Below are 54,062 nucleotides of genomic sequence, written 5' to 3' on the forward strand. Positions count from 1 at the left end.
CCCAGTTCGGCGAGATCAACCAGTCGGTCAAGCCGCTGCTGGACGACCCCGCGTCGGCCATCCTCGAAATCGACCGCGGCGTGCTGGCCAAGCAGAAGGACCCGGCGCTGCCGCATGAGCATTTCGGCGTGCCGCTGGGCGGCAACCTGATTCCCTGGATCGACAAGGACCTGGGCAACGGGATGTCCAAGGAAGAATGGAAGGGCGAGGTCGAGACCAACAAGATCCTCGGCCGCGGCGCCGCCTTCGGCACGCCCGCCACGCCGATCGACGGCCTGTGCGTGCGCATCGGCGCGATGCGTTGCCACAGCCAGGCGCTGACCATCAAGCTCAAGCGCGACCTGCCGCTGGACGAGATCGAGGCGCTGATCGCCCAGGGCACGCAATGGGCCAAGGTGGTGCCGAACACCAAGGAAGCCACCGTCGCCGCGCTGACGCCGGTCGCCGTGACCGGCACGCTCGATATTCCCGTGGGCCGTCTGCGCAAGTTGTCGATGGGTTCGCAATACCTGGGCGCTTTCACGGTGGGCGACCAACTGTTGTGGGGTGCCGCGGAGCCGCTGCGCCGCATGCTGCGCATCGCGCTGGCCGAAGCCTGAAGCCGTGCCGGGCGGCGCTGGGCGCCGTCCGACCGGGCGGACAAGGCAAGCAAGGGCACCTTCGGGTGCCCTTGTCGTTTGCGCGGGGCCGGCGATATGTGGCGGATGTGCATGCCGGCGCACGCCGGCGCGCCTTTCAGGTTTGTGAAATGCGCTCGATCCATTACACTTTTCCCGTGAATTGGTGCCGGTTCCCGCCTGTTGGGCGTGAAGAGGCGCCAGCCCGTAATTCGACTACAAGAACGGAATTCCAGCTTATGACCCAGCGTTCGCGCCAAGTGAAGCATGCTCGCCGTTTGAAAGCCCTGCAGTGGGCGATTGCGTTGGCGATAGGCTCAAGCGTGTGCGGTTCGGCGATGGCCATGCGCGTGGGGCATTCGCGGGTGGTTTCCGTGCCGGGCGCGCCGCTGCAGGCGGTGGTGGGATTGCAGGAACTGAGCCCCGACGAAGTGTCGTCGCTGAAGGTCTCGGTCGCGGACGAGGCCGCCTGGCTCCGCGCGGGCCTGAAGCCTCCGGTGCCGTTGGCCAGCCTGGTGGTCCGCATCGAGGACGGCATGGACGCCACGCGCAAGAACCTCCGCGTGCGGGCCTCGCAGGCGCCGGCCAGCGGCGCGGTGGACTTGCTGCTGGACATCAGCTCCAGTTCCGGCCAGCGGCAGGTGCAGGTCAGCATCCTGGTGCCGCTGCGCGGCACCAGCGCCGACGTGACGCCGGCCTCGGTCGGGACGCCTTCCCGCGCGGGCGGCAGCCGGTCGGTCAACGTGAAGTCCGGCGACAACCTGTTCGGCATCGCGCAACGGAACGCGGTGCCCAACGCCTCGGTGTACCAGATGCTGGTGGCGCTGTGGCGCGCGAATCCCGAGGCGTTCATCCAGAACAATATGAACCTGGTTCGCGCCGGGAAGACACTGACGATCCCGGATGCGGCCACCGTGCGCGCGGTGGATCCGGCCGAGGCCCGCCGGATCTTCAACGAGCACGCCGAGGCCTTCGCCAAATACCGCTCGCGGATCGGCGCGGCGTCCGCCGCCAATCCGTCCGTGGTGCAGGGGCAGGGCGGGGCGTCGGGCAGCGTCGCCCGTCCCGGCGACACGGGCGTCGCCACGGCCGCGCCGCCGCAGGACCGCGTGCGCCTGTCCGCCGGGCAGGCCCAGGACAGCGCGTCCGCGCAAGCCGAAGCGCGGGCCGATGCCCAGACCTCCAACCAGCGCGCGATGGCCGACGTCCAGGGACGGGTGGACCAATTGCAGAGCAACGTCGACGACCTGAACAAGGCGGTCGGACAACAGGGAGCCTCGGGCGCGGCAGGCACTTCGGGCGCAACAGGCGCACCGGGCGCGGCAGGCGCGTCGGGTGCGGCAGGCGCATCGGGTGCGGCAGGCACATCGGGCGCAGCAGGCACGCCAGGGGCAACAGGCGCATCGGGTGTAGCAGGCGCACCGGGTGCAGCAGGCACTTCGGGTGCGGCAGGCGCACCGGGCACAGCAGGCACATCGGGCGCAGCAGGCACACCGGGCACAGCAGGCACGCCGGGCGCAGCAGGCACGCCGGGCGCAGCAGGCACGCCGGGCACAGCAGGCACACCGGGCGCGGCAGGCACGCCGGGTGCAGCAGGCACGCCGGGCGCAGCAGGCACGCCGGGCGCAGCAGGCACGCCGGGCGCAGCAGGCACGCCGGGCGCAGCAGGCACACCGGGCACGGCAGGCACGCCGGGGGCAGCAGGCACGCCGGGGGCAGCAGGCGCACCGGGCGCAGCAGGCGCACCGGCCGTAGCAGGCGCACCGGGCGCAGCAGGCACGCCAGGCGCCACAGGCACGCCGGGAGCGGCAAGCACGCCGGCTGCCGCCTCGCCGGACAAGGACGCCAAGTCGGACATGCCGGCCTGGCTGGCCGACAATCTGCTTGTCATCGTCACCGCCGTGCTGGCGCTGATCGCGTTCGCGATCGCCTGGCTGTTGCGCAGGGCCGGCGCCCGCCGCGGAGACGATGACGAAGAGACCTACGCCTATAACGAGCCGGCGCTGGACACGGCAGCGCTGAACCGCAAGCTCGACAGCATCAATCTCGACCTGGACGAACCGCCCACGGACGAACCGCGCCGGGTCGGCGGTCCACAGGTTTGATACATGGCTAGAGTTGCATTGGGGCTGGCGTATGACGGCTCCGCCTGGCAGGGCTGGCAGACGCAGCCGCACCGGCAGACGGTGCAGGACACGCTGGAAGCCGCCTTGGGACGTTTTTGCGGTGTGGCGGGGTCCGTGCCCACGATTTGCGCGGGCCGCACGGACACCGGCGTGCATGGCGCGATGCAGGTAATCCACCTGGACACCGCGCTCGACCGCCGGATGGAGTCCTGGGTGCGGGGCGTGAACGCATTTCTTCCGCCCAGCATTTCGGTTCAGTGGGCGCAGCCGGTATCGGACGATTTTCACGCTCGGTTTTCCGCAAGCGCGCGGACCTATGTCTATCTGCTGTGGCGCGGGCGGGTGCGTCCGGCGCTGTGGGCGGGCAGGGCGGGTTGGTGTTTCCAGCCGCTGGACGTGGAGGCCATGAGGGCCGCGGCGAACGCATTGCTGGGGGAACACGATTTTTCCAGCTTCCGGTCTTCGCAGTGCCAGGCCAAGCATCCGGTACGCCGCCTGCACCGGCTGGATATCGACGAGCGCGGCCCGTTCCTGGTGTTTACGCTGAAGGCGAATGCCTTCCTGCATCACATGGTGCGCAATATCATGGGAGCGCTATTGCAGGTCGGGCAGGGCAGGGAATCGGTCGACTGGATGGCGCAGCTCCTGTCGTGGCGCGACCGCAAGCGCGGCGCGCCGACGTTCGCGCCTGACGGCCTGTACCTGTCGGCCATTGATTATCCCGAAGCGTTCGGGCTGTCCGAACTCGACGGGGGATCGCAGTTGCTGTCGCCGTTTACTCAAACCTATTAGGGAAGCCGCCGGCGACGGCGACGCCTTTCCGCGCTCTATGGAGGCCCTTAGCCATGCAACGCCGCGCGTTTTTGAAGCAGACCGCCTTGGGAGCCGCCGCCGGCGGCGCCGCCCTCGCGGCCCCCGTTTTCGCGCAGGATGCCCCTACGGTCGCATGGCGGTTGGCCTCCAGTTTTCCCAATGAATCTCCCACGCTGTTCGCCGGCGCGGAAGACGTCGCCCGCTATGTGGCCGAAGTGACGGACGGGCGTTTCAGCATCGAGATATTCCCGGCGGGCGACCTGGTGCAGCCGGGCCAGGTGCTGGAAGCCGTGCAGCATCGCGTGGTCGATTGCGGCCACACGGCCTCGACCCGTTACTTCGATACGGATCCGGCGCTTTGCTTCGACGCCGGCGTGCCGTTCGGCCTGAACACGCGGCAGATGAATGCCTGGATGACCCAGGGCGAAGGCCTGGCGCTGACGCGCGTGTTGTTCGACAAGTACAACATCCTGAATTTCCCCTGCGGCTATACCGGCGCGCAGATGGGCGGCTGGTTCCGCGGCGAAATCAAGACCGCGGACGATCTGCGCGGGCTGAAGGTGAAGGCCGGCGGATTCGCCCGCCATGTGCTGGCGCGCCAGGGCGCGACGCCCGTGGAGGTGCCGGCGGCGGAAACCTATGCGGCGCTGGAGCAGGGCGTGGTGGACGCGGTCGCGTGGATCGGTCCCTACGACGACGAAAGCCTGGCCCTCTACAAGGTGGCCAGGAATTACTACTTTCCCGGGTGGTGGGCGGGCACCTTGCAGTTGTCGCTTTATGTGAACCAGGATGCCTACGACGAACTGCCCAAGCCGTACCAGTCGGCGCTTGCGCTGGCGTGCCGCATGGCCACGGGCAACATGATCGCCAAGTACGACGCCGGCAATCCGGACGCCCTGCGCCGCCTGGTCGCCCGCGGCGCGCAACTGAAGGCGTTTCCCCGGCCGGTCCTGCAGGCAAGCTACGAGGCGTCCCTCGCCGCTTATAAAGAGATGAGCGCCAAGGACCCCATGTTCAAGAAACTCTACGAGAGCATGGCCGCGTTTCGCGACAAGGAAGTCCCGTGGTTCCGCCTGGCCGAAGGCAGTTTCGACAACCTCGTGGCGACCCTGGGCCAGCCCGCCGCCTGAGCGCGCCGGATATACTGATTCAACTCGTCGCGCCCGGCGACGACGCAAGTGATGAGTTCCATGCGCACACGCATCAAGATCTGCGGGCTGACCCGCGAACAGGATATCGACGCCGCCGTCTCGGCGGGCGTCGACGCCATCGGTTTTGTCTTTTACGCCAAGAGCAAGCGTTGCCTCGCTCCGCTGCGCGCCGCCCAACTGCGGCGCATGGTGCCTGCCTTCGTCGACGTTGTGGCGCTGTTCGTGAATCCGGCGCAGGACGAGGTGCAGGCCGTGCTGGACCAGGTCGGGCCCGAACTGCTGCAGTTCCACGGCGACGAAACGCCCCAGGACTGCGCCCGTTACGGCCGCCGCTTCCTGCGCGCCTTCCGGGCCGGCGCTCCCGGCCTGGATACCGCGGAAAACCTGGCGTCCGCGTGCCGCGCCTACGGCGAAGCCGCGGGCTGGCTGTTCGACAGCTACAGCGCCGGTTATGGCGGCAGCGGGCACGGTTTCGACTATGCCTTGCTCGACGACGTGAAGGCCGATCCGATCTCGCGTCCCTTGATCCTGTCCGGCGGTTTGAACGCCGAAAACGTGGGCCAGGCGGTGCATTCGCTCAAGCCCTGGGGCGTGGATGTGAGCAGCGGAGTCGAGGTCGAGCAAGGAATAAAAAGTTCTGATAGAATCTCGTTCTTCGTTTCCGCGGTGCATGCCGCAGACGCGATACTGAAGAGCGAAGCAGTGCTGATGAATAAGCAGCGCTGATCAGTGCAAAAGCGCTTCGAAGCGATGGCAGTATTGGCGAAAGCCAAGGCAGTGCCTCAATACTTCGGACGCAATGAAAACGGCAAAAAATCTCCCAAGACGATTTGCACAGTTCAAAAAAGCACTATATAATTCTTCTTCTTTGCAGGCGGTTAGCTCAGCTGGTTAGAGCGCCACGTTGACATCGTGGAGGTCGTTGGTTCGATTCCAATACCGCCTACCAAATTCCTGCAAAGTGCTGTCAAGCACGGCAAAAAGAAAGCCGCTAGATCATGGATCTGGCGGCTTTTTTGTTTTTGCCGCGGTGTAAAAAAACGCTCGCGGAACGCGGGCATATAAAACCGCATGCGCGGAATCCGCGGAATGGTCGCGCACCGGAAACTGCCCGCGCCGCTTTTAAAAATAAATGTCCCGCCGCGTATGTCTTGCGAAGGGACGTGAAGGACGATGCCCACGCTCAGTTCGGAGCAACGCCGCGGGACCTACTGCGCGCGGCGCGCCACCGCGCGCGGCACGTATCGCGGAACGCCGCCAGGCGGCGGTTTCCACGTCTTGGTCTGCGTCATCCAACCGGCTTCCCAGGCTTCGACCTTGTCGCGCCATGCCGCGATGGTTTCCCCCGTGTGGGCGGGCATGGCCGCGGCGCGGTAGTAGGGGCAGTCCCACAAGGTCAATCCGTCGCGGGCGGCTTGCGCGCCCAGCTTTTGGATGTCGTCGCGTTGCATTGCAAAACCCTCCAAAAGTAGTTGATCGGCCGGCCTAGTATGGCGCCAGAACGCAACGATCCGCAATAGTATTGCAGCACTATCTCGCTGGACGGCGCCTGCCGGGACCGGACGCTTGCGCCTGGCAACGCGTATGCTTGCAGATCCTCAACTGCCGAAGCCGAAAACCATGTCCGCACTTCCCGCGCTGTCCCTGGCCGTCAAACCCGATTGGATCGACGAATACGGCCACATGAATGCCGCCCACTACGTGGGCGTGTTCGATCGCCAGGGCTTCGAGTTGCTGGGGCGTTACGGCGTCGGGGCGGACTACACCCGCCAGACGCGCTGCGGCATCTACACGATGAACATCCACGTCGCCTACCTGCGCGAGGTGCTGGCGGGCGACCCGCTGGAACTGCGTCTGCGCATGCTGGAAGCGGACGACAAGAGGCTGCTCTGCCTGATGGAACTGATACAGGCGCGCGACGGCTACCTGGCCGCCACCATGGAGCAATTGTCCCTGCACGTAGACTTGGAAACGCGCCGCGCCAAGCCGTTTCCCGCCGAGGTGGCGGCGCGGCTGGCCGGCGCTGCGCAAGACCATGCGCAGCACCCGCTGCCCGAGGGATACCGGCGGCTGCTGCCGCTCAAGCGCGTCTGAGCGGCGGCAGCCGCCGCTCCGGTTCAGCGCATCGCGAACGATTCCCGATGCAGCCGCCAGGAGCGCAGTCCGCCGGAATGGGCATGCAGCGCGTCGCCCAGGCCCTGGGGGCCGCAGAACCAGATGTCCAGCGGTCCGGCCATGCCCGCCTCCAATGCCTGGGGCGTCAGGCGCTGGCCCTGCGCGTCGCTGTGCACCGTGAGCGTCACCGGCGGCCGGGCGTGTTCGCAGAGCTGGTGCAAGCGTGGCAACAAGGGATCGGCGGCGGCGTCGCGGGTGCAGTAGTGCATGTGCGCGGGCTGCTGGCGCATGCGCGGGGGCTGGGCGCCGGGCTGGCGTGATTCGAGCAGCGAGAGGAACGGCGTTACCCCCACGCCTCCCGCCACCCATACCTGCCGGCGGCCGTGGCCGCCCTGGCCGTCGAAGCGGCCGTAGGGGCCTTCGATATCCACCTGCTGACCCGCCCGCAGCCGCTGGCCCAAGCTGCGGGTGTAGTCTCCCAGCGGTTTGATGACCAGGCGGAGCAAGGGCTCGCCTCGTTCGTCCGTGCCCAGGCTGCCCGGCGCGCTGGCGATGGTAAAGGGATGCGCGCCTTCGCCGCGGTGGAAGCGCACGAACGCGAACTGCCCGGGGCGATGCCCCGGCCAACTGGCCGGCAAGGCGCAGATCACCTCGACCGGCGCCTGTGGGCCGTCGCCCAGCACGTGCACGGCATGGATGCGGCCGGCGTGGCGGCGCGCCCGGCCGACCCATCCCGCCAGCGACCACAAGGCTGCTGCGCTGCCCAGCGCCAGCAAGGCGCCCACGAGCGCGCCCAGCGGCAAGGCCCAGAAGTCCATGGGCATCAGCGCCACCGTATGAAACGCCAGCGCCAGGAACAGCAGCGGCATGGCGCGGTGCAGGAAGCGCCAGGGCTTGTAGGACAGCAGCCGGGTCAACAGCGCAATGGCCACCATGGCCAGGAGCAGGTAGAAGGCCCATTCGCCCAGATCCTTGGCCGCGTCCCGGAAGCCGGTAAGCCCGGGCAGTACGGCATCGCGGCCGGGCCTGCCGACGGTTCCCCACAGCGCCTTGATCCAGCCGCTGGACTCCTTGGCGCCCCAATGCAGGAGGGCAGTGAGCGCCGCGCCGACGCCAGCCCACTTGTGCAGGCGATAGACCTGGTCCATCCCGCCCAGCGGACGCTCCAGCCAAGGCAGGCGCAGCGCCAGCAGCATCGTCAGGCTCATCAGGCCAATGCTCCAAAGCCCCGAGAGGTACAGAACATGCCGGCGCAACAGCCATCCGCCCGCCGCGGCGCCCTGCGGGTCGACAAGAGGCAGCACGCCTGGATCGAGGGGCGCAACGGCCAGCCATGCCAGGGTAATGCCCAGCAGCCAGATACCCATCGCCATTTTGATACGCATGATGGTCTTCCTATGAGGTTCGCTGTGCCGGCGGCCTGCCGGACTTCGCGGACTATTCTGGAAGTTCCGTCATGAACTCAGTCTGAAGAGGTCATTCATCCGCCGTTCATGATGGCGGGTCCATCGGCCGGGATCGCGCATGCGCGGCGATGCCCGCGGGGCGCGCGGCAACGGGCCGGGGCCGCCCGCTACGGTATATTGCGGTGTTCCTTCAGACTCGGATTCGCCGTCCATGCGCCAGACCGCCAGGTCCCTGCTTTTCCTACCCGCCCTGTGGCTGGCCGGCTGCGCGGCGGGCACGGGGCCGGCCGCGCCCAAGGCCGGGATCGACGAGGCGCCGATGTACGGCGGAGCGGACCGCTCCGCGGCTGCCGACTTGAGGGCGGCCGACGACAAGCTGATCGCCGAGGCGACGCAGGCCTACGGATCCCGCGCGGGCGCGTCCCGGGCCTGGGTGGAGCAGGGATACCGCTTTTACCAGGCGGACCAGCCGGGCATGGCCATGCGCCGGTTCAACCAGGCGTGGCTGCTGAATTCGAAGAATCCCGAGGTATACACCGGCTTTGCCGCGGTGCTGCATGACCAAGGTAGGTTCTGCGAGGCCATGAACATGATGGACCGGGCGCTCGGCATGGATCCGCCGTCGTTCCAGGGCATGTACGCGGACGCGGGACGGATCGCCGCAAGGTGCGCCGCCGAGGACAGGACCTTGCCGCCCGAAGCGCGCGTGGCGGCGACCTTGCGCTCGGACGCGCTGTACCGCAAGGGCGAGAAGGTGGAGCCGGACAAAGGCTATCTCTACGCGTCATGGGCCACCGCTTTCTACCGGCGGGGCCAGTACGCCGACGCCTGGTCCATGGTCTTCAAGGCGCGCGCGGCGGGCGGCAGGCCCAGCCCGGGATTCGTGGAAATGCTGCGCGTCAGAATGCCGGAGCCCGCGCAGCCCTGAGGGGCGCGCGATATCCCGTCGCCGATCATGATGAGAGTTCTGTGGTTATGCCTGGGTTGCCTGATGCTGGCGTTGGGCGTCATCGGCGCCTTCCTGCCGGTCATGCCCACGACGATTTTCCTGATCCTGGCGGTCGCCTGCTTTTCGCGGTCTTCGCCCAGGCTGGAAAAATGGCTGCTGGAGAGCCCGACCTATGGCCCCGCGCTGCGCGCCTGGCGGGACCAGGGGGCCGTGTCGCGCAAGGGCAAGACCTATGCCTGCCTGGGAATGGCGGTCGGATATGTCCTCTTCTGGTGGGGCGCGCATCCCTCGTGGCGGCTTGCCGCCGCCGTCGCCATTTTCTTCGTGGCCAGCGCCGCCTATGTCGTCACCCGGCCGTCGCCGCGCGAGCCCGGTCCGGGCGGCGAGCCTCCCGGCGGCTAGGCGCCAGCGCCCGGCCCGCCGCCTTCAATGCGAATGCCTGGGGTCGCCGCGCGTTTCCACGACCTTCAGGTACAGGGTGGCGGGTTCCAGGCAGCCGCCGGTCGAAAGCTGGCCTACCAGTTGGCGGTACAGCTCCTGCCAGGGCGTCTGCGATTCGGGCGCCCGATAGCCGGGTTCCTGCCTGCGCCGCTCCATTTCCGTTTCGTCCACCAGCGCGGTGACCGTGCGCTGGTTCAGGTCGACGCGGATGCGGTCGCCGGTTCGCAGCAGCGCCAGGCCGCCGCCCACCGCGGCTTCCGGCGACATGTTCAGGATGGAGGGGCTGGCCGAGGTGCCGCTCTGGCGGCCGTCGCCCATGCAGGGCAATGAATCGATGCCGCGCTTGAGCAGGTGCGAGGGCGGGGCCATGTTCACCACTTCCGCGCTGCCCGGATAGCCGACGTCGCCGGCGCCGCGGATGACCAGGATGCAGTGTTCGTCGATGTTGAGCGCCGGATCCTCGATGCGCGCGTGGTAGTCCTCGGGGCCATCGAACACGATGGCGCGCGCCTCGAAGGCGTTTTCCGAACCGGGTTCGGACAGGTAGGCGCGGCGAAAGGCGTCGCCCACGACCGACATTTTGATGATCGCGCTGTCGAAGAAATTGCCCGACAGGACGATGAATCCCGCGCGGTGTTTCAGCGGCGCGTCGCAGCCGCGGATGACGTCGGCGTCGCGGGTCCGGGCTTCGGCGGCGATGTCGCCGATGGTCCTGCCGGACACGGTGGGGCAGTCGACATGGAGGCGGCCGGCGGCGGCCAGTTCATGAAGCACGGCGGGGACGCCGCCGGCGCGGTGGAAGCCTTCGCCCAGGTATTCGCCCGCGGGCACGCAGTTGACCAGCAGCGGCACGTCTTCGCCCAGCCGCTGCCAGTCGGCCAGGCTCAGGTCGACCCCCATATGCCGCGCGATGGCGATGAGATGCGGCGGGCAGTTGCTGGAGGCGCCCAGCGCGGACGCCACCACGATGGCGTTCTCGAACGCCCGCCGGGTCAGGATATGGCTGGGCCGCAGGTCCGCGCGCACCATGTCGCAGATGCGCATGCCGGTGGCGTAGGCCATCTGGCCGCGTTCCCGGTAGGGGGCCGGAATGCTGGCGCAGGTGGGCAGCGACATGCCCAGCGCCTCGGCCAGCGAATTCATCGACAGCGCGGTGCCCATGGTGTTGCAGTGCCCGATCGACGGGGACGACGCGGTGGCCAGGGTCATGAAGCCTTCGTAGTCCAGCTTGCCGGCGGCCATCAGGTTGCGGGCATGCCAGATGACTGTGCCGGAGCCCACGCGCTGGCCGTCGTGCCAGCCGTCGAGCATCGGCCCGCCCGAGAGCACGATGGCGGGAATGTCGACGGTGGCCGCGGCCATGAGACAGGCGGGCGTGGTCTTGTCGCAGCCCGTGGTCAGCACCACGCCGTCCAGCGGATAGCCGTGCAGGATTTCGACCAGGCCCAGATAGGCCAGGTTGCGGTCCAGCGCGGCGGTCGGCCGGCGGCCTTGCTCGGCCAGCGGATGCACGGGGAATTCCATCGGAATGCCGCCCGCGTCCCGGATGCCGTCCCTGACGCGCTCGGCCAGCGCCAGGTGATGGCGGTTACAGGGCACAAGGTCGCTGCCCGTCTGGGCGATGCCGACGATGGGCCGTCCCGACTGCAGTTCCTGCCGCGTCAGGCCATAGTTGAGATAGCGCTCGACATAGATGGCGGTCATGTCGGCGTGCGCCGGGTCGTCGAACCATTTCTGGCTGCGCAGTTTGCGGGAAGTCTGTGACATGGGAACCTCGCATGCGCCCGTCGCTCGGCGGCCCGGCCGCTTTCGCTATGCGCGCTTGAGTTCGATCTCGACGAACACGAATTCGGCGTCGCCGGGGTTGATGACATTGTGCTCCACGCCCACGGGGCGGTAATAGGCCACGCCGGTGGTGAGCTGGCTGGTGACCTGGCCGTTGGGCGTTTCCAGCAGCAGCGGCCCGGTGGTCTGCGGGACGACGACGTAATTCATGCCGTGGCGGTGCCATCCCGTCTCTCCGCCGGGCGGGAAGCGCCATTCGGTGACGGTGACCTGCTCATTGTCGATCTGCACGGTCGGTATGGCGGCGGGGCGTTGCATCGGTGTATCTCCTGGTGGGGTGACGAGAGCGGAAAATCGGCTCATGCCGCCTGCGCCCGGGACGGATCCCAGTGCTGGCCGGGCACGGCGGCGATGAGCTGCCGGGTATAGGCGTGCCGCGGGTTGTCGAAGATCTGCGCGGGCGTGCCATATTCGACCACCTTGCCGCGATGCATGACCAGCACGGCGTTGCAGATCTGGGCGGCCACGCGCAAGTCATGAGTAATGAACACCAGTGCAATCTTCAGCCGTTGCTGCAGATCGTGCAACAGTTGCAGCACCTGCGCCTGCACGGACACGTCCAGCGCCGATACCGATTCGTCGGCGACCAGCACCTTGGGCTCCAGCGCGAGCGCGCGGGCGATGCCGACGCGCTGGCGCTGTCCGCCCGAGAACTCGTTGGGGTAGCGGTCGAAGGCGGACGGGTCCAGCCCCACCAGCGCCAGCAATTCGCGTGCCCGCGCCTCGGCCCGGGCACGCGGCACGCCGTTGGCGGCCGGGCCGTCGCTGATGATGCGGCCCACGGTATGGCGCGGGTTGAGCGAGGCGTAGGGGTCCTGGAAGATCATCTGGATATCGTGGCGCAAAGGCCGGAAGCGCGCTTCCGGCATGGCCGCGATGTCCTGGCCGTTGAAGACGAGCTGGCCGCCGTCGATGCCCACCAGCTTGAGCAGGCACTTGCCGATCGTGGACTTGCCGGAGCCGGATTCGCCCACGATGCCCAGCGTTTCGCCCTGCCGCACGCTGAAGCTGACGTCGTCCACGGCGTGCACTTCGCGCCTGCCGCCCAGCCAGCCGCGCCCGACCACGTAGGTCTTCTTCAGATTCCTGACGTCCAGCACGGGCCGCTCGTGTTCGGCGGCCGCGCGCTCGTCGCCGCGGCGGTGCGGCACCGCCGCGATCAGGCGTTGCGTGTAGGGGTGGCGGGGCCGGTTCAGCACCTCGTCCGCGGGGCCCTGTTCGACCACGATGCCTTTTTCCATGACGGCGACCCGGTGGGCGATCTCGGCCACCACGCCGAAGTCGTGGGTGACGAACATCACGCCCATGCCTTTCTCTTTCTGGATGCGGGCGATGAGCGCCAGGATCTGCGCCTGCGTGGTGACGTCCAGCGCGGTCGTGGGCTCGTCGGCGATCAGCAGCGCCGGTTCCAGCGCCAGCGCCATGGCGATCATCACGCGCTGGCGCTGCCCGCCGGACAGCCGGAAGGGATAGACGTGGTAGAGCGCGGCGGGGTCGGGCAGACCGACGAAGGCCAGCATTTCGAGCGTGCGCGCCATGCGCCGGGCGCCGGGGTAGGCGTCGTGCACCCGCATGACTTCGCTGATCTGCTCGCCCACCGTCATCAGCGGGTTCAGCGCCGAGAGCGGTTCCTGGAAGATCATCGCCATGTCCTTGCCGCGCATGGCCTGCAGGGCCGGCTCTTCCTGCCGCAGCAGGTCCTGGCCGCGGAACAGGATGCGGCCCTGCTGCGGCGTCAGATAGTCGGGCAGCAGGCCCATGATGGCGTTGGCGCTCATGGATTTGCCGGAGCCCGATTCGCCGACGATGCAAAGGATCTCGCCGGACCGGATGTCATAGGAAACGTCCTGCACCGCGTAGGGGCGGTCGCCGCCCCGGGGCAGGGCGATGCTGAGGTTCTGGACGGACAGCAAGGGAGTGGATTCGGTCATGTCGTCCTCCTAGTCGCCGCGCTTGCGCAGTTGGGGGTTGAGCGCGTCGTTCAGGCCCTCGCCGATCAGGTTGATGGCCAGCACGGTCAGCAGGATGGCCACGCCGGGCCAGACGCTCATCCACCAGGCCTCGCGGATCATGGTGCGCGCCGCGCCGATCATGAAGCCCCAGCTCATCAGGTTGCGGTCGCCCAGGCCCAGGAAGGACAGGGCGGATTCCGTCAGGATGGCGGTCGCCACCATGAAGGAGGCCGACACGATGATGGGCGACATGGCGTTGGGCAGTATCTGGGTGCCCACGATGCGGGCCGGCGTCTGCCCGATCACGATGGCCGCCTGCACGAATTCGCGCTGCTTGAGCGTCATGAATTCCGACCGCACCAGGCGCGCCGCGGGCGGCCACGATACGACCGCGATGGCGCCCATGATGGAATAGATGGAAGGGCTCAGGATGGCCACCAGCACGACGGCCATGGCCAGTTGCGGAATGGTCTGGAAGAATTCGGTGAAGCGCATCAGCGCGTCGTCCATCCGCCCGCCGCAATAGCCGGCCACCGCGCCCACCAGAATGCCGAAGACCAAGGCCACGGCGGTCGACAGCAGGCCCACCATCAGCGATACCCGCGCGCCCCACACCAGGCCGGCCGTGATGTCGCGGCCCAGCATGTCGGTCCCGAAGGGATAGTCGGCATTGGTGAAGGGCGGGATCAGCGGATCGGCCACCATCATCCACGGCGACTCTTCATACAGCAGCGGAGCGGCCAGGGCCACGATGACCACGATCAGCATGATGGCCAGGCCGGCCACCGCGCCGTAATTGCGCATATAGCGCCGGGCGAATGCCTTCATGCTGCGGCTCCTTGCTGCGCGCCCGCGGCGATGCGCGGATCGATGAGGCGGTACAGCACGTCGGTCGCCAGATTGAATACGACGACCATGATGGACGTGACCAGGAAAATGCCCAGCAGCAACTGGTAGTCGCGCTGCAGCAGCGCGTCGAACATCAGCCGGCCGATGCCGGGCCAGGCGAAGACGGTCTCGGTCAGCACCGCTCCGCCCGCCATCTGGCCCAACTGGATGCCGGCGAACGTGATGACGGGCAGCAGCGCGTTGCGCAGGACGTGGGCGCGGATCACGCGGCCGGGGCTCACGCCCTTGGCGCGGGCCGTCTTCACGAAGTCCATTCCGATCACTTCCAGCATGGAGGCGCGGGTCAGCCGCACGTACACGGCCATGAAGAAACAACCCAGCGTCACCGTCGGCAGGATGAGGTGCTGCGCGATGTCGCCGGCGCGGGCCCATCCGGACAGTCCGGCGCCGACGGTTTCCATGCCGAAGGCCGGCAGCCAGCCCAGCACCACCGAAAACAGCAGGATGCCCATCAGCGACAGCCAGAAGAGCGGCGTGGCGTAGAGCAGCAGGGCGCCCGTCATGACCGAACTGTCGATCCAGCGGCGCTTGTTGCGGTAGCGGGCCTTGGCGGCCACCACGCCCAGGAACACGCCCAGCACGATGGAGAACACGAAGGCGCACGACATCAGCAGGAAGGTGGCCGGCAGGCGTTCCACGATGAGGTCCAGCACCGGCACGTGGTTGCGGTACGAAAAGCCCAGGTCCAGTTGGACCACGCCCTTCAGGTACAGCAGCAACTGGGTCATGATGGGCTTGTCCAGGCCGAAGGCCACGCGCAACTGTTCGACATAGGCGGCATCGCCCGCGCCGGCCTGGCCTGCCAGCACGGCGGCGGGGTCGCCCGGCGCCAGACGGATCAGGAAGAAATTGATGATCACCACGCCCAGCACGACCACCAGGGCCTTGCCGACGCGGGACACGAGGAAAGACAGGAATTTCATGCTTGGGCTCCTCCGTGGACGGGCGCCGTGCTTGCGTCGCGGCCGCAGGGAGCGCCGCCGCGATTGCCCGCGGCGGCGCTCCCCTCGACGCTTACTTCTCGATGTACACGTCGTCGAACGTCTCGTTCAGGCCGATGGCGGTCTTGACGAGGTTTTTCACGTTGGCGCGATACAGCGTCGGGAACTCCATGTCCACCAGGAAGCCGTTGGCGATTTCATCGACCAGCGTGGTCTGCAGCTTGGTGTAGATCTCCTGGCGCTTGGCGGAATCCACTTCCGAGGCGGCGGCCTCCCAGAGCTTGTCGGTCTCGGGGTTGCTGTAGCCCTGCACGTTGGCGAAGGGCGAGCCCTTGACGATGTTCGACGAGATATAGAGGCGCTGCACGCCCAGCGCGGGGTCGCCGTACTGGTAGGTGAAGGTGGTCGTCATGTCGAAGTCCCAGTTGCCGGTGCGGCTGGCCCAGCCGCCCGCGTCGGTGGACTCCACGTTCACCTTGAAGCCCAGTTGCTCCAGGGCCTGCTTGGTGTATTCGCCCAGCCGGTCCCAGGTGGAGCCATAGGGAAAGCTCAGTTGGCGGATCGTGTAGTCCCCGGGCTTGATGCCGGATTCCTTAATCAGCGCGCGCGCCTTCTTCATGTCGAACGCCAGCGGCGGCATGTTCTTGTCGTAGAACATCTCGGTGGTGACGAAGGGGCTGGTGGAGACCTTGCCCAGGCCGAAGAAGATGTTGTTGACCACCAGGTTGCGGTTGATCGCGGCCATGACGGCCTGGCGCACCTTCAGGTTGTCGAAGGGCGGCTTGCGCATGTTGAAGATCAGGTAGGCCTGGGGCGAGAACATCTCCCAGCCGGCCGTGGTGTATTCCACCTTGGGCAGCGCGCGCAGGCGCTTAATGTCGACGTTGTCGACGTCGCCGCCGCGCAGCACGTCCACGCTGCCGCGCTCGAATGCCACCGAACGCGAGGCGGCGTCGGGAATGACGTTGAACACCAGTTCGTCGAGGTAGGGCTTGCCCGGTTTCCAGTAGTCGGGGTTGCGGGTCAGCTTGATGTATTCGCCGCGCTTCCATTCCTTGAACATGAAGGGACCGGTGCCGACCGGCTTCTGGTTGGCCGGGTTGGTCATGTAGTCGGTGCCGGCGTAGAGATGCTTGGGCATGATGGGGGCGAAGCCCGGCTCGAACATCAGCATGAAGGCGGGGAAGGGCGACTTCAGCTTGACCACGACCGTCTTCGCGTCCGGCGCCTGCACCGAATCCACGAACTTGTTCAGGATCACGCGCGCGCGGGCGTGGGTCTTGGGCAGCATGTCCGCCAGCGAAAACACCACGTCCTCGGCGGTGAAGGGCTTGCCGTCATGCCACTTGACGTTCTCTTGCAGGTGGAAGGTATAGGTCAGCCCGTCCTGCGAGGCCTCCCAGGACTTGGCGAGGCCGGGCTGCGGCTTCAGTTCGGTGGAGTAGGTCAGCAGGCTTTCGTAGATCTTGCCCGCGACGAATTGCGTGGGGCCCTGCTGGTTGATGGCCGTGACGATCACGGGCGGCTCGGGCTGGACGATCATGTTCAGCGTGCCGCCCTTGGTCTGGGCCAGGGCCTGCGTGGCGGGCAGCGCGGCCGCTAGGACCAGTGCGCCGAGCTTCAAGGAGAACCATTTTTGCGATTTCACTGCGAGCCTCCGGGCTGGAAAAGGTGTGACAGGTGTCTGCCGGCGCGCGGCGGATGCCATGCACCAGCAAGCAAACCTCATGCCACCTGCGTTTTCAGGGGTACTGCGGGTGGAGCCGCTACAACAATGCTTCGTCTGGGTGCTTTTCAACGCGCCGCGCACCATTGCGGCGAAACCGGCGGTGCGCGGGAGGCGCGATCGAGAATGCGCTGCGGCATGGCGGTAACCTCGTGGGGATGGAACGGGCGCTATCGGGGGCTGTTGTCCTCGCCGAAGTCCTCCCGCAGGCGAGCCAGGATGCCGAGCAGGTGCGCATGCATGGCGTGGCGCGCGCGGATCGGATCGCGCGCCTGGATGGCGATCAGAATGCGTTGATGCTCGGCCTCGGCCGCGGCCCAGACCTTGGTGTTGACGAAGTAATCCTGCATGCGGCTGTACACCGAGCTTGCCTGCGTCAGTTCCCACAGCCGGGCCACCGCGGCCGCGACCGCGGCATTGCCGCAGGCGGCGGCGATGGCGTTGTGGAATTCGCGGTCGTGCCGGCCGGGGGAATCGGTCAGCGACATGCCTTCATGGGCGTCGCGGATGGCCGCGATCTGGGCCGGCGAGGCCTGTTGCGCGGCCATGCCCGCGCACTCGGGTTCGATCAGCATGCGCGCCTCCAGCAGGTCGAACGGGCCGATGTCGTCGTGTTCGGTCGCGGCGCGTCCGGGGGCGCCCAATGCCGAGGGAAACCCGGCGCCTTCCCGGGTGACGAATACGCCCGTGCCCACGCGCACGTCGACATAGCCTTCGATTTCAAGCGCGATCAGGGCTTCGCGGATGGATGCGCGGCTGACCTGGAGCCGCTCGGCCAATTCCCTTTCGGACGGCAGCCTGCCGCCGCGGGGGAATTCGCCCGCCCGGATCCGGCCGGCGATCTGGTCGGCGATCACGCGATACAGGCGGGTGACGGCAACGGCTTGGTAGGTGCTCATCTGTCGGAGTCGCGAGAACGCATGCCAGTGGTCAGGCCACCAATATAGGCATCCCCTCATTGAATAAGAAGGGAAATTTCATGCTTCGAGGGAAAACGATCACAGGGATTCCACCTCTTTCGCAGCGGTGGTCAGGCCAGCTAGGGCGGTGTGATCCAGAAGGGGGGAGGGGGAAGGGGTGTCATGGCGCGGGCGCGCCGGCCTGGGCCGGCGCGCCCGGCAGCGGCCTACCGGGCTTCGCCGTCCGGCTCGGGCGTCTGGGTGAAGGCGCGCACCAGGCGGGCGATGCCGTCCAGTTCGTCATGCGCGCCTACTACCCATTCGGGGGTTTCGAAGGGGCTGTCCGACGGGGCGTCCTCCAGGCCGGCCTTCAGGTCGTTGAGCAGTTCCAGCGCCATGCCGGTGGCCTGGGGACTGCTGCGGGTGGAAAGGGCGATGGCGATCGCCAATGCCTGGCGCATGGCCAACAGGCGGCCATCCAATTCAGTGCCCATGGTGGTGTCCTCGTTGTGCGGCTTGAATGGCTGCATTTTACGTGCCAAGGTTTGCGCAAGATCAAAGGGGGGTGGCCGGCACGGGGGAATAATTCAGGGTATGCAAGCCGCCCTACGTCCTTTACCGCCAGAAACCCAGGCCCCCGCGGTCGCCAAGCCCTTTTTTCCGCCCCAGTTGCTGGCCAGGCTGGACAAGAACGGGCCCCGTTACACCTCCTATCCCACCGCGGACCGGTACCACGCCGGTTTCGGCGAACTGGACTACCGGCTGGCGCTGCGGCAGCGGCGCGCCACGAGTCCGGACGAGCCCCTGTCGCTCTACGTGCACATCCCCTTCTGCGAGTCGGTCTGTTACTACTGTGCCTGTAACAAGGTGGTGACCCGCCACCATGACCGCGCCGCCCGCTACCTGGACGCGCTCGCCGCCGAGATCGGCTTGCACGTGCGGGAACTGGGCGAGGGCGTGCCCGTGTCGCAACTGCATTTCGGCGGCGGTACGCCCACTTTCCTTTCCGATGCCGAACTGGCCCGCCTGATGGCGGACCTGCGCCGCGCGTTCCGCTTCGAGCCCGACGCCGAACTGTCGGTCGAGGTGGATCCGCGCACGGCGACGCCCGAGCGGCTGGCCTACCTGCGCGAACTGGGCTTCAACCGCCTGAGCTTCGGCGTGCAGGATTTCGACCCGCGCGTGCAGGTGGCGGTGCATCGCGTGCAGTCCTTCGAGGACGTGCAGGCGCTGGTGCGCAGCGCCAGGGTGCTGGCCTACGATTCGGTCAACGTGGACCTGATCTACGGCCTGCCGCTGCAGACCACGGAATCCTTTGCCCGCACCATCGCGCAGGTCGTCGAACTGCGGCCCGACCGCATCGCGCTCTATGCCTATGCCCATCTTCCCTCGCGCTTCAAGCCGCAACGCCGCATCAACGAGGCCGACCTGCCGGACCGCGCCACGCGGGTCGGCCTGCTGGGCGCCGCCATCGACGGTTTCCTGAAGCAGGGGTACACCTACATCGGCATGGACCATTTCGCCCTGGATTCCGACTCGCTGGCGATCGCCAAGCGTCGCGGCGAACTGCATCGCAACTTCCAGGGCTACAGCACGCAGCCCGACCGCGACCTGGTCGCCCTGGGCGTGTCGGCCATCGGGCGCATCGGCGACACCTACAGCCAGAACGCGAAAGGGCTGGACGAGTACTACGCCGCCATCGAGGCGGGACGGTTCGCGGTCGAAAGAGGGCTCGCGCTGAGCGGGGACGATCTGGCGCGGCGCGAAGTCATCATGGACGTCATGTGCCAGGGCCGGGTGGATTTCGCGCGGATCGAGGCGCGCCACAAACTGCGGTTCGGCGACTACTTCAGCCAGGAGCTGCTGCAGATGGCCAATCTGGCCGAACTGGGCCTGGTCGACCTGCGGCCTGGAGAACTGCACGTGACCGGCCTGGGCTGGTACTTCGTGCGCGCCGTCGCCATGGCTTTCGACCGGTATCTGCAGTCGGCGGCCAGCGGCGCCAGCTACTCGCGCATCATCTAGGCGCCGCGGGCGATGGCGGCTGGCCGCCATCGTCAGTCATTCGAGAATTTCTCGCGCAGGTACAGCGCCAGCGACAGGTCGTCGGAAAGCTGCAGCTTGCGCATGGCGCAGCGCTTGTGCGTGCTGATGGTCTTCTTGCTGCGAACCAGCCGCGCCGCGATCTGCGTCACGGAAAGGCCCTGGCTGATGTGGCGCAGTATCTCCACTTCCGAGGCCGTGAGCGTCTCGTGCGGGGCGGTGGGCTCCCGGGCCTGGATCCTGCCGTCGTGCACCGACAGGAACGTATGCTTGCCGCCGAGCACGCCGCGGATCATTTCCGGCAGCAGGCCCATGCCCCATTGCTTGGCCAGATACCCGTTGGCGCCCGCGCGGAAGGCGGCGTACTGGGTTTCCTGGCGGTTGCCGGCCGAGAACGTGATGATCGCCATGTTGGGGTGATAGCGGCGCAGGCGCCGCAAGTAGCTCACGCCGTCCCAGGGTTCCAGGGGCAGGTAGAAATCCACCAGCGCCACGTCGCAGGGAGAATGGGACAGCTTTTCCAGCAGCCCTCGCGAGGAGGTTTCCTGGTGCAGGACCCGGAAGCCGGGCCGGCTTTCCAGGTAGGCGCCCACGCCCACCGCGATGACGGGATGGTCGTCGAGGATGGCGACGTTGACGACGGGCGGCGGGCGCGACATGAGCAGGTGCTGGCGCGTGCCGGGGAGGTCGCCGGCATCGGCGCGCGCGGGGGTCGAAGAGGGAAGCGCTTCGGTGTTCGGCGCTGAGACAGGTTTCATCTGTGCATCCACAGTCGGTTTGGGCGGAATGCCGGCGGCCGGCCCCGCGCTGGGTTTGCCATCGGTCCTAGATTCGAGTGGGCAGATTACGTTTTCGTCTGGCTATCCGCACAGGAAACGCGCCAAAATCGGACTGTTGCACCCTAGTGCGCTGGGCCGACCAGGCGGGCGGGAAGCATGCCAAAGAAGATTCTGCTGTTGGGCAGGGACGGGCAGTTGGGCTTCGAGCTGCGGCGCAGCCTTGCGCCCTTGGGCGAGGTCGCGGCGGCGGGCAGGCGCGATTGCGACCTGACCCATCCCTTGCAGTTGGCGCGGCTGGTCCGCCGGGAAAAGCCCGACGTCGTCGTCAATGCCGCGGCTTTCACCGCCGTCGAGCGCGCCGAAGAGGATCCGGTGCGCGCGATGCGGATCAATGGCGAAGCGGCGGGCGAGCTTTCCGCGCTCGCCGCCAGCCGCGGCGCGCTGATCGTGCACTATTCGTCCGACTACGTCTTCGACGGCGCCAAGCCCGGCCCGTACGCCGAGGACGACGCGCCGGCGCCCCTGAATGCCTATGGACGCAGCAAGCTGGCGGGAGAACGCGCCGTCCAGGCCGCGAATCCCGCCCACCTGGTGTTCCGGACCTCCTGGGTCTACGGGGTCGTGGGCGACAACTTCCTGAAGACCGTGCTGACGGCGCTGCGCCAGGCCAGGGCGCTGCGGGTGGTGGACGACCAGCGCGGCGCTCCGACGGGCGCGGCCTACATCGCCGACGCGACGGCGCTGGCCGTGGCGCGCTACCTGGAGAACGACGGGGACGGTTTTCCGTTCGGCCTGTACCATCTGGCGGCGGCGGGGGCGGCCAGTTGGCACGAATACGCCTGTTTCATCGCCGCGCAGGCCTGGCGCGCGGGCCTGCCGGTCGATTCGAGGCCGCAGGACATCGAGCCCGTGCCTTCGTCGCGGTATCCGGCCGCGGCGCGCCGACCCTCGAATTCCTGCCTGGACACCCGCCTGCTTGCCCGCGTGTTCGGCATCCATGCGCCGCCCTGGCAAGAGGGTGTGGCCCACGCGTTGGCAACCCTGGCCGGCTGCCGCGGCCTGGGGTAGGGGGCCATGCCGGACTGTCGCGCTTTCGCCACGGAAAAGACGTAAATAGTGCTACAATCGTCGACGATAAGCGCAGCTTTCATTGACTGCGCCCCGCACAGGCTCCAAGACCATGTTTTTCCCGCTGGCACGAACTACGACCCGGAACTTTCGCCCTATGTCGCGTTAGTTTTTTCGTGCGTCGGGTTTCTCCGTGTCAGGTCAGCGGCAGGACTCAGCAAGACAATCAACAGAACGCGGCTTCCAGGCCGCGTTTTTCGTTTCCGTTTTTTGATTTTCAGTTCCAAGAACCTCCCAGGAAATACTCCCGATGGTACAGATCACATTGCCCGATGGTTCGCAGCGCCAATATCCGGGGCCGGTAACGGTTGCCGAAGTGGCGCAATCGATCGGCACGGGCTTGGCGAAGGCCGCCCTGGGCGGGCGAGTCACGTTTGAGGGCGCGGAATCCAGGCTGGTCGACACCAGCTTCCGCATCGAGGGCGATGCCCGCCTGGCGATCGTGACCGCCAAGGACGCCGACGGCCTGGACCTGATCCGCCACTCCACGGCCCACCTGCTGGCCTATGCCGTCAAGGAGCTGTTTCCGGACGCCCAGGTCACCATCGGTCCGGTGATCGACAACGGCTTCTACTACGATTTTTCGTACAAGCGCCCGTTCACGCCCGAAGACCTGGCCGCCATCGAGAAGAAAATGGCCGAGCTGGCCAAGAAGGACGAAGTCGTCACGCGCGAAGAATGGTCGCGCGACGACGCCGTCGAATTCTTCAAGGGCATCGGCGAAAAGTACAAGGCCGAGATTATCGCCTCGATCCCCTCGAACGAGACGCTCAGCCTGTACCGCGAAGGCGACTTCGTCGACCTCTGCCGCGGCCCGCACGTCCCGTCCACGGGCAAGCTGAAGGTCTTCAAGCTGATGAAGGTGGCCGGCGCCTACTGGCGCGGCGACAGCAAGAACGAGATGCTCCAGCGCATCTACGGCACGGCCTGGGCGACCAAGGAAGAGCAGGAAGCCTATCTGCACATGCTGGAAGAGGCCGAGCGCCGCGACCACCGCAAGATCGGCCGCGAACTCGACCTGTTCCACTTCCAGGACGAAGCGCCCGGCCTGATCTTCTGGCACCCCAAGGGCTGGGCCCTGTGGCAGCAGGTCGAGCAATACATGCGCGCCGTGTACAACAACAACGGCTACCAGGAAGTCAAGGCGCCGCAGATCCTGGACCTGTCGCTGTGGAAGAAGACGGGCCACTGGGACAACTACCGTGAAAACATGTTCACGACCGAGTCCGAGAACCGCGTCTACGGCCTGAAGCCGATGAACTGCCCGGGCCACGTGCAGATCTTCAATTCCGGCCTGCACTCCTACCGCGAACTGCCGCTGCGCTATGGCGAATTCGGCCAATGCCACCGCAACGAACCCTCGGGCTCGCTGCATGGCATGATGCGCGTGCGCGGTTTCACGCAGGACGACGGCCACATTTTCTGTACCGAAGAACAGCTCCAGGACGAATGCGCCGACTTCACGGCCCTGCTGCAGAAGGTCTACCGCGACTTCGGCTTCACCGAAGTGCTGTACAAGGTCGCCACGCGTCCTGAAAAGCGCATCGGCTCGGACGAAGTCTGGGATACGGCCGAACAGGCGCTGATGGAAAGCCTGCGCCGCACGGGCTGCGAATTCGAGATTTCGCCCGGAGAAGGCGCGTTCTACGGCCCGAAGGTGGAATACACCCTGAAGGACGCCATCGGCCGCCACTGGCAATGCGGTACGATCCAGGTCGACTTCTCCATGCCCGTGCGCCTGGGCGCCGAGTACGTGGACCAGAACGACCAGCGCCGCCCGCCGGTCATGCTGCACCGGGCGATCCTCGGTTCGCTGGAGCGGTTTATCGGCATGCTGATCGAAAACCACGCCGGCGCGATGCCCCCTTGGCTGGCCCCGGTGCAGGCCGTCGTATGCTGCATTTCCGAACCTTCCGCCGATTATGCGGCGGAAATCACGCAAAGCCTGAAAAAACAAGGCTTTAGAGTAGAGTCCGATTTGCGTGGTGAAAAAATCACTCGTAAAATTCGGGAGCACAGCCTGCAAAAGGTGCCGTACATCCTTGTCGTCGGCGACAAGGAGAAACAAAACGGCACCGTAGCCGTGCGCGGTTTGGGCGGATTGGACCTTGGCGCCATCGCATTCGACGACTTCGTCGCGCGCTTGTCCGAGGATGTGTCCACCCGCCGCGACGTCGTCAACCCTGACAGCAGCGCTGCTTAACATTTCTAGGAGCTTTCAACATCGCCACTGAAAAAGCCAATCGCATCAACGGTGAAATCCGCGTCCCCGAGGTGCGCCTGATAGGTCTGGACGGAGAACAGCTCGGCATCGTCAAGATCGCCGACGCATTCCGTCTTTCCGAGCAAAACGACGTGGATCTGGTGGAAATCGCGCCGAACGCCGAGCCGCCGGTCTGCCGTTTGATGGACTACGGCAAATTCAAGTACCAAGAGCAGAAGCGCCAGGCCGAAGCCCGTTCCAAGCAAAAGGTCATCCAGGTCAAGGAAGTCAAATTCCGTCCGGCCACCGACGAGGGCGACTACCAGGTCAAGCTGCGCAACCTGCGCCGCTTCCTCGAGGAAGGCGATAAGGCCAAGGTGACGCTGCGTTTCCGCGGCCGCGAAATGGCCCACCAGGAACTCGGCATGCGGGTGCTTGAACGTGTGCGCGACGATCTGCTGGAACTTGCCCAGGTCGAAGCCATGCCTAAGCTCGAAGGCCGTCAGATGGTCATGGTGCTGGCGCCCAAGAAGAAGGCCGTGCCCGCGGGCAAGCCCGAATCGGCGGCCTGAGCTCCAGCCTCGGCCTCTTGGGAGGCCCGGCCGCTCGTTCAACCCGCCGTCCGCTCCGTGGACCGGCGGGTTCGCTTATTGGGCGGCTCTGCGCTACGATGTCACAAAGCCGCCTTCCCGCGAGGGAAGGCGGCGTCCGTTCAGGGTGTCGCGATGCACGTTTTGTTCGTTTTGGATCCCTTGCCGCTGCTGAAGGCGTACAAGGACAGCTCAGTCGCCATGATGCGCGCCCTGGTGGCGCGCGGCCATACGCTCAGCGTGGCCATGCAGGGCGATCTCTACATCGAGGGCGGCACGGTCAAGGCCGTCGCCACGCCCATCGAACTGGCCGCGGACGCCGATCTGCACGGCCACGACTGGTGGCGCGAGTCCGCCGCCCAGGATCTGCCGCTGGCGGAATTCGGCGCGGTGGTCATGCGCAAGGATCCGCCGTTCGACATGGAATACGTGTATTCCACCCACCTGCTCGAATACGCCGAGGCGCAGGGCGCCAGGGTATTCAACGGCGGCGCCGCGATCCGCAATCACCCGGAAAAGCTGGCCATCACCGAAATCAGCGAGTTCACCGCGCCCACGCTGGTGACCCGCAACATGGCCCGCCTGAAGGCCTTCCATGACGTGCATCATGACGTCATCGTGAAGCCGCTGGACGGCATGGGGGGCACCGGCGTGTTCCGGCTCCAGCCCAAGGACCCGAACCTGAACGCCATCCTGGAAACGCTGACGGACAACGGCGCGCGCACCATCATGGCGCAGCGCTACATCCCCGACATCGTCAAGGGCGACAAGCGCATCCTGCTGATCGGCGGCGAACCGGTGCCGTACTCGCTGGCCCGCATCCCGCTGGCCGGAGAAACGCGCGGCAACCTGGCGGCCGGCGGACGCGGCGTCGCCCAGGCGCTGTCGCCGCGCGACCGGGAAATCGCCGAGGCCGTGGCGCCCAAGCTCGCCGCGCGCGGCCTGCTGCTGGTCGGCCTGGACGTCATCGGCGATTACGTCACCGAAGTCAACGTCACCAGCCCCACCTGCTTCGTCGAGATCGCGGAACAGACTGGCTTCGATGTCGCGGGCATGTTCGTCACGGCGCTGGAAAAAGCCGTGGCGGCCAAAGCCTCGGCCTGAACTCCCGGAATCCGCCATGACCACGGGTATTGTCATCGTCGTGCACGCGCCCCTGGGCGCGGCGATGCGCGAATGCGCCAGCCACGTCATGGGCAACCTTGACGGCATGCTGGCCATTCACGATATCCAGCCCGAAGACAGGCCGGACGATCTGGCTCCGGACGTCCTGAAGGACATCCTGGAGCAGGAGCATGGCGCCGGGGTGCTGGTGCTGACCGACCTGATCGGCGCCACCCCCGCCAACATCGCCAAGCGGGCCGTCGCCGACGCCCAGGCGCAAGGCATCCAGTGCTGTGTGCTGGCCGGGTTGAACACCCCCATGCTGCTGCGGGCCCTGACCTATCGCGGCCTGCCCTTGGCCGAAACGCGCGAAAAGGCCCTGGCCGGGGGAGTGCAGGGCGTCTTGCGTGTAGACTGACGGGCGGAAATTTGCCCTATTATGTCGGCTGATATTTTCATGCCGGTGAGCGGTTCGACGTTTTGCTGCAATCCATACTGCGGCGCCAAGCCGCGGTCATAATATTCCCTATGCCTAATACAGACATCGTCATCAGCAATAAACTGGGCCTGCACGCCCGGGCGGCCGCCAAACTGACGCAACTGGCGAGCAAGTTTTCCAGCGAGATCTTCATCTCGCGCGGCGCGCAGCGCGTGAACGCCAAGAGCATCATGGGTGTCATGATGCTGGCGGCCGGGCTGGGCGTGACGGTCAGGCTGGAGGCTTCGGGCAACGATGCCGAGCAAGCCCTTTCCGAAATTGAAACACTGTTCGACAGCAAATTCGGTGAGCAGGAATAGAACATCTTCTGAATCCGCCGGCCTGAACGCACGCCAGGCCGGCTCGTCTGCGACCCTCACGGACACACACGACGGGGCTGGCTCTGCCAGCCCCGTCGTGTGTCTGTACGGCAAAGGCGTAGCCAAGGGATACGCGATCGGGCGTGCCGTCGTCATGGGCGCCGCGGCGCTCGAGGTCGCGCACTACCGCATCTCGCCCGAGGACATTCCGGCCGAAAGCAGCCGGCTGACCGATGCCTTGGCGTCGGCGCAGCAGGAACTGCTGCAACTGGCCGAGACCTTGCCGGCCGACGCGCCGCGCGAGCTGGGCGCCATGTTGAACGTGCACAGCCTGCTGCTGGGCGATCCGCTGCTGGCCGAACAGACGCTGGCCCTGATCGCCGAACGCCACTACAACGCCGAATGGGCGCTGACCACGCAGGGCCAGATCCTGGGGCAGCAGTTCGACGCGATGGAGGACGAGTACCTGCGCGAACGCGGGGCCGACGTGCGCCAGGTCATCGAACGGGTGCTGCACGTCCTGGCGGGCTCCTCGGCGATCCTGCCCGACATGTCCCACATGGGGGGCGACGATGCGCTGGTGGTCGTGGCCCACGACATCTCGCCCGCCGACATGCTGCGGCTGCGCGGGGGGCGCTTCGCGGCCTTCGTGACCGACCTGGGCGGCCCCACCTCGCACACCGCGATCGTGGCGCGCAGCATGGGCGTGCCCGCCGTCGTGGCCATGGGCAACGTGCGCGAACTGGTCCGCGACGGCGACATGCTGATCATCGACGGCGCCGCCGGCGCGGTGATCGTCAACCCGTCCGACCGCATCCTCCAGGAATACCGCCGCCGCCAGTCCGCCTACGCGGACGAGCGCGCCGAACTCAGCCTGCTGCGCGACGAGCCGTCGGTCACCCTGGACGGCATCGACATCGTGCTGCACGCCAATATCGAACTGCCGGAAGAGGCCGCCCTGGCGCTGGCCTCCGGCGCGCACGGGATCGGGTTGTTCCGCAGCGAATTCCTGTTCATGGGGCGTCCGGACCTGCCGGGCGAGGAAGAACAGTACGAAGCCTATTCGTCCGTCGTGAAAGTGATGGCCGGGCGGCCCGTCACGATCCGGACGCTGGACATCGGCTCGGACAAGACGCTGGACGGCGAGGCCACCGTGGCCACCAATCCCGCCCTGGGGCAGCGCGCCATCCGCTATTGCCTGGCGCGCCCGGAAATGTTCGCGACCCAACTGCGCGCCATCCTGCGGGCGTCGGCCCACGGCCCGGTGCGCCTGCTGATCCCGATGATCGCCCACATGCACGAGGTCGTGGCGACCAAGGCGGCCATCGAATCCGCCCGCCGCGAACTCGACGCCCGCGGCCAGGCCTATGCGCCGCACATGGAGGTGGGCGCCATGGTCGAGGTGCCCGCCATCGCCATCGCGATCGAGCCCTTTGCCCAGGCGCTGGACTTCCTGTCCATCGGCACCAACGACCTGATCCAGTACACGCTGGCGATCGACCGCGGCGACCACGACGTGGCCGCCCTGTACGATCCGCTGCATCCGGCGGTGCTGCGCCTAGTGGCCCACACCATCAACGCGGGCGAGCGGGCCGGCAAGCCGGTCGCCGTGTGCGGGGAAATGGCGGGCGATTCGCGCATGACGCGCCTGCTGCTGGGCCTGGGCCTGACCGAGTTCTCCATGCACCCGCAGCAGTTGCTCGACGTGAAGCGCGAAGTGCGCCGCGCGCATTCCAACGCCTTGCGCGTCAAGGTGGCGGCCGCCCTGAACCGCGCCTTGCCGGTAGACCTGGACGCGCTGGGCCCAGGCTGAAGCGCGCTTCGGCCGGGGAATGGAAAAAGCCCGAGACCACAAAGGTCTCGGGCTTTTGTTTACCGCTTCGCAACCAATCGCTGCTACCTCATCCAGGCCGCGATGGATCCAGCTCCGCCGGTCCATACGCGGCGCCCCTCGAGGGGGAGGCGCCAAAGGCGCCTCGGGGGTGGGCTAACTATGATATGCGGATTCGCCGTGGCTCGTGACATCCAGGCCTTCGCGCTCCTGGTCTTCCGGCACGCGCATGCCGCACAGGGCGTTGGCGATCTTGTAGGCGATCCAGGCCACCACGCCGGACCAGACGATGGTCAGCAGCACGCCTTCGAGCTGGACCCACAGTTGATGGCCGATCATGCCGGCCTCGGCCAGGCCGGGGCCGCCGAGGACCTGCGCGTTGAACACGCCCGTCAGCAGGGCGCCGACGATGCCGCCCACGCCGTGCACGCCGAACACGTCCAGCGCGTCGTCGGCGCGCAGCAGGCGCTTCAGGCCGTTCACGCCCCAGACGCAGACCGTGCCGGCGACCACGCCGATGACCAGCGCGCCCACCGGGCCAACCAGGCCGGCCGCGGGGGTGATGCCCACCAGGCCGGCGATCGCGCCGGAGGCGGCGCCCAGCATCGAGGGCTTGCCCTTGACGGCCCACTCAGTGAACAGCCAGGCCAGCACGGCGCCGGCGGTGGCGATCATGGTGTTGAAGAAGGCCAGCGTGGCGTTCTCGTTGGCGGCCAGCGCCGAGCCCGCGTTGAACCCGAACCAGCCCACCCACAGCAGGGCGGCGCCCACGAACGTCATCGGCAGGTTGTGCGGCTGCATCGCCTCGCGGCCGTAGCCCACGCGCTTGCCCACTACGTACGCGCCCACCAGGCCGGCCACGCCGGCGTTGATGTGCACCACGGTGCCGCCGGCGAAATCCAGCGCGCCCTTGGCGTTGAGCAGCCCCGGCGCGGTTTCGGACGCGAACCACACCATGTGGGCGATGGGTATGTAGGCGAACGTGAACCAGATCACCGTGAACACCAGCACCGCCGAAAAGCGCGCGCGTTCGGCGAAGCTGCCGACGATCAGCGCGCAGGTGATGCCGGCGAACGTGGCCTGGAACGACGCGAAGAGCAGCTCCGTCAGGGTGTTCGACATGGCGTACGAGCCGTCGGCCGGCGTGAACATGCCGGAGAAGAAGGCGCGCGACAGGCCGCCGAAGAAGGCGTTGCCCTCGGTGAACGCGAGGGAGTATCCGTAGATGAACCAGAGAACCAGGCCCAGCACGAACGTGCACAGCACTTGCAGCAGCACGGACAGCACGTTCTTGCTGCGTACCAGGCCGCCATAGAACATCGCCAGACCGGGTACGGCCATCATCAATACAAGCAGGGTAGAGACGAGCAACCAGGAGATATCTGCTTTATCCATTTTCAGGCTCCATTGAGTTTTTATTTATTCGTTCAGAGCGCAGCTTCGCCGGCTTCGCCTGTTCTGATCCGGATCACTTGTTCCAAAGGCGCGGCGAAGATCTTGCCGTCGCCGATCTTGCCGGTGCGGGCGGCCATTTCGATCGCCTCGATGACCTGGTCGACGAGGTGGTCGGGCACGGCGGCCTCGACGCGCAGCTTGGGCAGGAAGTCGACGGCGTATTCCGCGCCGCGATACAGCTCGGTATGGCCTTTCTGGCGGCCGAATCCTTTCACTTCAGTAACGGTCAGGCCCTGGACGCCGATCCCGGATAGAGCCACCCGCACTTCGTCGAGCTTGAAGGGCTTGATGATGGCGATGATGAGTTTCATGGCATTTCCTCTCATGGTTGCACGTTGGCCCTGGGTATCAAGCAAATTCCATGCCATATCGCGCAGCGCCGGAAGAAGACGGGGAGGGCCCGCAATTTGTGCTTGCAAGCACCAACCTAGTGCGCCGTGCACCGCGGCCGAGCTTCAAATTGGTGCGTGCGGAAGGGCGTCCAGGGCATGCAACCAAATATGTTCCAAACCCGTCATGTGTTGCGAATTGATGCGGCCCCAGTTGCGATTCATGTCGGCAGATGCTCCTAATTCGCGTGCTTGCCAAGAATGGGGAACGGCCCGCTCAGCCTTGCGGCGCATGGCTCCGCCCGGAAATACAGGGCGCCCGGCGGGCCGCCGGCGGGCGGTGAAACGGAGCGCGCAAGGCCTGGCTCGTGATACGAGGGTTTACACGCATCGGCTTGTTGCGCAAGGGCGGCTGAAGAAGAATCGACAACAGTTCAGGCCGTTCGACGGACGGCTCGGACCGCGGGCAGCGGTCCGGCGGGTATCGATGTTGGTAGGGGGTTGCCGCCATGGCAGCCCGGTTTTCTCCTGTGCTTTGAAGGGCGGTCACCGCATGCGGCCCGCCCTTTTTTTTTGCTTCCGCCCGCCCCGAGAGCCGCGAGTCCTGCTGGGTGGGGAAGGGCGTATTGACATATCGGGAAATTCCGATATTATCGCGTTCATGGATTTGCTCGAAGTATTCAAAGCCCTCTCGAACCGCACGCGTCTTGAAATCCTGAAAGGATTGAAGGATCCCGTGAACAGTTTCCCGCCGCAGGACGAAGGTGACGTGCTGACGGTGGGCGTTTGCGTCAGCAGCATCCAGGAAGGCGTCGGGCTGTCGCAGTCGACGGTGTCCGATTACCTTGCAACGCTGCAACGGGCAGGCCTGGTCGAGGCCAGGCGCATCGGTCAGTGGACCTACTACAAACGGAACGAAGCAGCCATCAGCGCGCTTGCCGAGATCATCGGGAAGGAGCTGTAGTTTTTTTTGCCTCTATATATCTGGAATTCCCGATATCCCTTTTTATCGAAATTAGGATCAACCATGAAAGCGATCGTATTGAAGTCATTTGGCGGCCCGGAATCGTTCGAGCTGCGCGACGTGCCCAAGCCCGTGCCGTGCGCCGGGCAAGTCCTGGTCCGGGTGCATGCCACCTCCATCAATCCCCTGGATTACCAGGTCCGGCGCGGCGACTATCCCGACCTGGTGCCGCTGCCGGCCATTACCGGCCACGACGTATCCGGTGTGGTGGAGGCGGTCGGACCGGGCGTGACGGCCTTCGTGCCCGGAGACGAAGTCTGGTACACGCCGCAAATATTCGACGGGCCGGGTAGCTATGCCGAGTACCACGTCGCTGCCGAAAGCATCGTCGGGAAGAAGCCTGCTTCCCTGAGCCATCTTGAGGCGGCGAGCCTGACCCTGGTCGGCGGGACGGCGTGGGAAGCGCTGGTTGCGCGCGCGGCGCTAAGGGTGGGGGAGAGCATCCTGGTGCACGGCGGCGCGGGAGGCGTCGGCCACGTGGCGATCCAGCTCGCGAAAGCGATCGGCGCAAGGGTATTCACCACCGTGCGCGACTCAAACATCGAATTCGCGCGCAGCGTGGGCGCCGATGTCGTCATCGACTACGAAAAAGAAGACTATGTCGACGCCGTCTTGCGGGAAACCGGGGGCCGCGGCGTCGATGTCGTGTTCGACACCATAGGCGGCAACGCCTTGTCGCGCAGCCCCGACGCGCTTGCGCAGTTGGGCCGGGTCGTCTCGATCGTGGACATCGCGCAACCGCAAAACGTTGTTCAGGCCTGGGGCAAGAACGCAAGCTATCACTTCGTGTTCACCAGGCAGAACCGCGGGAAGCTCGATGAATTGAGCGCATTGGTGGCGCGCGGCCAGCTACGGCCGCATGTGGGCGCGGTCTATCCGCTTGCCGACATTCCGCTCGCCCATGCCCGGCTGGAGCGTCCCAACAACGGCATCCAGGGAAAAATCGCGATTGCGGTCAAGCCGTAAGTGCGCGTCCTTATCCCTTCTTGCGCGACCGGAATGCCGCCACTTTCATCCGGTTGCCGCACACCGCCATGCTGCACCAGCGGCGCCGGTGCGACTTCGTCCTGTCGTGAAACATGAGCGTGCAGTCGTGCGCTTCACATTGCCGGACGAGATCCAGCGGCGCGTCGGTCAGCAGCATGACGACGGCCTGGGCAACGGGTTCGAGCAGGCTGGCGGCGTCCTCCTGGAGGCGCCGCCTTACCACCTTGAAAGCGTTGCTCGCGCTGTCCCACTCCAATTCCTTCGAGCGACGGCCGGCCCTGAGAACGTGGTTGACGATGCTGGCGTCAGCCTCTCCCCCCAGCTTGGCCGCGTTCAGCAAGCATTTTGCGCTTTCACGCAATTGAAGGGCGAGCTTCATCAGGCCCTTGGGGGGCGCCTCGATGCCGTGAGGAAGCACGCCGGCCAGCTTCAACCATGCCAGCACGGCATGGTCGTCGGTGAAGCACTCATGATGGGCCGGCCCCACGCCGAATTCACTGTTGATGAAGTCGAGCGCGAGGTCGTCCCCCACGAACAGCGGGGCCTTCTGGGCGGTTGCGTTTTCTGGCATTCCGCCAATGTAACCCAAAAAAAAGAATTTACCAGTTACTTATGCGTGGTGTAACCTTTAAAACTCGTTTATTGGGTTACGTGGAGATTTCGAGATGGCTACGAATGAACAGAAGGGAGCGGCCGGCGCGGCTGCGGCGTCGTTGACGGGGGGAGCGCTTGCGGCGGGCCGCCAGGTCCACCACCGGTTCGAGCAGGTGGGGGATGTAAAGGTGTTCTATCGGGTGGCGGGCGACCGGCGGGCGCCGGCGGTGCTCTTGCTGCACGGGTACGCGGCATCGTCGTTCATGTACCGCAACCTCATTCCGCTGCTTGCGGACAGGTACTACGTGATCGCGCCGGATCTGCCGGGCTTCGGATTCACCGAGGCGCCCGCCCGCGGGCAATATGCCTACACGTTTGACCAGCTCGCCAGGACCATCGGGCAGTTCACCGAGCAGTTGCGGCTGGAGCGCTACGCCATGCAAGTCTTCGACTACGGCGCTCCCGTGGGCTGGCGCCTCGCGGTGGCGAATCCGTCTCGCGTCAGCGCCATCGTTTCGCAGAATGGGAACGCCTATGAGGAAGGGCTGGGTCCGGGCTGGGCCCAGATCCAGGAGTATTGGAAGAAGCCGTCGCAAGCGAACCGCGATGCGCTGCGCGAGTTCTCCACGCCCGCCTCCATCGAGTGGCAGTATCTGGAAGGCGTCCCGGACGCCACCCTGGTCGCGCCCGATGCCATCGCGCTGGAGAGCTTCCTGGTGTCCCGGCCGGGCAATGCCGAGGTCCAGCTCGATCTGCTCCTGGACTACGCGTCCAACGTGGAAAAGTACCCGGAATTCCAAGCCTACTTCCGCAAGCACCAGCCGCCCCTGCTGGCGGTCTGGGGCAAGAACGATCCGTTCTTCCTGCCCGCGGGCGCCGAGGCCTGGAAGCGCGACATCCCTGGCGCCGACGTGCGCTTCTACGACACCGGCCACCTGGCGCTGGAGACGCACGGCGCCCAGATCGGGGCGGTCATCCGGGCGTTTCTGGATGAAAACGTGAAGTGAAGGGCGGTAGCGCATGCGCGGCGGCGCTCCGACGCACTACACTTGAGGCATCAAGAACATAGTGAGGCCGTCATGAACAATCGCACCCAATGGATGGAAGACATCCAGAAGAACCTTTCCGACCTGATCGCCCGCAGCCCGGCCGCGGACGTGGAGCGCAATATGCGCGCGATGATGACGCAGGCGTTCTCCAAGCTGGACCTGGTGACGCGCGAGGAGTTCGACGTCCAGGCCGATCTGCTGGCCCGTACCCGCGCTCGCGTGGACCAGTTGGCCGCCCAGGTGCAGCAACTGGAATCGCGTCTGTCCGCCCTGGACAAATAGCAGGGGGCCGCGCAGCGGCCGGGTTCGTCTCTTGCGGCCGCCTCGAGCGGCCGTTTTCGTTGGCCGCCGCCAGGCCGCGCGCGGGCGGGACCGTTTTGTCGCTTTCGGGGCGGCGGGCCGCCCGTCCTTTGCGGATACTGGCGGTTTACGTCCATCTGGGAGACCGCCTTGACGCTCGCCGTTCTTGCCAGCCGGGCCCTTTGCGGCCTGGATGCCCACGCGGTGCGCGTGGAGGCGCACCTGGGCCCCGGCCTGCCCAGCTTCAACGTGGTGGGCCTGCCGGACACCGAGGTGCGCGAAAGCCGCGAGCGCGTGCGCGCGGCCATCCTCAATAGCGGGTTCGAGTTTCCGCCGGGCCGGATCACCGTCAATCTTTCGCCGGCCGACATCCCGAAGGAATCGGGCCGCTTCGACCTGCCCATCGCCCTGGGCCTGCTGCTGGCTTCGGGCCAGTTGGCCGCGCCTTCCGACGGCGGCGTCGCGGAGGCGCCGGCGCCGGATCCGACGCTGGCCGACCTGGTGCTGGCCGGCGAGCTTTCCCTGACGGGGGCGCTGGTGCCGGTCGCCGCGCCGCTGGTCATCGCGCTGAGCGTCGCCCGCGAGGCGCCCGGCGCCACGCTCATCCTGCCCGCGGGCAGCGCCGAACAGGCCGCCTGGGTGCCCGGCCTGCGCGTATTGTCCGCGCGCAGCCTGGCCGACGTGGCCGCGCATGCGGCCGGCGCCTGCCGGCTGCCCGATGCCGTTCCCCGGCCCTGGCCCGCGGCCCCGCCTGTCCCGTGCCTGTCGGACGTGCGGGGGCAGCCCGGGGCGCGGCGGGCGCTGGAGGTCGCCGCCGCGGGAGGCCACAGCCTGCTGATGATCGGCCCGCCGGGGGCGGGCAAGAGCATGCTGGCCGCGCGCCTGCCCGGCCTGCTGCCGCCCCTGGCGCGCAACGAAGCGCTGGAGGCGGCCGCCGTGGCGGCCCTGGCGGGCCTGTCCGACGCGCCGATGGGGCAGCCGCCGTTCCGGGCGCCGCACCATTCGGCTTCGGTGGCCGCGCTGGTGGGCGGGGGCAGCCGGCCCCGCCCGGGCGAGATCAGCCTGGCGCATCGAGGGGTGCTGTTCCTGGACGAGCTGCCGGAATTCAGCCGGCGCGCGCTGGAAGCCTTGCGCGAACCCCTGGAGGCGGGCAGGGTGGTCATTGCCCGGGCGCTCCACGCCGCGCAGTTCCCCGCCCGCTTCCAACTGGTGGCGGCGATGAATCCATGTCCTTGCGGCTGGCGCGGGCATCCGGCCCGGGCCTGCGCCTGCACGCCGGACCAGGTGGCGCGCTACGCGGGCAAGGTGTCCGGCCCCTTGCTGGACCGGATCGACCTGCACGTGGCGCTGCCGCCGTCCGACCTCGATTGGCTGTCCGGCCCGCCGGGCGAGCCGTCGGGCCCGGTGCGCGAGCGCGCGCTGCGTTGCCGGCAGCGCCAGATGGCCCGCCAGGGCAAGCCGAACGCCGCGCTGGCCGGCGCCGAACTGGACGAGCATTGCCGGATGGACGGCGAGGCCCGGGCATTGCTGTCGCAGGCCATGCGCCGGCTGGCCGGCTCGGCGCGGGCCCTGCACCGGGCGCTGCGGGTGGCCCGGACGATCGCCGATCTCGATGGCGAGGAGAGGCTGGCCGCCCGCCACGTCGCCCAGGCGGTGCAGTACCGGCGGCCGGGAGTATGATTGCCCGGTTCCGGCATCCGGACCGGCGTTGCCGGCCATTCCCGCCCGTCCGCTCGACAAACCGCGGGAAATCACCATATAATCAAAGGCTTTCCCGGATCTGGGCTATGTTTGCCCGCCCGGGGAGAGCGCCGGTTGAGCGAAATTCCCAATGGAAGTCCGCAACGATTCCGGCGGAGCGGTGCCCGGCCAGGGCGCCGGTCTGGCCAGCGATGGCCGCAGTAGCAGGCTCAGCAGTGCCCCAAGTAGTACCCCCAAGCAGTACCCCAAGTAGTACCCCAAGAAGTGGCAACGGGTAGACAAGTTTTGCCGTGGCGTAGGGCTTCATCGGCCGTTCGCGCGTCAAGCACCTGGCGTCATATAAATCAACAATGTGTGTTTTAGTTTAGGGAATCATCATGCCCAAGATGAAAACCAAGAAAAGCGCCTCCAAGCGCTTTAAGGTTCGCGGCAGCGGCTCCATCAAGCGTGGTCAGGCGTTCAAGCGTCACATCCTGACCAAGAAGACCACCAAGGCCAAGCGTCAACTGCGCGGCTCGACGGCGGTCCATGACTCCAACGTGGCCTCCGTCAAGGCCATGATGCCTTTCGCTTGATAAAGGAGATCTAATATGCCTCGCGTCAAACGCGGCGTAACTGCCCGCGCACGTCACAAAAAAGTCATTGCCGCCGCCAAGGGTTACCGTGGCCGCCGCGGTAATGTGTTCCGCATTGCCAAGCAAGCAGTCATGCGCGCTGGCCAATACGCCTACCGCGACCGCCGCAACAAGAAGCGCACGTTCCGCGCTCTGTGGATCACGCGTATCAACGCCGCCGTCCGCGAGCATGGCGTTAGCTACAGCGTGTTCATCGCTGGTCTGAAGAAGGCTTCGATCGAACTCGACCGCAAGGTCCTGGCCGATCTGGCCGTGCGCGACAAGGCCGGCTTTGCCGCCATCGTGCAGCAAGCCAAGGCTGCCTTGGCTGCCTGATCGCGCGCTTTAACTCATCGCGCATCGCTGCAAACGGGGCTGTAATGGCCCCGTTTGCGTTTTGAAGGCTGGATTTCATGACTCTGACGGTTGACGACCTGGTCTCCCAGGCGCAAGAACGGTTCGCCGCGGCTCCCGACGCCGCCGCGCTGGAAAACGCAAAGGCTCGGTTCCTGGGCAAGGAAGGCGCGCTGACGGTGCTGCTGAAAGCCCTGGGCAAGCTCGATCCCGAGCAGAAGCGCGAGATGGGCGCCCGGATCAATCAGGCCAAGCAAAAGGTCGAAGAGCTCCTGAACTTGCGCCGCGCCGCGCTGGCGCAGGCGGAACTGGATGCCCGGCTGGCATCCGAAACCATTGACGTCACGCTCCCGGGCCGCGGCCGCGCGCCGGGCGGCATCCATCCGGTGATCCGGACCTGGGAACGAGTGGAAGAGATCTTCCGTTCCATCGGCTTCGACGTGGCCGACGGCCCCGAAGTGGAAAACGACTGGACCAATTTCACCGCGCTGAACAATCCGCTGGACCATCCGGCGCGTTCCATGCAGGACACGTTCTACGTCGACATGAACGACGCCGACGGCCTGCCGCTGCTGCTGCGCACGCACACCAGCCCCATGCAGGTGCGTTACGCCCGCATGCACAAGCCGCCCATCAAGGTCATCGCGCCGGGGCGCACCTACCGCGTCGACAGCGACGCCACGCACTCGCCCATGTTCCATCAAGTGGAAGGGCTCTGGATCGCCGAGGACATCTCGTTCGCCGACCTGAAGGGCGTGTACACCGACTTCCTGCGTTGCTTCTTCGAAAGCGACGATCTCGTCGTGCGTTTCCGCCCGTCGTTCTTCCCGTTCACGGAACCGTCCGCCGAAATCGACATGATGTTCACCTCGGGTCCGAACCGCGGCCGCTGGCTGGAAATTTCCGGCTCGGGCCAGGTGCATCCGCAAGTGGTGCGCAACTTCGGTCTCGATCCCGAACGCTACATCGGCTTCGCCTTCGGCTCCGGGCTCGAGCGCCTGACCATGTTGCGCTACGGCGTCAACGATCTGCGCCAGTTCTACGAAGGCGATTTGCGCTTCCTGCGCCAGTTCAACGAATAACCCACGGCTGATCATGCAATTTCCCGAATCCTGGCTGCGTACGCTGGTCAATCCCCCGATCGCAACCGACGAACTCGCGCACCGGCTCACGATGGCCGGCCTGGAAGTCGAAGACACCGTGCCCGCGGCGCCCGCTTTCACGGGCGTGGTGGTGGCTCACATCGTCGAGATCGCGCCGCATCCCGACGCCGACAAGCTGCGCGTCTGCCAAGTGGACGACGGCTCCGGCGAACGCCTGCAGATCGTCTGCGGCGCGCCCAACGCCGCGGCCGGCCTGAAGGTGCCGCTGGCCCGCGTGGGCGCGGAGTTGCCCGGCGGCATGAAGATCGGCGTGGCCAAGATGCGCGGCGTGCAATCGTCGGGGATGCTGTGCTCGGCGCGCGAACTGGGCCTGTCGCAGGATCATGCGGGCCTGCTGGAGTTGCCCGCGGACCTGGCGCCCGGCCTGTCGATCCGTGAAGCGCTGGACCTGGACGACACGCTCTTCACCTTGAAGATGACGCCCAACCGCGCGGACTGCCTGTCCATCCTGGGCGTGGCGCGCGAAGTCGCCGCGCTGACCGGCGCGCCGCTGTCGGTGCCCACCGCCGCCGCCGTGCCCGTCACGCTGGACGAGCGCCTGCCGGTCAAGGTCGAAGCGCCCGATCTGTGCGGCCGTTTCGGCGGCCGCGTGATCCGCGGCGTCAACGCCCGCGCCGCAACGCCCGGCTGGATGAAGACGCGCCTGGAGCGCGCCGGCCAGCGGTCCTTGTCGGCCCTGGTGGACATCTCCAACTACGTCATGCTCGAACTGGGCCGTCCGTCGCACGTGTTCGACCTGGACAAGATCCAGGGCGACCTCTGCGTGCGCTGGGCCCGCGAAGGCGAGACCCTCGAACTGCTCAACGGCCAGACCGTGACGCTGGACCCCAAGGTCGGCGTGGTGGCGGCGGGCGACCAAGTGGAAAGCCTGGCCGGCATCATGGGCGGCGAGGCCACCTCGGTGACGCTGGACACGCGCAACATCTACCTGGAAGCCGCGTTCTGGTGGCCCGAGTCGCTGGCCGGCCGCGCGCGCCGCTACAAGTTCAGCTCCGAAGCCAGCCACCGCGGCGAACGCGGCGTGGACTTCGCCACGATTCCCGAGCACATCGAATTCATCACGCGCCTGATCGTCGACATCTGCGGCGGACAGGCCGGTCCCCTGGACGACCAGATCGTCAACCTGCCCAAGCGCCTGCCGGTGCGCATGCGCCTGGCGCGCTGCCATCGCGTGCTGGGCGTGCCGGTCACGCAGGCCGAAGTCGCGAAGATCTTCGGCAGCCTGGGCCTGGAGTTCACGGTCGAGGGCGACGACTTCATCGTCACGCCGCCGTCGTACCGCTTCGACCTGGAACTGGAAGAAGACCTGATCGAGGAAGTGGCCCGCATCTACGGCTTCGAGAACATTCCCGCCGTGCCGCCGATGGCGCGCGCCAAGATGTTCTCGCAGCCCGAGATCCGCCGCGGCGCCCATGCGCTGCGCCGCCTGACCGCGGCGCAGGACTACCAGGAAGTCGTGAACTACAGCTTCGTCGAGGCCGATTGGGAACGCGACTACGCCGGCAACGACAACCCGGTCCGCCTCGTCAATCCCATCGCCAGCCACCTGTCGGTGATGCGTTCCAGCCTGATCGGCGGCCTGGTCGCCAACATCCGCCACAACGCCAACCGCAAGCAGTCCCGCGTGCGCCTGTTCGAACTGGGCCGCGTGTTCCTGCGCGACGCATCCGCGCCGGACGGCCCGCTGGAAGTGGCCGGCGTGCGCCAGCCGCTGAAGCTGGCGGGCGCGGCCTGGGGCCCGGCCGTGGAAGAGCAGTGGGGCGCCGCCACGCGCCAGGTGGACTTCTACGACGTGAAGATGGATGTCGAGGCGCTGTTCGGCGCGCGCGGCGGCCGCCTGCGGTTCGAGGCCGCGGCCCATCCCGCGCTGCATCCGGGCCGCAGCGCCCGCATCGAACTCGATGGCCAGCAGGTTGGCTGGATCGGCGAACTGCATCCGCGCTGGGCGCAGCAATCCGATCTGGCGCATGCGCCCGTCGTGTTCGAACTGGACGTCGCGGTCCTGTCCGAAGGCGAATTGCCGCAGGTGCGCGAACTGTCGCGCCAGCCCGTGGTGATGCGCGATCTGGCGCTGTGGGTCGATGCGCACGTGTCCGTGCAGTCCATGCTGGACACCGTCGCCGCGGCCGTCAAGGCGGACCCGCAACTGGCGGTAGTGCAGGACGTGCGCCTGTTCGACGTATGGCGCGAGAAGCCCCAGGACGGCCAGCCCGCTACCGAGAAAAGCCTTGCTTTCCGGTTCTGGCTACAGGACACTGAGGTCACGCTGGACGAAGCCCGGGTGGCGGATTGCCTGGCGCGCATCAAGGATGCCTTGGTGGCCGCGCATGGCGCACGCCAGCGCGCCTGAACCATGGGGAACAGTATGCTTGTCGAGCCACGCACCCTGACCAAGGCCGAGCTGGCCGAGCTGCTCTTCGAGCGGGTCGGCCTGAACAAGCGCGAAGCCAAGGACATCGTCGATACTTTCTTCGAGGAAATCCGCGACGCCCTGGCGCGCGGAGATTCCGTGAAGCTCTCGGGCTTCGGCAATTTCCAGGTGCGCGACAAACCGCCGCGTCCCGGCCGCAATCCCAAGACCGGCGAGACCATTCCCATCGCCGCCCGCCGCGTGGTTACTTTCCATGCGAGTCAAAAACTCAAGAATGTGGTGGAGCAGGCGGCGCCCGCTGCATCCGACGACGCCGAGGAGTGATACGCTTTGTCGGCAATTGTTATCGGCCTTTGACGTATCGCGGCATAAAATTCTCTTATGACACGTACTGAATCCACCGTTACCTTACCGCCCATTCCCGCCAAGCGTTACTTCACCATCGGTGAAGTCAGCGACCTGTGTGGCGTCAAGCCCCATGTCTTGCGGTATTGGGAACAGGAATTCACGCAGCTCAAGCCGGTGAAGCGGCGCGGCAACCGCCGCTATTACCAGCATCACGAAGTGCTGCTGATCCGTCGCATCCGTTCCCTGCTGTATGAGCAAGGCTTCACGATCAGCGGCGCGCGCAATCGCCTGGGCGACGCACGCGACATGCCGCATGACCAGGACGCGGCCGTGCGTCTGTCCGGCGCCGAAATGCAGGCCCTGCGCAACGAACTGGGCAACGTCTCGACGATGCTGGCCGAAGCGCTGGGCACCGCGTCCAATGCCTCTGGCGCAAGCAACGCCAGCGCGGCGCCGGCGGCCTGAGCCCGGCGCGAAGCGGCGCTTTGCGCCGCTTTTTTTTCGGCACATGGATTGAATGCAGTACCGGCAATGCGCGCGCTGAAAGCGCGGCGCGTTGCCGGCATCGGCACCTTGCGCTCCGCGCAGCCGCAAGCATCTGTTTGATGCGATCGGCGCACACGGAGCGCAAATTTTTTTGAGTATTCAGCGCTTTTTTTGCACGAATGCGTGCAAACATTTTTTTGTTCTGCTATACTCTTTTTCTTTCGGGGCGTAGCGCAGCCTGGTAGCGCACTTGCATGGGGTGCAAGGGGTCGCGAGTTCGAATCCCGCCGTCCCGACCAGCAGTTCAAAAGGCCGTCAGTGAGAAATCACTGACGGCCTTTTTCATTTTCGTGCGTTTACTTCAGTACTACTTCAGCACTTCGGCGGCCTGGTAAAAACAGAATCCGCTATTGCGCACGGTCTTCACCGGCAAGGCCTGGCCGCTCAACGATCCGATCCGGCGCCGCAGCCGCGACATCTGCGTGTCCAGCCTGCGCTGGTCATACTGCAAATAATCTTCGCCCAGCGCTTCGATGATTTCCCAGCGGGCGACGTTTTGTCCGGCCCGCGACATCAGGCAGGACAGCACGACGGCGTCCTGCTGCGACAAGGGCACGGTCGGCGCGCCCGGAATGTGGAGAACGCGCGGGCGCAGGTCGAGCCGCCAGCAGTCGGGCTGGCGCGGGGCTTGCGGGGCGCGCAGGTCCAGCCGCCGCGCCAGCGCCGCCAGCGTCGCCGCGAGCACGTCCAGGTCCGAGCCTTTTCCCAGGTAATGATCGGCGCCGACTGTCAGCCCGCGCACCTGGTCCGCGCTGGTGTTGCGCGCGCTGAAGACGATGATGCCGACCGGCTCGCCGGCCGAGCGAAGCCGCTGGATGAGTTCGAGGCCGCAGCCATCGGGCAGGCCGATGTCGATGATGGCGAGCCGGTGGCGGACGGGATCGAATCCTTGCTCGAACGCTTCCAGGTTGGCCAGGCACAGCGGCGCATAGCCTAAATCGGCCAGAAAATCCCCCAGTTCCTGCCGTAGCACCGGTTCGTCTTCAAGCACAATCACGCCCACCATGAATTTCCCCTTCCTGTCCGGTCCGATGAAACAGCTCCGCAGTTTCGATTCCGTATTTCGGCGGCTCGCCTGGGGGTTGCTCATCGCCATCGCGATGGGGGCGACCCTGCCGGCGGCGGCGGCCGTGTTGCGTCTGGATGCGCAATCTTCCTTGCATGATACCGCCGGTTATCTGGAGCGCCTGGACGACCCGGAGGGCGTGCTGGACGCGGCCCAGGCCGACGCGGCGCAAACGTGGTCGGCGCTGCCGGGCAATCTGAATGCGGGTTTCACGCCGGCGACGGTCTGGCTGCGCCTGACGCTCGACGTGGAACAGGCGCGGCCGGACGGCTGGATGCTGCGCCTCGGCAATGCGCTGCTCGATGACGTGGAAGTGCATGTCCAGCGGCCGGACGGGGCGTGGGCATTGTTGGGACACAGCGGGGAAAACGTCGACCGCGAGGAATGGCCCGTGGATTTCCGCAGTCCGACGTTCCTCTTCACGCCCGCGGCCGAAGGGCGGCACGTCGTGCTGCTGCGGCTGCAAAGCAAGAACGCGATGATGAGCCGGCTGGAAGTCTGGCAGCGCTCCGCCTTCGACAACCGTTCCCGCCGGGAAGGATTGCTGTTCGGCCTGTACGCCGGCTTCTATCTGCTGCTCATCGGCATGCACGCCATTTTCTGGCTGGGGACGCGGGCGCCCATGAGCGGGCTGTTCCTGGCGTACATCGGAAGCTGCGTGTTCAACGAGGTGCTTTCGCTGGGGCTGATCCAGCAGTTGAGCGGCCTGTCCGTGGCCTGGAGCGACCGGCTCCTGGGCGTGGGCATGGCCTGCGCGGTGCCCATCGCGGTGGCGGTGGCGTTGCGCCAGTTGGAGCTTGCGCGCTGCCATCCGCGGCTGGCCCGCTGGATGAGCCTGGTTTGCCGGGGCATCGCGGCCGTGTGCGTGGCGTTGATCCTGTCGGGCCACTACGCGTGGGGCATGCAGCCGGTGCAGTTGACCGCGCTTGCGCTGATCCCGATCCTGTCCGCCCTGGCGGCTTATCTGCTGTGGCGCGGATGGCGGCCGGCGCGGTATTTCCTGCCGGTCTTCGGCGTGTTCTACGCGGGCGTCGTGATCGGTTTTTTGCGCAACCTGCGCGTCCTGCCCGTCAACGCGTTCACCGAGCACGCCTCGTTGCTGGGCACCATGGTGCACATGCTGCTGCTCAGCTTCATCATCATCGGCGGCCACGAGCGCAGCCGGCGCGCGCGCGAGCTTCGGCAGGCCAATCTTGCCGCCCAGTTGGCCCGCGAACACAGCCAGCGCCTGGAGGTGGAGGTGGCGGAACGCACCGTCGACCTGTCGGATGAAATGCGGCGCCGGGAACGCGTCGAAGGCGAATTGCGCCAGGCGCTGGACGCCGAGCGCCAGGTCATGGCCGAACAGCGCGACTTCGTGGCGATGGTGTCGCATGAATTCCGCACGCCGCTTGCGATCATAGGAACGTCCGCGCAGCAACTGGGCCGCAATCTGCAGAGCGCGCCGTTGGAAAGAAACCAGGCGCGGTGCCACAACATCCAGGATGCGTCGCTGCGCCTGTTGGCGCTGGTGGACGAGTATCTGACGGAAGACCGCATCCGCGAGCTTCGCAGCGAGCCGCAGGAGGACGCCTGCGATTTGCGCGCCATGCTGGCGGAATTGGAGCAGGCGTTTCCGTCCGGCCGCGTCCATTGCGAGGTGGACCCGGAGATAGGCCTCATGCGCGGCGATGCCGGACTGCTGCGCATCGCCTTGCGCAATCTGCTGGCCAATGCGGACCGCCATGCGCCCGAGGACGGCCAGGTCCGCGTCGCCGTCCGGGCGGAGGGCGAGACCGTGCGCATCGAGGTGTCGAATCCGGGCGCCCGTATTCCCGAACCGGAATGGGAGCGGCTGTTCCAGAAGTACTACCGCGGGCAGAACGCCAGACTGCGTCCCGGCGCGGGCCTGGGGCTTTATCTGGTGCGCCAGATCGCTGCCCGGCTGGAAGGATCCGTGGCCTTGGTCCGCATGGGCGGGGACGAGCCGGTGACGTTCCGGCTTCGCTTGTCCTATCGCCCGGTTCCCTGACCCGGCCGGCGGTCGGGGCCGACTGTTGCGCCGCGAATACAGCGCTCAGGTTTGCTCAGTTTCAATCCGATAGAAATCGGCATACTTGAAACACTATTTACAAATTGTTATTCCGGTTGAAAAGAATTACGCGCTATCCGGCGAGTACAGGTCTGTTCAGCCGGAGATGCCAAGAACCGGAGCAACCGCATGGCCCAGGCACGCAGCACCCGCAACAAGAAGACCCGATACTGTTCCCCGTCCCAGGCCGAGACCGCTTTCCGGCTGCTTCCCCGGGCCCGTGCGGGCGCCATCCTGGCCTCGGCCGTCGCGGCGGCGCTGCACGGCCTGGTCCCCACGGCGGCAGGCGCCGCATCGCTTTGCGGCGGCGGGACGACGACCATCACGGATGCGCAGACCTCGACGTGCGAGTTGGCCGACAATGCGACGCTGACCGTCACGGAAAGCGGGTCGATCAAGACGGACGCGTTCGGCGCCGTCGTGGCCATGGGCATGACTAATATGACGATAGTCAATCGGGGCGTTATCCAAGCCAACGTGGGCGGATTCGCCATGGCGAACCTGGGCAATATCGGCGATCTGACCAATACGGGCGAAATCCGCGCGACCGGCCCGGAGGCTATTGCCATTGACAACTACGTGCAAATCGGCACCCTGGACAATCGCGGCACGATATACGCCTGGGGAGGAAACGCGGTCCAGAACCGGTCCGGCGGCAATATCGACAACCTGGTCAATAGCGACACGATCAACAGCTCGGCCGCCGCCATCGGCAATGACGGCCATATCGGCCAATTGGTGAACGACGGCACGATCTCCGGCCGTTCGGCCACCATCACGAACAGCGCTACCGGCACGATCGACGAGATCGTGAACCGCGGCACGATCGAGGCCGTCCCGCTTTTGGGCTTCGTCGCCTTTGCGCCGTTTCCCACCGCGGATGCGATCGTCAACTTGGGCACCATTACCAACGGCATCTCCAACTACGGCCTCATCCAGGGCAATGTGCAACTGGGTTCCGCGCAACTGCGCCTGGAAGGCGACGCGAGCCGCGTGACCGGCCTGGTCTCGGGCGGCGCCGACAGCTCGGTCGTGGTCAAGGGCAAATTCAATGCCGAGAACAATTTCGCGGTCGATAGCTTCACCGTCGCCTCGGGCGCCCGGCTGAGCACGTCCTTCTATGAGTTCGAAAGCCGCGCCAGGCCTTTCAGCAACCAGGGCCAGGTCTACGTGCTTCCGGGCGCCACCACGACCATCAAGGGCGATTACGTCCAGTCGCGCGGCGCCAGCCTGGAGGTGGGCGTGTCCAGTCTTCTCGGTATGCCGCTGTACGGGCGGCTGGCGGTCCAGGGCAGGGCCAGCTTCGAGGACGGCACGGGGCTCTTCGTCAACGTGCTTAACGGCGACGCGCTGGGCAACGGAAAAACCCTGGCCTCGGTGATCAGCGCCACCACGCTGGAAGCGACGGATCGCACCTTCGTCACGACGGACAACAGCGAATTGTTCAACTTCAAGACCATCGTCAATGCCGATGGCACGGTAGACCTGCGCACCGTCGTGGACGAAGGTTCGGGCGGCGGTTCGCCCGTGAATTCCGGCGCGCCCAGCCGCGCGGTCTCCAACCGGGTCGCGGCGCAGGGCTTCGGCCAGGGCCTGGGGGCCGCGCGAGTGCTCGATGGCCTGCTGGCAAGCGGCGACAACACTGGCGACATGGCCACTGTGGTGGGCGCATTCGGCAGGCTGGGCAGCCAGCAGCAGGTGGCCGACGCCGTCGCGCAGACGCTGCCGCTCATGAGCGCCAGCCTGAACCAGGTGTCGGTCAGCGGCATGCAAGGCGTGAGCCGCGTGGTCCAGGCCCGGCAGAACGGCATGACCGGCCTGTCGTCCGGCGAAGGATTCCTTGCCGACAAGAACGTGTGGTTCAAGCCGCTGGCTTCGTATGCCGATCAGGACAACCGCAATGGCATGGCCGGCTATCGGGCCGATACCTATGGCTTCGTGCTCGGCGCCGATGCGAAGGTAGGGGAAGCCAGCCGCCTGGGCATGGGCTTTGCCTACGCGAGATCCGACGTGAAGGGCAAGTCCACGGCGAACACCAACAGCGCCGACATCGACGCCTACCAGCTCCTCGCCTACGGCAGCCACGGCCTCGGCGCCTGGCCGAATGCCTGGGTGAGCTGGCAGGCGGACGTGGGCATCAACCGCAATGACGGCCGGCGCTCGATGCGTTTCGGCGGACTCGATCGCACGGCCAAGTCGGATTTCGACAGCACGACCGCGCATCTGGGCGCGGCGATCGGGCGCGGATTCCAGGTCGGCGAGGACACGAGCTTCACGCCGTCGCTGCGCACGGACTACTTCCGCATTCACAGCGAGTCGTACACGGAACGGGGCGCCGGCGCGCTGAACCTGCGCGTGGGCTCGCAGACCAGCCAACAGTTGATCGCCATGGTCGAGGGCCAGTTGCAGCACCGGCTGACGGACCGCGCCTCGCTGACGGCCAGCCTGGGCGTGGGCTATGACATGCTGGGCGAAGGCAACAGCATCGCCTCCAGCTATGTGGGCGGCGGCGCCGCCTTCCAGACGCCGGGCGTCGAGCCGGCGCGCTGGATCGGCCGCGCGGGCCTGGGCCTGGCGTTCCAGGCCGCGGAAAACACCCAGGTCACGGCGCGCTATGACCTGGAGGCCCGCAGCGGCCTGGCGGCCCAGACGGCGTCGATCAACGTCCGCTGGGCGTTCTGATGCGCTTGCCGGCCGTCCTGCTGGCCTGCGCATTGATCGCGGGCTGCGCGGGCACGGCCGTGCAGGAGCGGCGGCAGGCCGCCGCGCGGGTCGCGCAGCAGGCGGGCTGGCAAGGCCTGGAAATGGACGCGGGGGCGTTCGTCCTGGCCGCGTTCGTGCCGCCGGGGCTGTCGCGGGCCGGCACGTTGACGGTGTATATCGAGGGAGACGGGGCGGCCTGGGTGGATGCCGGAACGCCATCGTTCGATCCGACGCCGCGCGATCCGCTGGCGCTGCGGCTGGCCATCGGCGATCCGCGGCGCCAGGCGGTCTACCTGGCCAGGCCGTGCCAGTACGTCGAGGGGCCCAGCCGCCGCCATTGCGAGGCGCATTACTGGACCGCGGGGCGTTTCGCGCCCGAGGTCGTCGCCGCCAGCGGACTGGCCATCGACCGGTTGAAAGCGCGCTATGGCGCCACGCGGATCGAACTGGTGGGCTATTCCGGCGGCGGCGCGGTGGCCGCGCTGCTTGCCGCGCGGCGCTCCGACGTCGCGCGCCTGATTACCGTGGCCGGCAATCTGGACCCGCAATCCTGGACTACGGACCTGGGCCTGAGCCCCTTGCGCGGCTCGCTGAATCCCGCCGACGAGTGGCGGGCGCTGTCGGCGATACCGCAGCGGCATTACGTGGGCGCCAGGGACCGGGTCATGCCGCAGGGCATCGCGCGGTCGTACGCCAGCCGTTTCCCCGCCGGCGGCAAACCGGAGATCGTCGTCGTTCCGGACTTCGATCATCGGTGCTGCTGGGAGCAGGCATGGCCGGCATTGCTGGACGGCTTGCCGCGAGCGTCGGGCGCGGGGCGCTAGAACCACACCGCGGTGACGAGCAGCGCGCAGCCGGCGGTGGCGGCTGCGGCCATGGCCACGGCCAGGCGGACCGCGAGCTTCCGTTCCTTGCGGCCCACGTTGGGGTTGGCGTCGTTGGCGGACCGTAGCTGTTCCCATGTCGACGCGCTGCCGGCTTCGCGGCTTTGGGTGGCGGCGGCATTGGCGCTGGCGCGCGAGATGCGGATAAGCCTGAGCGCGGGATAGGCCAGGACCGCTCCCGCCAGGAACAGGACACAGGCGCCGGCCGCGCCGGCCGTGTAGGCCGAGCCGCCGCGCGCCGCGAAAAGAACGGCCGCCGCAAGCAATCCGATGAAGTTCAGGCCGGCCAGGGCCTTGAGCGCCTGCACTCCCCAGACGCCGGTGGCTTCTTCGGAGAAGTCGCCGACGGACTGCCAATAGGCGGCGTCCTTGGAGGACGCCTGGAAAAAGAATTCCAGGTCCCGGAGCAAGGCGTCGGCGCGCCTGTCGGCGGGAAGGGCGTCCCGGTGCCATTGGACGGCGAAGTTCCGGCTTCGGTCCGCATCCGCGTGATGCGCGGCCGCCCAGGTCCGAGCCAGGCGCACCGCGTCGTCGACGCTGAGTTCACCCGCGTATACAGCTCTGTCTCTCATTGTGAGCATCCCCATATATGGGATAGTTTACGGCGCCGGCGCGGGCGGCGAGATGCGCTGCGTCAAGCGCGCGCGGTGGACCGGCGGTAGCAGACTTCCAGCAGGCTGTTGCTGCGCAGGGTGATGATCAAGTCGGCACGCGGCCCGGCCAGGGCGCTTGCGGACAGGAGCGCGGCCGCCAGGGTGCCGATCCAGTTGGGCAGAAGAAAAAGCAGGTCCCAGCCCGATAGGCCGGGGCTGCAGGGCTGTTTGCGTACCTGGCTGGTCAGGCCATGCGCCCGGCAATGCTGCTGGATCGCGGCCACGGTTTCGCCCATGTCGCCGACGTTTTCCAGGAAGAACCGTTCATGGCGCAGCAGGATGCGTGCAAGCTCGCCGGGCGGCAAGCGGCTCTGGAAATAGGTATGCGCGTTGGCCATCGAGGGTTCCTGCGGTGCGCAACCGGGTTTGCTTGCGGCCAAGCCGGTTTGCGGTTTTTGGCCACAGTCTAGCCGTTTCGCGCGCGGGCCGGCAATGCGCAAACAGCTCGCTCGCATTTGCCCGGCCGTCAACGGCCATGAGACACAAAGCGATCGAAGAATCGATGGCCGAATCGGCCTTGGCGGCCTGCTGTTACGGCTCCGATTCCGCGGCTCTGTGCCTGGCGGGCGGAGCGCCCGCGCCGCACACTTTCCGGGTCGCCGCCACGTCCGCGCGGATCGAGAGGATGCTCCATGCGCTACCGTTATGTCACCGCCGATGTTTTCACCCACCGCGCCTATGGCGGCAACCCGCTGGCGGTCGTGCTTGGCGCCGAGGGGCTCGCCGCCGCGCAGATGCAGCGCATCGCGCGCGAATTCAATTATTCGGAAACCAGCTTCGTCCTGCCCGCCCGCGATGCCGCGCATACGGCCTGGGTGCGCATCTTCACGCCCGACCGGGAGGTGCCGTTCGCCGGGCATCCGAACGTGGGCACGGCGGTGGTGCTGGCGCGCGAGTGGCAGGCGGCGGGGCGGCCCGTGCCGGATGCCTTCGTGTTCGAAGAGGAGGCGGGCCTGGTCCGCATCGCGCTGCGGGCGGGCGCGCAGGGCGTGGAGGGAGCGGAACTGCTGGCGCCGCAACCGCTGTCGCGCGGCGGCGTGGCGCCGGTTGGGGCGGTGGCGCGGGCGCTGAAGCTCGGCGTGGCGGACATCGACACGTCCGAGCATCCGCCGCAGGTGGTGTCGGTCGGCCTGGCGTTCCTGGTCGTGCAGTTGGCGAGCCGCGATGCCCTGCGGCGCGCCGAGCCCGACTCGGAGGGCTACGCGGCCATGCTGCCGCTGGACGGCGCCAAATCCATCTATGCCTACACCACGGACACCGCGGGCGATCCGCGGACGGATGTCCAGGCCCGCATGTTCACCGGACGCATGACGGAGGATCCCGCCACCGGCAGCGCGACGGCGGCCATGACGGCGCTGCGCGCCGCTTTGCGCGGCGACGGCGTGTTGCGCCTGCGCGTCGGGCAGGGCGTGGACATGGGCCGCGCCAGCCTGTTGTCGGCCCACGCCGAGCCGCGGGCCGACGGTGTGTGGGCGGGCGTGGCGGGCCAGGCCGTGGCGGTCATGGAGGGGACCTTGCCGGCGCCCGACCTGGCCTGAGAGCGGCGCTGCGGCTGGCGGCCTGTTGGCGGCCGCGCCGGCCTCCTGTATGCTTGCGTTCATGGAAGCCCCGCATTTCGCGCCGTTGTCCGGCGCCTCCAACCGACGAATCACTCGACGCCTGCGTTGAGTGGCTGGTCGCATCCGCGCTGAATCTTCAGCGCTTTTCCCCGAAAGCCACGATACCCCTCGTGGCTTTTCTGTTTCCGGCCGTTCTTCCCGCTATCGAGGCGTATCGCAAGGCTTTCGTTTCCCCTACCAAGGAACGAAGCATGAGTTCTCAAGATATCGCCATCCGGCCCTACCATCCTTCCGACGAAGCCGCGATCATCCAGTTGTGGCGCGACTGCGGCCTGACGCGCCCGTGGAACGACCCGCAGAAGGACATCGCCCGCAAGCTGACGGTGCAGTCGGACCTGTTCCTGGTGGGAGAGGCGGACGGCGCGATCGTCGGGACGCTGATGGGCGGCTACGACGGCCACCGCGCCTGGATCAATTACCTGGCGGTATCGCCGGCGCACCAGCGCCGCGGCCATGCGACGGCGCTCATGCGCGCCGTCGAACGCAAGCTGCTGGAGATGGGCTGCCCCAAGATCAACCTGCTGATACGGTCCGGCAATATCGCGGTGAAGGATTTCTATGAAACGCTGGGATTCCAGCAGGACGAGGTCATCAGCCTGGGCAAGCGCCTGATCCCGGACCTCTGACGGACCGCGGGCCGGGCGCCTGCCGGCAGGCCCGTTAGACCGCCACGGTCAGGTACACGGCTTCGCGGCCGACGATGGGCATGCGCGTCGGCATGAAGATCGTGCAGTCGTCGCAGGGCGAACGGATTTCCTCGGTGCCGTTCATGGCGATCAGTTCGTCCTTGCCGAAGGTCTCGAAGCCGATGACCGGGCGCGTGAAGGTGAAGTCCGGCGACTTCACCATGTGCACTTCGAGCAGGCGATAGCGCCGCGGGGCCGGGGGCGGCGCCGTGCCGGCCGGGGCGTCGATCAGGCCCAGGTGCGCCAGGAAGCGCAGCGTGACGTCGGTGGCGAGCGCGGCGGCGGACTGCGCGAAATGCTGGCCGCATTCGACCACCAGCGAGCCGCCGCTGTCGGATTCCGGATCGCCGTGGCGGCCATAGCCCATGACGCCCGTGCCGGGGAAGATGCCCGGGGGCATCACGAGGTGGACTTCCGGCGCGCCGACGGCGCTGGCGAGCGCGGTGTTGCGGTCCATCTCCGTGTAGACCCAGAACGGCTGCACCGGCGCGCGCGTGGAGTGGATGTCCAGCACATAGTCGGCGGCGTCCAGCACGGGGCGCAGTTCCCGGGCGCGGCGCAGTTCGGGGCTGTCTTCCGGTCCGTCCAGCATGTCGTCCGACCAGATGCGGTTCAGGTTGTGCACAAGCTGGCGGTTTTCATAGGGGTTTCCGATGTCGAAGGCCTGGTAGGCCTCGACGTGCGCGAAGCTCACCGTCAGCGTGCCGATCTTGGGCCGCACGCCGCTGTCCAGCAGGTGCGTGGCGGCCACCATGCCGCAGATTTCGTTGCCATGGGTGATGGCGTTGATCAGTACGTGCGGGCCGGGCAGGCCCGACTCGAAACGATGGACGTAGGGAATTCCGACGTTGCCCTCGCGGTAGGCCGCGAGGTCGCGCGGCAGGACTTCCAGCGGAGCGGTGTCGGGTTCGAAAGCGGGAGTGTTCATCAGGGTCGGGCCTATTCAGGACGGATGCCGGCGCGGTCGATCAGGTCTTTGTACAACGCCAGGCGCTCGGACATCATGGCGGTGAACTGTTGGGGCGTCTGCGCTTCGAGGGGCGGGACGCCTGCTGTTTCCAGGGATGGTGGCATGCCGTCCTGAAAGCCTCTTGTGGGGATGGCGTGTTTGGTCTACTTTGCAATGAAGATTGCAGATTGAAATATAAGATGCAATGCGCGTTGTGAGATTTGGGGTTATCACCTAGGGCCTGTCCATACCTATGAATTTGAACCAGCGCATCGCCAGCTATGGCAGGAAACTCAGCAAGACCGAGCGCCTGCTGGTCGAGGAAATGCAGGCGCGCTATCCGCAAGGCCTGCTGGAATCGGCGACGGCGCTGGCGAAGAAGGTGGGAACCAGCCCGTCCACGGTGGTGCGCCTGCTGGCCAAGCTGGGCTACGAAAGCTATGCGCAGGCGCAGATGGAGGCGCGTTCGGAAGTGACGGCGCGGCTGGCCTCGCCCGGCGAGCGCGCCGATGCCGTCGGCGCGGACAACCCTTCGGCGCGCGCCTGCCTGAACAACGCCTTGCTGCATGACCTGCACAACCTGAAGGAGACGTTCGCGTCCATCGACGCGGCGGCCTTCGAGTCGGCGGTGCGCCTGCTCACGCAGCGCAAGGCCAGGGTGCACGTGCTGGGGTTCCGGCAGGCCGCGCCGCTGGCGAGCCACGTGGCGCTTTACCTGAACATGTGCCTGCCCGCCGTGAAGCCGATGGCGGCGGCCGGCCCGCTGTCGCTCGAAGACCAGTTGCTCTGGATCGACGAGGCCGACGTGCTGCTGGCGTTCACGTTCAGGCGCTACTCCGTCGCCACGGCCGGCGCGGTGAAGTATTTCCGGCAGCGCGGCGGCAAGGTGGTGCTGATCACGGACTCGGCTTCGGCGCCTGCCGCCGCCTCGGCGCACCATGTGCTGGTCGCGCGCAGTTCCAGCGCCTCGCCCTTCGATTCCTACACGGCGGCGTTCTCCGTCTGCAATGCGCTGCTCGCGGCGGTGGCCCAGCGCCGCAAGCAGGCGCTGGGCGATGCGCTCGAACGCGGCGAGGGACTGTGGGACGCGCAATGGATACGGTCTCCGGGCGGCGAGTAGGCCGGCGCGCAACGGCCTGAAAAACGGCTGGATCGGGGCGTTTTCGGCGCTTGCAAGATGCGCTCGCACTAGCTGTTCTAGTGCTTGATTACCCCTTGAAAACATTGCTTTCCAAGGCGATTTATTTTTGGCATATTGCGCCCGGATGAGCACATTTCAGGAGGGTGGCATGGGCGCGTGGCCGCGGCGTCAGATCGATGGCTTCCAGGTGGAATGCCAGGTCGTCAGGCTGGACGACGGCGTGCTGGCGATCGAGGTCGCCGTCTGCCGGGCCGAGGCCGCGGACGATGTTCCGCGGCGCTGGTCGCTGCCGCGCTTCGTGACCTTCGCGGACGCGGGGATTGCGCTGCGCCATGCCGAACTGGTGCTGTCGGGCATCGTATCGATCGACGAGTCCACGGGCGAACCCCGCTACGGAATTTTGTAGCAGGAAGTGCAATCCGGCGCGACGCCTCCGGCAGGTTTTGTTTCGTTTGGCACAATCGTGTGCCTTGCGCTGGCGGATTTGCCCGGTACATTGGTAGAGTAGGTGACAACAACAAGGAGAGTTCCATGCTTGATACTTTTCCTGTCTTGCGTCGCGCCGGCCTGGCCGCCGTGACGATCGGCGCGGCCGGCCTGCTGTTCGCCGGCTGCACCACCACCAGTCCCAAGTCCGCCGCGACCGCGAGCGAGCAGCGCCAGTCCCTCAGCAGCGCGGCCGATGCGACGCTGGGCAAGCTCTATGAAGCTTCGCCCCAGTCCAAGGACCTGGTCGCGCGCGCCAAGGGCGTGCTGGTCTTTCCCGACGTGTTGAGCGGCAGCTTCATCGTCGGCGCGGAACATGGCAAGGGCGTGTTGAAGGTGGGCGGCGCGAACGCCGGCTACTACAGCACGACGGCGGGTTCGATCGGATTCCAGGCGGGCGCGCAATCCAAGGCCATGGTGTTGCTGTTCATGACCGACGAGGCGCTCAACAAGTTCCGCAACAGCAGCGGCTGGACCGTGGGCGCAGACGCCACGGTCGCGGTCGTCAATATCGGCGCCAACGGGCGCATCGATACGAATACCGCCCAGCAGCCGGTCGTGGGGTTCGTGATGAACAACGGCGGCCTGATGGCGGGCGTGTCG

The 54,062-nt window shown here is 66.7% G+C and carries 54 protein-coding genes and 2 tRNA genes (2 of these 56 running past the window's edge); 37 read left to right on the forward strand and 19 right to left on the reverse strand.

Features of this window, described 5'->3' with window-relative positions; genetic code table 11:
- The 6 genes from asd to WHX56_RS15535 form a co-directional block, all read left to right on the forward strand.
- On the forward strand, positions 1-599 hold the 3' portion of the coding sequence (asd, locus tag WHX56_RS15510; RefSeq protein WP_338878298.1) for an aspartate-semialdehyde dehydrogenase. Its footprint begins 532 nt before the window's first position; only the last 599 of its 1,131 coding nucleotides appear in the window; its start codon lies off the left edge, out of view; its stop codon occupies positions 597-599.
- Positions 600-856: 257 nt separating this feature from the next.
- Complete coding sequence (locus WHX56_RS15515) at positions 857-2,722, forward strand: type IV pilus assembly protein FimV (RefSeq protein WP_422393595.1); 1,866 nt, start codon at positions 857-859, stop codon at positions 2,720-2,722.
- 3 nt (positions 2,723-2,725) lie between these two features.
- Complete coding sequence (gene truA, locus WHX56_RS15520) at positions 2,726-3,535, forward strand: tRNA pseudouridine(38-40) synthase TruA (RefSeq protein ID WP_287753362.1); 810 nt, start codon at positions 2,726-2,728, stop codon at positions 3,533-3,535.
- A gap of 53 nt (positions 3,536-3,588) precedes the next feature.
- Positions 3,589-4,686, forward strand: a complete 1,098-nt coding sequence (locus WHX56_RS15525; protein ID WP_129240503.1) for a TRAP transporter substrate-binding protein — start codon at positions 3,589-3,591, stop codon at positions 4,684-4,686.
- Between the two features lie 51 nt (positions 4,687-4,737).
- Positions 4,738-5,433: a phosphoribosylanthranilate isomerase gene (locus WHX56_RS15530; RefSeq protein WP_129240502.1), complete on the forward strand. Its 696-nt coding sequence runs from the start codon at positions 4,738-4,740 to the stop codon at positions 5,431-5,433.
- A 146-nt stretch (positions 5,434-5,579) separates the two neighbouring features.
- A tRNA-Val gene (locus tag WHX56_RS15535) sits at positions 5,580-5,656 on the forward strand.
- A gap of 259 nt (positions 5,657-5,915) precedes the next feature.
- On the opposite strand, the gene WHX56_RS15540 is transcribed toward WHX56_RS15535, so the two are convergent.
- Positions 5,916-6,158: a CrpP-related protein gene (locus WHX56_RS15540; RefSeq protein ID WP_129240501.1), complete on the reverse strand. Its 243-nt coding sequence runs from the start codon at positions 6,156-6,158 to the stop codon at positions 5,916-5,918.
- Between the two features lie 169 nt (positions 6,159-6,327).
- Between WHX56_RS15540 and WHX56_RS15545 the strand changes: the two genes are divergently transcribed.
- Entirely contained in the window at positions 6,328-6,801 is a 474-nt protein-coding gene (locus WHX56_RS15545; protein ID WP_129240500.1) for a thioesterase family protein, read from the forward strand.
- Positions 6,802-6,824: 23 nt separating this feature from the next.
- Here WHX56_RS15545 and WHX56_RS15550 read toward each other — a convergent pair whose 3' ends face one another.
- Positions 6,825-8,207 carry a ferredoxin reductase family protein gene (locus WHX56_RS15550; protein WP_338878300.1) on the reverse strand — a complete coding sequence of 461 codons (1,383 nt, stop codon included), beginning with the start codon at positions 8,205-8,207 and terminating at the stop codon, positions 6,825-6,827.
- A gap of 232 nt (positions 8,208-8,439) precedes the next feature.
- On the opposite strand from WHX56_RS15550, the gene WHX56_RS15555 reads away from it, so the two are divergent.
- Positions 8,440-9,156, forward strand: a complete 717-nt coding sequence (locus WHX56_RS15555) for a tetratricopeptide repeat protein (RefSeq protein ID WP_129240498.1) — start codon at positions 8,440-8,442, stop codon at positions 9,154-9,156.
- A 27-nt stretch (positions 9,157-9,183) separates the two neighbouring features.
- Positions 9,184-9,579 (forward strand): YbaN family protein, encoded by a 396-nt coding sequence (locus tag WHX56_RS15560; protein WP_129240497.1) that lies wholly within the window; start codon positions 9,184-9,186, stop codon positions 9,577-9,579.
- Between the two features lie 24 nt (positions 9,580-9,603).
- Here the strand turns inward: WHX56_RS15560 and WHX56_RS15565 are convergent, their stop codons facing one another.
- The 8 genes from WHX56_RS15565 to WHX56_RS15600 all read right to left on the reverse strand — a co-directional run bounded on the left by WHX56_RS15565 (position 9,604) and on the right by WHX56_RS15600 (position 18,384).
- Positions 9,604-11,385 (reverse strand): IlvD/Edd family dehydratase, encoded by a 1,782-nt coding sequence (locus WHX56_RS15565; RefSeq protein WP_338878301.1) that lies wholly within the window; start codon positions 11,383-11,385, stop codon positions 9,604-9,606.
- A 45-nt stretch (positions 11,386-11,430) separates the two neighbouring features.
- Positions 11,431-11,721, reverse strand: coding sequence for a cupin domain-containing protein (locus WHX56_RS15570; RefSeq protein WP_338878302.1), 291 nt, complete (start codon positions 11,719-11,721; stop codon positions 11,431-11,433).
- A 41-nt stretch (positions 11,722-11,762) separates the two neighbouring features.
- Positions 11,763-13,394: an ABC transporter ATP-binding protein gene (locus tag WHX56_RS15575; RefSeq protein ID WP_338878303.1), complete on the reverse strand. Its 1,632-nt coding sequence runs from the start codon at positions 13,392-13,394 to the stop codon at positions 11,763-11,765.
- Between the two features lie 9 nt (positions 13,395-13,403).
- Positions 13,404-14,243 (reverse strand): ABC transporter permease, encoded by an 840-nt coding sequence (locus WHX56_RS15580; protein ID WP_287753352.1) that lies wholly within the window; start codon positions 14,241-14,243, stop codon positions 13,404-13,406.
- Positions 14,240-15,247: an ABC transporter permease gene (locus WHX56_RS15585; protein WP_129240492.1), complete on the reverse strand. Its 1,008-nt coding sequence runs from the start codon at positions 15,245-15,247 to the stop codon at positions 14,240-14,242. Before WHX56_RS15585 ends, WHX56_RS15580 begins: the two co-directional genes overlap by 4 nt.
- Positions 15,248-15,338: 91 nt before the next feature.
- Positions 15,339-16,913 carry an ABC transporter substrate-binding protein gene (locus WHX56_RS15590; RefSeq protein WP_338878304.1) on the reverse strand — a complete coding sequence of 525 codons (1,575 nt, stop codon included), beginning with the start codon at positions 16,911-16,913 and terminating at the stop codon, positions 15,339-15,341.
- A gap of 248 nt (positions 16,914-17,161) precedes the next feature.
- On the reverse strand, positions 17,162-17,890 hold the full coding sequence (locus tag WHX56_RS15595; protein WP_129240490.1) for a FadR/GntR family transcriptional regulator: 729 nt from the start codon (positions 17,888-17,890) through the stop codon (positions 17,162-17,164).
- Between the two features lie 227 nt (positions 17,891-18,117).
- Positions 18,118-18,384, reverse strand: a complete 267-nt coding sequence (locus WHX56_RS15600; protein ID WP_338881784.1) for a hypothetical protein — start codon at positions 18,382-18,384, stop codon at positions 18,118-18,120.
- 100 nt (positions 18,385-18,484) lie between these two features.
- On the opposite strand from WHX56_RS15600, the gene hemN reads away from it, so the two are divergent.
- Positions 18,485-19,915, forward strand: coding sequence for an oxygen-independent coproporphyrinogen III oxidase (hemN, locus tag WHX56_RS15605; RefSeq protein WP_338878305.1), 1,431 nt, complete (start codon positions 18,485-18,487; stop codon positions 19,913-19,915).
- A 32-nt stretch (positions 19,916-19,947) separates the two neighbouring features.
- On the opposite strand, the gene WHX56_RS15610 is transcribed toward hemN, so the two are convergent.
- Positions 19,948-20,691, reverse strand: coding sequence for a response regulator transcription factor (locus WHX56_RS15610; RefSeq protein ID WP_129240488.1), 744 nt, complete (start codon positions 20,689-20,691; stop codon positions 19,948-19,950).
- 177 nt (positions 20,692-20,868) lie between these two features.
- Between WHX56_RS15610 and rfbD the strand changes: the two genes are divergently transcribed.
- The 7 genes from rfbD (at position 20,869) to ptsP (ending at position 28,348) form a co-directional block, all read left to right on the forward strand.
- A complete protein-coding gene (gene rfbD / locus WHX56_RS15615; protein ID WP_338878306.1) occupies positions 20,869-21,780 on the forward strand; it encodes a dTDP-4-dehydrorhamnose reductase in 912 nt (303 codons plus the stop codon).
- 310 nt (positions 21,781-22,090) lie between these two features.
- Positions 22,091-24,043 carry a threonine--tRNA ligase gene (gene thrS, locus WHX56_RS15620; protein WP_129240486.1) on the forward strand — a complete coding sequence of 651 codons (1,953 nt, stop codon included), beginning with the start codon at positions 22,091-22,093 and terminating at the stop codon, positions 24,041-24,043.
- 20 nt (positions 24,044-24,063) lie between these two features.
- Entirely contained in the window at positions 24,064-24,615 is a 552-nt protein-coding gene (gene infC, locus WHX56_RS15625) for a translation initiation factor IF-3 (protein ID WP_076812461.1), read from the forward strand.
- Between the two features lie 153 nt (positions 24,616-24,768).
- Positions 24,769-25,737 (forward strand): glutathione synthase, encoded by a 969-nt coding sequence (gene gshB / locus WHX56_RS15630; RefSeq protein WP_129240485.1) that lies wholly within the window; start codon positions 24,769-24,771, stop codon positions 25,735-25,737.
- 16 nt (positions 25,738-25,753) lie between these two features.
- On the forward strand, positions 25,754-26,155 hold the full coding sequence (locus WHX56_RS15635; protein WP_129240484.1) for a PTS sugar transporter subunit IIA: 402 nt from the start codon (positions 25,754-25,756) through the stop codon (positions 26,153-26,155).
- A gap of 110 nt (positions 26,156-26,265) precedes the next feature.
- Positions 26,266-26,535, forward strand: a complete 270-nt coding sequence (locus WHX56_RS15640; protein WP_043545224.1) for an HPr family phosphocarrier protein — start codon at positions 26,266-26,268, stop codon at positions 26,533-26,535.
- Positions 26,536-26,638: 103 nt separating this feature from the next.
- Positions 26,639-28,348 (forward strand): phosphoenolpyruvate--protein phosphotransferase, encoded by a 1,710-nt coding sequence (gene ptsP / locus WHX56_RS15645; protein WP_129240636.1) that lies wholly within the window; start codon positions 26,639-26,641, stop codon positions 28,346-28,348.
- Positions 28,349-28,522: 174 nt separating this feature from the next.
- Here the strand turns inward: ptsP and amt are convergent, their stop codons facing one another.
- Positions 28,523-29,761, reverse strand: coding sequence for an ammonium transporter (gene amt / locus WHX56_RS15650; protein ID WP_129240483.1), 1,239 nt, complete (start codon positions 29,759-29,761; stop codon positions 28,523-28,525).
- Between the two features lie 32 nt (positions 29,762-29,793).
- Complete coding sequence (locus tag WHX56_RS15655; protein ID WP_043545226.1) at positions 29,794-30,132, reverse strand: P-II family nitrogen regulator; 339 nt, start codon at positions 30,130-30,132, stop codon at positions 29,794-29,796.
- A gap of 679 nt (positions 30,133-30,811) precedes the next feature.
- Here WHX56_RS15655 and WHX56_RS15660 point away from each other — a divergent pair.
- Positions 30,812-31,114: an ArsR/SmtB family transcription factor gene (locus tag WHX56_RS15660; protein WP_062680702.1), complete on the forward strand. Its 303-nt coding sequence runs from the start codon at positions 30,812-30,814 to the stop codon at positions 31,112-31,114.
- A gap of 63 nt (positions 31,115-31,177) precedes the next feature.
- Entirely contained in the window at positions 31,178-32,140 is a 963-nt protein-coding gene (locus WHX56_RS15665; protein ID WP_338878307.1) for a zinc-dependent alcohol dehydrogenase family protein, read from the forward strand.
- A 10-nt stretch (positions 32,141-32,150) separates the two neighbouring features.
- On the opposite strand, the gene WHX56_RS15670 is transcribed toward WHX56_RS15665, so the two are convergent.
- Complete coding sequence (locus tag WHX56_RS15670) at positions 32,151-32,732, reverse strand: CGNR zinc finger domain-containing protein (RefSeq protein ID WP_338878308.1); 582 nt, start codon at positions 32,730-32,732, stop codon at positions 32,151-32,153.
- 94 nt (positions 32,733-32,826) lie between these two features.
- Between WHX56_RS15670 and WHX56_RS15675 the strand changes: the two genes are divergently transcribed.
- From WHX56_RS15675 to WHX56_RS15720, 10 genes are all read left to right on the forward strand, one after another.
- Entirely contained in the window at positions 32,827-33,762 is a 936-nt protein-coding gene (locus tag WHX56_RS15675; RefSeq protein WP_338878309.1) for an alpha/beta hydrolase, read from the forward strand.
- A 72-nt stretch (positions 33,763-33,834) separates the two neighbouring features.
- Complete coding sequence (locus WHX56_RS15680; protein ID WP_129240479.1) at positions 33,835-34,086, forward strand: accessory factor UbiK family protein; 252 nt, start codon at positions 33,835-33,837, stop codon at positions 34,084-34,086.
- A 168-nt stretch (positions 34,087-34,254) separates the two neighbouring features.
- Positions 34,255-35,784: a YifB family Mg chelatase-like AAA ATPase gene (locus tag WHX56_RS15685; RefSeq protein WP_338878310.1), complete on the forward strand. Its 1,530-nt coding sequence runs from the start codon at positions 34,255-34,257 to the stop codon at positions 35,782-35,784.
- A gap of 398 nt (positions 35,785-36,182) precedes the next feature.
- The gene (gene rpmI / locus WHX56_RS15690) at positions 36,183-36,380 is read left to right on the forward strand and encodes a 50S ribosomal protein L35 (RefSeq protein WP_129240477.1); all 198 of its coding nucleotides are present in this window, start codon (positions 36,183-36,185) and stop codon (positions 36,378-36,380) included.
- A 15-nt stretch (positions 36,381-36,395) separates the two neighbouring features.
- Entirely contained in the window at positions 36,396-36,755 is a 360-nt protein-coding gene (gene rplT / locus WHX56_RS15695) for a 50S ribosomal protein L20 (RefSeq protein WP_006218741.1), read from the forward strand.
- A gap of 77 nt (positions 36,756-36,832) precedes the next feature.
- Positions 36,833-37,855: a phenylalanine--tRNA ligase subunit alpha gene (gene pheS / locus WHX56_RS15700; protein ID WP_129240476.1), complete on the forward strand. Its 1,023-nt coding sequence runs from the start codon at positions 36,833-36,835 to the stop codon at positions 37,853-37,855.
- 13 nt (positions 37,856-37,868) lie between these two features.
- On the forward strand, positions 37,869-40,286 hold the full coding sequence (pheT, locus tag WHX56_RS15705; RefSeq protein WP_338878311.1) for a phenylalanine--tRNA ligase subunit beta: 2,418 nt from the start codon (positions 37,869-37,871) through the stop codon (positions 40,284-40,286).
- Positions 40,287-40,289: 3 nt separating this feature from the next.
- Positions 40,290-40,631: an integration host factor subunit alpha gene (locus WHX56_RS15710; RefSeq protein ID WP_338878312.1), complete on the forward strand. Its 342-nt coding sequence runs from the start codon at positions 40,290-40,292 to the stop codon at positions 40,629-40,631.
- 57 nt (positions 40,632-40,688) lie between these two features.
- The gene (locus WHX56_RS15715; protein ID WP_129240473.1) at positions 40,689-41,120 is read left to right on the forward strand and encodes a MerR family transcriptional regulator; all 432 of its coding nucleotides are present in this window, start codon (positions 40,689-40,691) and stop codon (positions 41,118-41,120) included.
- Positions 41,121-41,363: 243 nt separating this feature from the next.
- A tRNA-Pro gene (locus WHX56_RS15720) sits at positions 41,364-41,440 on the forward strand.
- 68 nt (positions 41,441-41,508) lie between these two features.
- Here the strand turns inward: WHX56_RS15720 and WHX56_RS15725 are convergent.
- The gene (locus WHX56_RS15725; protein WP_129240472.1) at positions 41,509-42,207 is read right to left on the reverse strand and encodes a response regulator transcription factor; all 699 of its coding nucleotides are present in this window, start codon (positions 42,205-42,207) and stop codon (positions 41,509-41,511) included.
- Between WHX56_RS15725 and WHX56_RS15730 the strand changes: the two genes are divergently transcribed.
- The 3 genes from WHX56_RS15730 to WHX56_RS15740 all read left to right on the forward strand — a co-directional run bounded on the left by WHX56_RS15730 (position 42,206) and on the right by WHX56_RS15740 (position 47,865).
- On the forward strand, positions 42,206-44,278 hold the full coding sequence (locus tag WHX56_RS15730) for a sensor histidine kinase (RefSeq protein WP_338878313.1): 2,073 nt from the start codon (positions 42,206-42,208) through the stop codon (positions 44,276-44,278). The two genes, WHX56_RS15725 and WHX56_RS15730, sit on opposite strands and share 2 nt — an antisense overlap.
- Before the next feature lie 189 nt (positions 44,279-44,467).
- Entirely contained in the window at positions 44,468-47,020 is a 2,553-nt protein-coding gene (locus WHX56_RS15735; protein ID WP_338878314.1) for an autotransporter outer membrane beta-barrel domain-containing protein, read from the forward strand.
- Entirely contained in the window at positions 47,020-47,865 is an 846-nt protein-coding gene (locus tag WHX56_RS15740; protein ID WP_338878315.1) for an alpha/beta hydrolase, read from the forward strand. The genes WHX56_RS15735 and WHX56_RS15740 overlap by 1 nt, the downstream gene beginning before the upstream one ends.
- Here the strand turns inward: WHX56_RS15740 and WHX56_RS15745 are convergent.
- The gene (locus WHX56_RS15745) at positions 47,862-48,497 is read right to left on the reverse strand and encodes a hypothetical protein (RefSeq protein WP_338878316.1); all 636 of its coding nucleotides are present in this window, start codon (positions 48,495-48,497) and stop codon (positions 47,862-47,864) included. The genes WHX56_RS15740 and WHX56_RS15745 overlap by 4 nt on opposite strands.
- Before the next feature lie 62 nt (positions 48,498-48,559).
- Complete coding sequence (locus WHX56_RS15750; protein WP_338878317.1) at positions 48,560-48,916, reverse strand: hypothetical protein; 357 nt, start codon at positions 48,914-48,916, stop codon at positions 48,560-48,562.
- Between the two features lie 294 nt (positions 48,917-49,210).
- Here WHX56_RS15750 and WHX56_RS15755 point away from each other — a divergent pair, with 294 nt between their 5' ends.
- A complete protein-coding gene (locus WHX56_RS15755; protein ID WP_338878318.1) occupies positions 49,211-50,116 on the forward strand; it encodes a PhzF family phenazine biosynthesis protein in 906 nt (301 codons plus the stop codon).
- A gap of 272 nt (positions 50,117-50,388) precedes the next feature.
- Positions 50,389-50,823, forward strand: a complete 435-nt coding sequence (locus tag WHX56_RS15760) for a GNAT family acetyltransferase (protein ID WP_129244285.1) — start codon at positions 50,389-50,391, stop codon at positions 50,821-50,823.
- Positions 50,824-50,857: 34 nt separating this feature from the next.
- Here the strand turns inward: WHX56_RS15760 and WHX56_RS15765 are convergent, their stop codons facing one another.
- Together WHX56_RS15765 and WHX56_RS15770 are read right to left on the reverse strand one after the other, a co-directional pair.
- Positions 50,858-51,811 carry a succinylglutamate desuccinylase/aspartoacylase domain-containing protein gene (locus tag WHX56_RS15765; protein WP_338878319.1) on the reverse strand — a complete coding sequence of 318 codons (954 nt, stop codon included), beginning with the start codon at positions 51,809-51,811 and terminating at the stop codon, positions 50,858-50,860.
- An 11-nt stretch (positions 51,812-51,822) separates the two neighbouring features.
- Entirely contained in the window at positions 51,823-51,957 is a 135-nt protein-coding gene (locus WHX56_RS15770) for a hypothetical protein (protein ID WP_338878320.1), read from the reverse strand.
- Positions 51,958-52,085: 128 nt separating this feature from the next.
- Here WHX56_RS15770 and WHX56_RS15775 point away from each other — a divergent pair, with 128 nt between their 5' ends.
- From WHX56_RS15775 to WHX56_RS15785, 3 genes are all read left to right on the forward strand, one after another.
- On the forward strand, positions 52,086-52,952 hold the full coding sequence (locus WHX56_RS15775) for a MurR/RpiR family transcriptional regulator (RefSeq protein WP_338878321.1): 867 nt from the start codon (positions 52,086-52,088) through the stop codon (positions 52,950-52,952).
- 169 nt (positions 52,953-53,121) lie between these two features.
- The gene (locus tag WHX56_RS15780) at positions 53,122-53,379 is read left to right on the forward strand and encodes a hypothetical protein (protein ID WP_129244291.1); all 258 of its coding nucleotides are present in this window, start codon (positions 53,122-53,124) and stop codon (positions 53,377-53,379) included.
- 125 nt (positions 53,380-53,504) lie between these two features.
- Positions 53,505-54,062, forward strand: partial view of a BPSL1445 family SYLF domain-containing lipoprotein gene (locus tag WHX56_RS15785; protein WP_129244293.1) — the 5' portion only. Its footprint extends 36 nt past the window's final position; the window shows 558 of its 594 coding nt (coding positions 1-558); the start codon lies at positions 53,505-53,507; the stop codon falls past the right edge of the window.

The sequence above is a fragment of the Achromobacter veterisilvae genome, from assembly GCF_037619525.1.
In the GTDB taxonomy this organism is placed as follows: Bacteria; Pseudomonadota; Gammaproteobacteria; order Burkholderiales; family Burkholderiaceae_B; genus Achromobacter; species Achromobacter veterisilvae.

What these genes read in the sequence shown, in the direction of transcription:
- WHX56_RS15515 (WP_422393595.1), top strand. Translation starts at nt 857, where the DNA reads ATGACCCAGCGTTCGCGCCAAGTGAAGCATGCTCGCCGTTTGAAAGCC.
- truA (WP_287753362.1), top strand. Translation starts at nt 2,726, where the DNA reads ATGGCTAGAGTTGCATTGGGGCTGGCGTATGACGGCTCCGCCTGGCAG.
- WHX56_RS15525 (WP_129240503.1), top strand. Translation starts at nt 3,589, where the DNA reads ATGCAACGCCGCGCGTTTTTGAAGCAGACCGCCTTGGGAGCCGCCGCC.
- WHX56_RS15530 (WP_129240502.1), top strand. Translation starts at nt 4,738, where the DNA reads ATGAGTTCCATGCGCACACGCATCAAGATCTGCGGGCTGACCCGCGAA.
- WHX56_RS15540 (WP_129240501.1), bottom strand. Translation starts at nt 6,158, where the DNA reads ATGCAACGCGACGACATCCAAAAGCTGGGCGCGCAAGCCGCCCGCGAC.
- WHX56_RS15545 (WP_129240500.1), top strand. Translation starts at nt 6,328, where the DNA reads ATGTCCGCACTTCCCGCGCTGTCCCTGGCCGTCAAACCCGATTGGATC.
- WHX56_RS15550 (WP_338878300.1), bottom strand. Translation starts at nt 8,207, where the DNA reads ATGCGTATCAAAATGGCGATGGGTATCTGGCTGCTGGGCATTACCCTG.
- WHX56_RS15555 (WP_129240498.1), top strand. Translation starts at nt 8,440, where the DNA reads ATGCGCCAGACCGCCAGGTCCCTGCTTTTCCTACCCGCCCTGTGGCTG.
- WHX56_RS15560 (WP_129240497.1), top strand. Translation starts at nt 9,184, where the DNA reads ATGATGAGAGTTCTGTGGTTATGCCTGGGTTGCCTGATGCTGGCGTTG.
- WHX56_RS15565 (WP_338878301.1), bottom strand. Translation starts at nt 11,385, where the DNA reads ATGTCACAGACTTCCCGCAAACTGCGCAGCCAGAAATGGTTCGACGAC.
- WHX56_RS15570 (WP_338878302.1), bottom strand. Translation starts at nt 11,721, where the DNA reads ATGCAACGCCCCGCCGCCATACCGACCGTGCAGATCGACAATGAGCAG.
- WHX56_RS15575 (WP_338878303.1), bottom strand. Translation starts at nt 13,394, where the DNA reads ATGACCGAATCCACTCCCTTGCTGTCCGTCCAGAACCTCAGCATCGCC.
- WHX56_RS15580 (WP_287753352.1), bottom strand. Translation starts at nt 14,243, where the DNA reads ATGAAGGCATTCGCCCGGCGCTATATGCGCAATTACGGCGCGGTGGCC.
- WHX56_RS15585 (WP_129240492.1), bottom strand. Translation starts at nt 15,247, where the DNA reads ATGAAATTCCTGTCTTTCCTCGTGTCCCGCGTCGGCAAGGCCCTGGTG.
- WHX56_RS15595 (WP_129240490.1), bottom strand. Translation starts at nt 17,890, where the DNA reads ATGAGCACCTACCAAGCCGTTGCCGTCACCCGCCTGTATCGCGTGATC.
- WHX56_RS15600 (WP_338881784.1), bottom strand. Translation starts at nt 18,384, where the DNA reads ATGGGCACTGAATTGGATGGCCGCCTGTTGGCCATGCGCCAGGCATTG.
- hemN (WP_338878305.1), top strand. Translation starts at nt 18,485, where the DNA reads ATGCAAGCCGCCCTACGTCCTTTACCGCCAGAAACCCAGGCCCCCGCG.
- WHX56_RS15610 (WP_129240488.1), bottom strand. Translation starts at nt 20,691, where the DNA reads ATGAAACCTGTCTCAGCGCCGAACACCGAAGCGCTTCCCTCTTCGACC.
- rfbD (WP_338878306.1), top strand. Translation starts at nt 20,869, where the DNA reads ATGCCAAAGAAGATTCTGCTGTTGGGCAGGGACGGGCAGTTGGGCTTC.
- thrS (WP_129240486.1), top strand. Translation starts at nt 22,091, where the DNA reads ATGGTACAGATCACATTGCCCGATGGTTCGCAGCGCCAATATCCGGGG.
- gshB (WP_129240485.1), top strand. Translation starts at nt 24,769, where the DNA reads ATGCACGTTTTGTTCGTTTTGGATCCCTTGCCGCTGCTGAAGGCGTAC.
- WHX56_RS15635 (WP_129240484.1), top strand. Translation starts at nt 25,754, where the DNA reads ATGACCACGGGTATTGTCATCGTCGTGCACGCGCCCCTGGGCGCGGCG.
- WHX56_RS15640 (WP_043545224.1), top strand. Translation starts at nt 26,266, where the DNA reads ATGCCTAATACAGACATCGTCATCAGCAATAAACTGGGCCTGCACGCC.
- amt (WP_129240483.1), bottom strand. Translation starts at nt 29,761, where the DNA reads ATGGATAAAGCAGATATCTCCTGGTTGCTCGTCTCTACCCTGCTTGTA.
- WHX56_RS15655 (WP_043545226.1), bottom strand. Translation starts at nt 30,132, where the DNA reads ATGAAACTCATCATCGCCATCATCAAGCCCTTCAAGCTCGACGAAGTG.
- WHX56_RS15660 (WP_062680702.1), top strand. Translation starts at nt 30,812, where the DNA reads ATGGATTTGCTCGAAGTATTCAAAGCCCTCTCGAACCGCACGCGTCTT.
- WHX56_RS15665 (WP_338878307.1), top strand. Translation starts at nt 31,178, where the DNA reads ATGAAAGCGATCGTATTGAAGTCATTTGGCGGCCCGGAATCGTTCGAG.
- WHX56_RS15670 (WP_338878308.1), bottom strand. Translation starts at nt 32,732, where the DNA reads ATGCCAGAAAACGCAACCGCCCAGAAGGCCCCGCTGTTCGTGGGGGAC.
- WHX56_RS15675 (WP_338878309.1), top strand. Translation starts at nt 32,827, where the DNA reads ATGGCTACGAATGAACAGAAGGGAGCGGCCGGCGCGGCTGCGGCGTCG.
- WHX56_RS15680 (WP_129240479.1), top strand. Translation starts at nt 33,835, where the DNA reads ATGAACAATCGCACCCAATGGATGGAAGACATCCAGAAGAACCTTTCC.
- rpmI (WP_129240477.1), top strand. Translation starts at nt 36,183, where the DNA reads ATGCCCAAGATGAAAACCAAGAAAAGCGCCTCCAAGCGCTTTAAGGTT.
- rplT (WP_006218741.1), top strand. Translation starts at nt 36,396, where the DNA reads ATGCCTCGCGTCAAACGCGGCGTAACTGCCCGCGCACGTCACAAAAAA.
- pheS (WP_129240476.1), top strand. Translation starts at nt 36,833, where the DNA reads ATGACTCTGACGGTTGACGACCTGGTCTCCCAGGCGCAAGAACGGTTC.
- pheT (WP_338878311.1), top strand. Translation starts at nt 37,869, where the DNA reads ATGCAATTTCCCGAATCCTGGCTGCGTACGCTGGTCAATCCCCCGATC.
- WHX56_RS15710 (WP_338878312.1), top strand. Translation starts at nt 40,290, where the DNA reads ATGGGGAACAGTATGCTTGTCGAGCCACGCACCCTGACCAAGGCCGAG.
- WHX56_RS15715 (WP_129240473.1), top strand. Translation starts at nt 40,689, where the DNA reads ATGACACGTACTGAATCCACCGTTACCTTACCGCCCATTCCCGCCAAG.
- WHX56_RS15730 (WP_338878313.1), top strand. Translation starts at nt 42,206, where the DNA reads ATGAATTTCCCCTTCCTGTCCGGTCCGATGAAACAGCTCCGCAGTTTC.
- WHX56_RS15725 (WP_129240472.1), bottom strand. Translation starts at nt 42,207, where the DNA reads ATGGTGGGCGTGATTGTGCTTGAAGACGAACCGGTGCTACGGCAGGAA.
- WHX56_RS15735 (WP_338878314.1), top strand. Translation starts at nt 44,468, where the DNA reads ATGGCCCAGGCACGCAGCACCCGCAACAAGAAGACCCGATACTGTTCC.
- WHX56_RS15740 (WP_338878315.1), top strand. Translation starts at nt 47,020, where the DNA reads ATGCGCTTGCCGGCCGTCCTGCTGGCCTGCGCATTGATCGCGGGCTGC.
- WHX56_RS15745 (WP_338878316.1), bottom strand. Translation starts at nt 48,497, where the DNA reads ATGAGAGACAGAGCTGTATACGCGGGTGAACTCAGCGTCGACGACGCG.
- WHX56_RS15750 (WP_338878317.1), bottom strand. Translation starts at nt 48,916, where the DNA reads ATGGCCAACGCGCATACCTATTTCCAGAGCCGCTTGCCGCCCGGCGAG.
- WHX56_RS15755 (WP_338878318.1), top strand. Translation starts at nt 49,211, where the DNA reads ATGCGCTACCGTTATGTCACCGCCGATGTTTTCACCCACCGCGCCTAT.
- WHX56_RS15760 (WP_129244285.1), top strand. Translation starts at nt 50,389, where the DNA reads ATGAGTTCTCAAGATATCGCCATCCGGCCCTACCATCCTTCCGACGAA.
- WHX56_RS15765 (WP_338878319.1), bottom strand. Translation starts at nt 51,811, where the DNA reads ATGAACACTCCCGCTTTCGAACCCGACACCGCTCCGCTGGAAGTCCTG.
- WHX56_RS15770 (WP_338878320.1), bottom strand. Translation starts at nt 51,957, where the DNA reads ATGCCACCATCCCTGGAAACAGCAGGCGTCCCGCCCCTCGAAGCGCAG.
- WHX56_RS15775 (WP_338878321.1), top strand. Translation starts at nt 52,086, where the DNA reads ATGAATTTGAACCAGCGCATCGCCAGCTATGGCAGGAAACTCAGCAAG.
- WHX56_RS15780 (WP_129244291.1), top strand. Translation starts at nt 53,122, where the DNA reads ATGGGCGCGTGGCCGCGGCGTCAGATCGATGGCTTCCAGGTGGAATGC.